Source organism: Clostridium sp. CTA-17 (assembly GCF_054767895.1).
The window spans coordinates 1-57,671 of sequence record NZ_BAAABF010000006.1 but is presented as its reverse complement, the minus strand read 5'-3'; the positions used below and the strand labels follow the sequence as shown (position 1 = coordinate 57,671).

Here is a 57,671-nt window from a genome sequence, read left to right as displayed (position 1 = left end):
CTAAACTTATTGTTTCAATACATGAACATAACGTTGAAAACCTTTCAATTTTTTACAATAAAAAGTTCAAATTTGTTCAAAAATGTGCTAATTTAAATGTATAAATATATTTAATGGTAGGGGGAATCCATTATGCTTAAACAAGATAGGTTAATGGAAATAACTAATATTATTCAAAATAAAAAAAGAATTCAAATTAAGGACTTAGCTAAATCTACTTTTTCTAGTATTTCTACTATACGCAGAGATGTTATTTTTCTTGAAAAGCAAGGTTTAATTAAAAGATTACATGGAGAAATCATTTTAAATAAGTTCAACACTGTAGAACCATCTCAATTTTTACGAGAAAGTGAAAACGTAATCAAAAAGAGAACTATAGCTTCACTTGCAAAAGATTTTATAGCACCTGGAATGTGTATTTATTTGGATTCTAGCACTACAGTATATGAATTATGTCCATTTTTATGTGATATTGAACACCTTATAATTTTTACAAACGGGCTAAATACAGCCTTAAGACTAGCAGAATACGGGAATCCAACAATGAAAATCTTTATAACCGGTGGAGAAGTAAAGCACTTCTCTTCTTCTGTAGTTAACTTAGATATTGAAAATTCATTACTTAATCACTTTAATGTTGATATAGCTTTCTGTTCAGCAAGGGGAATTGATGAATCTAATGTATATGAAGTAAGTCTTAGTCAAGCAGTTTCAAAAAAGAGAATAATAGATAAAGCAAAAGAAACTATATTGCTAATAGATAGTTCAAAATTTGAAGTAACTGGTTTTTTCAAAATTAATGACTTAAAAAAATATAAAGCAATTATATCTGATAAACTTCCAAGCCCAAAAATCTTAACTGCTGCAGAAGCTTTAGATATTGAATGGATTAGTGATACAGATATATCTTAAACAATGTATAAAACTATCATTATTTTTCTCTATAATTAGATATTAAAAAGTAAAAAACAGTAGGTAGTATTGCTTTTTACACTAAACTATCTACTGTCATATTTTAATTTAAATTCTATTTATATATTTCTTTTCCATTTAACTTCAAAGTGCTTCCTTTAGTTACATACTTATCTTCTCCAACATCAACTTCTACTTTCATATCTGAAATCATCTCATGAATTTCAATATATCCACCATCGCCAATTCCATAATTAGATGAAACAATAGAAATTATGTTTTTTCTAACAGAATCCATATATTCAAATTTCAAATCATTATCTAATTGTTTAAATTTATTATTACCTTTTGCTATAACAGTAGAGTTTCTAAATCCAGATAATTTATAACTTGATATATATTGATTTAATCTTGAGCCTTTAATAAAAGTTTTTATTTCATATGTATTTTTTACTAAAGGAAATGTAATAATAATTACTATTATAGTAGTAATTAAAATTCCAATTAACCATCTAAAACTCGCCTTTGCCCCTAATTTATTAATTAAAAATTCTCCTTTAAGTAGATCATAAATCCACCATATAATTAATATTAAAAGAAAGCAATCTATAAATAGCCATGTGCTCATAGTAACCCCCTTAATCTTATTATTTAGTTAGCAAAGTTAAACCTATTCAAAGGCCATACTGTTATTTGAGCTTTTCCTAATATATCATCACCATCTATATATTTATCACTCCAATACCTTGCATCTTTGCTGTTATCTCTATTATCTCCTAATAAAAGATATTTGTCTTCTGGAACTTCAAAATTCATATTCACTTTCCCACCTGGGTATTTTATATAAGGCTCATCTAACTTTTCATTATTTACATTCACTGTTCCATCCTCTTTTATTTCCACCTTATCTCCTGGTAATCCTATTAGTCTTTTTATCATTCTTTCATCAAATTCCTTTGAATAAAAAACTATCATATCTCCTCTTTCCATCTTAGATAAATTATGTATTCTTGTAGCAAAAAGTTGATCTCCTGGCTCAATAGTTGGTGCCATTGATGGAGTTGGAACTACTATTTTAAAGAGTAAAAATTTATTTATAAGAATTGTTAATACTATTGCTGCAAAAATAATAACTACGTATTCTTTTAAATTTTTAGACATTTCTATTCTCCTTTCTAAACCTAATTTTTTATTATAATTACATCTATTATATCATTAAATACATTTTTTTCTTTAATTTCTTTTAAAATACAAATTATTCTTATAAAAATTAATTTTAATTAGATAAATATATTGAATTAAAAATAAATTTTATTTTTTAAACAAATTGTAAACAAAACTTTCTCGTTAGGTCTATGAATTTTTTGTAAATATGTTATTATTAATATGAACCTAGTCCACAATGAAAATTAATTTTCACATATTAAAGTAAATCCAAACTTTAGATTTCTTTTAATATATGAAAACTTCAACTTAAGGACAGGCTATAAAATTTTATTCTAATTTAAGAAAGAAGGTTTTTTTATGCCTAAATTATTAATTCCAGCTATTATATTTATAACATTAGCACTAATATTTTATACAATTGGTGTTTGGAGCGAGCATAGAGCAGGTATATTAAAGAAAAAACATGTAATAATCTTTTGGTGTGGTTTAGTATGCGATACTCTTGGAACTTATACAATGAGTAGAATCGTTGCTGCAGGAACTGACAAAGGTATTACTCCAACTGATTTATTAATACATCAATCAACAGGTATGCTTGCTATTATTTTAATGCTTATACATGCTGTTTGGGCAACAATTGTTTTAAACAGAGGTAGTGAAAAAGCAAAAGCTATATTCCACAAATTCAGTTTAGTAGTTTGGTTCATATGGCTTATCCCATACTTTGTAGGTATGTATATCGGAATGACATCATAATAAAAAATACTCCTTTTAAACTTAGTTTAAAAGGAGTGTTTTTATTATTAACTTTTATATGCTAATTAAATTTTTAATTTATTTTATTCACAAACCTTACCTGGATTTAAAATATTATTTGGATCAAAGGCTAATTTTATTCCTCTCATAATATCCATTGTGGCCTTATTTAAGGATTCATTTAGATATAATCTCTTAGCTAAGCCTATTCCATGTTCTCCAGAGACTTGTCCATTAAGTTCTCTTTGTTTTCTATAAAGTATTTCCATAGCTTCATTAAGTTTTTTATGCCATTCATCCTCTGATAATTCATCCTTTAATATATAAATGTGTAAGTTTCCATCACCAGCATGTCCAAAACTTCTTATTCTAACATTAAGTTTTTTCTCTACTTCATTAGTGAATTTTACAAACTCTGCTACCTTATTTCTTGGTACAACAACGTCAACCTCATCTAAATCACTTGTTGATGCCTTTATGGCTTCTAAGAAAGCTCCTCTAGCTGACCATATTGATTCTTGTCTTTCTTCTGTATCTGATATAAATACATCTAAAGCTCCTTCTTTTAAACATATATCAGCTACTTTTTCATAATATCCTTCAACCTCTTCCTTTGAGTTTCCATCAAAGCTTAATATTAAATAAGCATTTGATGAGCTATCAGGAAATTTCTTTCCTAAAAATTCCTCTGCTGATATTATTAAATCTCTTTGCATAAATTCTATAGCTGTTGGAATGTTCTTTGATTTTATTATTTTAGGCACTGTTTCTATGGCACTTTCTAAATCATTAAATGGAACTAAAAGACTTATTACCTTCTTTGGAAGTGGTAATAGTTTTAATACTATTTTTGTTATTATTCCTAATGTTCCTTCTGATCCAATAATTAAATCTTTTAAGCTATATCCTGAACTATTTTTAACAACTTTTCCACCAAGCTCTAATACTTCTCCACTAGGAAGAACTACTTCCATTCCTCTTACATAATCTCTTGTTACTCCATATTTAACAGCTCTCATTCCTCCTGCATTTGTACTAACATTACCCCCTATGGTTGCTGTTTTTTCTCCTGGGTCTGGTGGATAAAATAAATCATGTTCCTCAACAAATTTAGCTATTTCCATAATAAGAACTCCAGGTTCAACTGTAAGAGTTAAGTTATCTTCATCTAACTCTAATATTTTATTCATTCCACTTAAATCTAATAAAATTCCTCCTAGTATTGGAACTGCTGCTCCAACAAGTCCAGTACCAGCTCCTCTTACTGTTACAGGAATATTATTATTATTTGCATATTTCATTATTTCTACAATTTCATCTCTATTCATAGCCTTAACAACAATATCAGGCATATGTTTTTCTGAACCTAACTCATCATGAGAATAATCTTCACTTATTTCTTCTCCAATAAATACCCTTTCATTATCATTTATTATTCCTTTTATAAATTCAATTCCACTTTCATTTATTTTGTTATAACTCATATTAAAGCACCCCTTCCCCTTTTATTTTTTCAATAAGTTTAGGAACAATTTCATAAATATCACCGACTACTCCATAGTGAGCAACCTTGAATATAGGTGCTTTTTCATCTTTATTTATGGCAAATATATAATCTGCATTGTTCATTCCTGCTACAAATTGAATAGCTCCAGAAACTCCACAAGTTATTATAAGTTTTGGTCTTACTGTTCTTCCACTTAATCCAACTTGTCTATTAGCATCAGCCCATCCATTTTCTATAAGAGGTCTTGTAACTGCAAGCTCTCCACCTAATAAATCAGCAAGCTCTTTTATTATTTCTAAATCTTTTTCTGATTTAACTCCTCTACCAGCTACTACTATTACCTCAGCATCTGATATACTATGTTCTTTAGGTTTTTGTTTAATTTCTTTAACTTCTATATCTGATTTTAATTTGTCCTTTTCTATTTCAAAGTACTTAATTTCTCCAGTACATTCCTCATTTCTTTCAGGAGCAGACATAACTTTATATCTAACAGTTGCCATTTGAGGTCTTGAATTTGGAGTTACTATTTGTGCCATAATATTACCACCAAAGGCTGGTCTTATTTGAACTAAATCTGTATTTTCTTTTATATCAAGTATAGTGCAATCTGCTGTAAGTCCTGTTCTACATCTAGCAGCTACTCTTGGGGCTAATGATCTACCTAATGTAGTGGCTCCTACTAATATTGAACAAGGTTTAATCTTGTTTATAAAGTCATAAAAGACAGCTGTATATGGCTCAATTCTAAAGTTTTCAAGCTCTTTATAATCATATACAATAACTTCGTCTACTCCATAGTGTAAAAGCTCTCCGGCCTTATCTTTTATTCCATTCCCCATAAATAAACAATAAACTTTTTGATTAACCTTATCAGCTAATTCTCTAGCTTTTCCTATTAGTTCTAAGGTAACTGGATGAATTTCTCCATTTACATGGTCAACATAAACGGCTATACCTTTCCATTCATCCTTATTTACTAAGACCTTATTCTCATCTTCAACAAACTCAAAGGCTCCCTTAGGTCCTTTTCTAACACATACCTTACACATTCTACAACTTGCATTTATTTCAACTTTCCCATTAACTATTTCCATAGCTCCAAAGGGACAAATTTTTATTACACTATTTGCATCCTCTATTTTATTTTGATGAACAACTAATCTTCCCATAACTCTTACCCCCTATATAAACTTAAGCTCTCTTAATTTATCTTCCATTCTTTCACTTAATTCAGATGAATCTCCTGTCCAAATTTCATGATCATCATTATTGCTTGGTGGAAATATTCTTTCAACTTGAGTTGGTGACCCATTTAAACCATATTTTTTCTCATCTTTATCTTCAAAATCATTTAAAGATATTACATTTATTTCTCTTTCATCTGTTTCAAGTTTCTTTTTATAGGAAGGTAATCTAGGTTGAAAAATATCTTTATCTACAGTTAAAAGACAAGGATATTTTACTTCTAGTACCTCTATTGTATTAGGCATATCCATTTCAACTTTAATAAAATCATCATTAACATCTAATATTCTTCTAACATTAGCAACATGAGGAATTCCTAAATATTCAGCCATTTCTGGTCCAACCTGTGCTGTATCTCCATCTGTAGTTTGTTTTCCACAAAGAATAATATCAAAATCTCCACATTTTTTAACTCCTTGTGATAATGTATATGAAGTTGCTAAAACATCAGCCCCAGCAAACTTTCTATCTGAAACTAAGGTTCCTTCATCAGCTCCCATAGAGTAAGCCTCTTTTATTACTGCCTTAGCTTGTGGTGGCCCCATACTTATAACTTTTATATGTCCATCTTTCTTTTCTTTTATCCTCAATGCAGTTTCTAAAGCATATAAATCATAAGGGTTCATTTTAGAATCTACTCCATCTCTCTTTAAAACCCCTGTTTTTTCATCAACCTCAACCTTTGAAGTTCCTGGAACCTGTTTAATACAAACCATAATCTTCATAAAAATCACTCCATTCCCTTTATAAATCCTTTAATTTTTAATACTTTAATAATTGAGACTTTAATTAATAAACATCAACAAACGTTTTCAAAAATTACACAAAAATTAGGCTTCCTAAATAGCTTATTGAACCTAATAAAATTACATATACTATACATACTTTTAATGTTGAATTTAATATCTTTCCTTCTTTACCAGCTAGTCCTGTTGCCGCAGTGGCCACAGCTATGCTTTGAGGAGATATCATTTTACCTGCAGTTGCCCCACAAGTATTCGCTGCCCCTAGCCATGCTGGGCTTATTCCTAAAGAATTTGCCACCTCAGCTTGAAGAGAACCAAATAATACATTAGCAGATGTATCACTTCCTGTTACAAAGGTCCCTAAAGCTCCAATAAAAGGTGCTATAAAAGCATAAAATGAACCTGTTATCATAACTAATACTGTTGCTATAGATGCAACCATTCCACTATAGCCCATAACCTTAGCTAGAGCTATTATTGCAAGTATGGTTATAGTAGATTTACTCATTTGTTTAATCGTCTTTAATAAAATTTCTACCATTTCTTTAAAAGAGGCTTTTTGTATAAACCCTCCAATAAAAGAAGCTATTAATATTAATATTCCAGGAGTTGTTAACCATACAAAAGTATATGGTTTAGCGCCAACACCAGTGTATATATTAACTGATGTCCTTACTTCGCTTAATTTATTATATAAGCCTGGAAATAAAGGACTAATTCCTATTATTATGACTAATATTAATATAAATGGTGAAAAGGCTACTAAGACACTTTTTAATTCAAACTTTTCTTCTCTTTTTGTTTCTTCATTATGTTTATAGAATTTTTTTGCTATAAAAATTGTGACTAATAAAGAAACTATTGATCCTAAAACTGCTGGTAATTCAGGTCCTAAAAATTTTGCTACAAGGACTTGAACTATGCCAAAGGAAAGACCAGAGGCTAAAGTTATACCAAAGACTCCTTTTATCCCCTTTAAACTTTTTTCAGTTAAAGCTACCAAGGCAAATGGGATTAATACCACAAAGAGAAATAATTGTAGTACTACATAATAACTTAAGGATTCTATAGGAATTCCTGATACATTAGCTAAGGTTATAACAGGAAGACCAATTGCTCCAAAGGCTGTGGGAGTTGTATTAGCCACTAAACATATAACAGAGGCAAAAAAAGGATTAAATCCTAAGGCTGCCATTATTCCAACTGGAATAGCAACAGCTGTTCCAAAGCCTGCTACAGCTTCTAAAAAGCCTCCAAATCCCCATGCTAGTATGAGAACTAAAATTCTTTTATCATCACTAACACTTATTAACATTGATTTGATTACTTCCATAGCCTTTGTGTGAACTACTAAGTTATAAGTAAATACTGCTGCTATAATAACTATCATTATTGGCCATATTCCTAAGGCAATACCTTCTAAGGCTGCTGTTAAGGCATCTATAGTAGGCATCTTCCAAATAAATATGGAAAGTAAAATGGTAATTATTAAAGCTATAGGACATATTTTATGAGCTGGAATTTTAAGAACTCCTAAACCTATAATTAGAATTATTATAGGTATAAGAGCAAGAAAAAACATAAGATACGTATTCAATTCTTTCACCCCTCATAATAAACTTTTATACCACAAATTTTGGTATGACCAATTTTCTTTTATAAAATATAGCATATTATTTTAATATGCTATATTGATATTTATTACTAAAAGTCTCTTTTATACCCTAATTTAACCTTATACCTTTTAGATATTTTAGTCAATTTTTACAGTTATTATATAGGCTTATAATAGGTTAAAATTTACTTTAATTTCAGATAAAGTTTCTATTACTAAATATTTTCCTTTATTAATTGGAAATGCTCTTGCATATGTTTATATGCAGAATAAGCATCTCTATTTTTTATAGCTAAATATATTTTTTCGTGAAAATCTAATAGCTTTCCTCTATTTCCCTCATCACTTAAAATAGCTCTTCTTCCTTCACTTATGAACTTATCAACTAATTCAGATACACCTTCTAACAAATTAGTTATAAGTACATTATTTGCTCCTTTAACAATTATGCTATGAAATTCGCTATCAATTTTAACATTCTCTTCTTCATCCCTAGATGTCTTAAACCTCTCCACAAGTTCACCAAGCTTTTTTAATTCTTCATCAGATATTCTCATTACAGATAAAAATATAGTAGACAATTCTAAAACTTCTCTTAATTCAAAAATATCTTTATTAGTTCCATTTTGAAGCATAAATACTATTGAAAGCGGTTCTAATAATACATCATCAAACTCTTCCCTTATATAATTACCTGCTCCCTGTCTACTCTCTATTAATCCTACAACCTCTAAAGCTCTCATAGCTTCTCTTATAGAAGTTCTGCTTACTTGAAGCTCTTCTGCCATAACTCTCTCTGTAGGAAGCTTATCTCCTTTTTTTATCTGTCCTACTCTAACCATTTCTTTTATTTGATCAACAACCTGCTCATAAACTTTCATGTTTTTAACTGGTTTAAACATCCTAACAATCCTTTCTAAATAAAGCCTTCTAGCTTTTCTGATCTTCTATATGACTTGTTTATTATATCTTTTGGATAACCTATATATTCTAGTAACTTTATAGCATTTCTAGTTTTAGATACTCCTCTTTTTAGCTTATAATCAAAGCTTAATCCATTCTTGCTATCAACATTTTCGCTAAAATAATAAAACTCATAACTTTCTCTTAATATGTCAACTAATTCTCTATCGTGAGTTGCAACTATAGAAATACTGTTTCTATTATTTATATAAGTAAGAATTTCTGCTGAAGCTGATATTCTCTCTATTGGATTTGTTCCTCTAAAAATCTCATCAATTGCACAAAATACTGGTAAATCCTTATCTAAGGCTCTTATTATTCTTAAAATTGATTCTGCTTCAGCCATGTAAAAACTTTTACCAATACTTAAATCATCATTTGGACTAATTGAAGTAACTATATTAAATATTGGAGCCTCATATTTTTCTGCTAAAACAAAATTAAAGGCTTGGGCAAAAAGCATATTTACTCCTAACATCCTTAAAAATGTTGATTTACCTGACATATTAGTTCCAGTAAGAACAATTCCTCTCTTACTCATATTTATGGAGTTAGCCACTGGATTTTCTATAATTGGGTGTATTCCATTTTTTATCTCTAATGTTGTTTCTTTTATGAATTTAGGTTTAGTTATCTTGTCCTTTTTTTCTTCCTCATAACTTCCAATAGATATAATTGCCTCAATTTCACCTAATGTTTTATAAAGGCCTAAAATTGAATCTTTATTTTTCTCTATAGAATCAGCAATTTTATAATATGCAGTTTCTTCTAGCAAAAATAATACTGACGTAAATTCAAATACTCCCCCCCACATATTAATAAAGCTAATCATTTTAGTGTTTCTATCTATTGATTTTAAATCTTTTAAGTCTCTTCTTATCTTTATATTAAAGTCCTCTAAATTTTTATCATTAATTCTAACTACCTGCTTAGATGCTTTTATTACTCTTCTTAAATACATAAGTCCATTTGCCTTAATTCTGTCTCTTTCCTTACTATTTACATAAATATTAAAGAAGGTTACCGCCATTAATCCAAGCATTGCACTTAGGCTTACAAAGATTGCAGTAAGTATTAATATTAAAGGTAAAATCTTTCCCGTAATTGTATAAAAATAATATTTAAACTTATTAGATTCTATTAGCTTTTCATTAATCATATCTAATAAGCTATTCTTTTTATCCCTCCCTAACTCAAAAAATATCCCCATAATATTAAATCTTACTTCTTCGTTTTCTTTAAAATACTCTATTTCTTCTCTTCTATTGTTTAACTTTTTTTCATCATTCAAAGGATTTCTAAGCATTGAATAAAGTGCAGCTTCTCCTAAGCTACTATAATTTCTATCTAATTTTGAATAAACCTTATCTAAATCTAAATCATGCCATGTTTGTTCATCTATATGGTATTCTTCTTTTTCGTTCATATCATATAGTGTTCTTATGGCTTTTAAGTTTCTCTTTTTATCCATTTCTACTGCATAGTCATACTTTAATACTTTTAACAACCTCTTATCCATAGAAAACTCCTTACCCTAAAAAAATTTGATGGTTTTATTATATCTTCTTTTACAATAAAAGTGAAATTTGAACCAATTATCATATAATTTATAAACTTTAATTTAAAAAAACTTATATAATAAGTAATTATTAAAATATATAAAAATTTATCTTTATATTAAAACTTAGTATTAAAAAGTATAAAGTTTAAAACTTTAAACCCAAGTTCAAATACTTCATTTACATCAACTTGAGAAAAATCATGGCCACTATTTTCTAACGTAAGTATTTGAATATCATTACCCATATCATTACTCTTATTATATAAATCCATTGAATTACTGTATGGAACCAATTTATCCTGACGTCCATGAACTATTAAAGTCTTTGGTAAGTTAGGCTTAACATAATTTATTGGACTATATTTATCCATATATTCTGTTATACTTTCTTCCCCTCTTAATTGCTTTTCAGTTTTCTCTATTGAATTATTTAAATCCCATGAAGCCATAGTCATGTCTAAGGTACTAAGTTCAGTTGGACCAAAAAAATCTACAACATATTTAACCTTTGATGGATAGTTAGAGAGTTCCTTATCATCAACAAATTCATCTTCCCCACTATATGTGGCTAACAAGGATAAGTGTGCCCCAGCAGAAGCCCCTATAACTCCTATTTCATCAGTGTTAAATCCATAAGTTTCTTTATTTTTATAAACCCATCTTATGGCATCCTTAACATCTGAAGCTTGTTTCTTAAAATCAACATTATCAGTAGCAAGTTCATACCCTACACTTATTATGGTGTATCCTTCTTTCCTAAAAGAATCTAAAAGAGGTGCTATAAGATCTGGTATTTCTTTGTTTCCATAAACCCAGCTTCCTCCATGAATATAAAGAATTACTGGTGACCCATGTCTTAACTTCTTTTCTGGTCCATAAATATCTAAAGTCTGAGCTTTGCCATTAGTATCTTTATAAACTACATCCTTAAAATCCATATCCTCACTCATTTTAATATTCTTTAAGTCCTCAATACTAGGTGGATTTTCCTTTAACTCTAAATACTCTTTTCCTATATTTATATAAAAACCTATTTGTCCTCTAAAATAATAAGCTAAAGCTCCCATTATAATTATTAAACTCAATAATATAATTCCTAATACTTTAAAAAACTTTTTCATTCTCTCCCTCCATCTAATTTAAATTTCGCCTATATTTCATTTAAATATTCACTTTAAATCCTTATGAATATCTAATAATATTTACACATATCTTAAGCTATTTATATATATTTAAAAAGAACAAATTAAAACTTTTAAATTTTAATTTGTTCTTTACTAAAATAATATCAAATATACTTATTTTATTATTTATAAAAAGGTTACGTTTTTATAAATTATTATATTATAACCTTTTATAAGCCTCTAATCCCTTTTTCATAAGAATTTTATATAAAATTAAGCTTACTATTAACAGAATACTTATGTCTATTAAAAATACTATTATTGGACTTTGGGTAACAATTAACCATATATTAAATCCTCCTATTACTAAGCAAATTAACATTACTAATAAAGGTTTAAAATTCTTACTATATAAATTCTTTGTATCTGTCCATTCTAACTTAGGTGATAAATAATCTAGAATCATTCCCCATAAAGATATTGCGACTATTGTTCCCATTTGTACTAATAAGCTCATTACGATAACCAATGGAGATGACTTTAAATAAATTAATATAGCTATTCCCAATATAAGTACTAATCCATTTACTATGAAAGAAACTATAAGCTTAGATTGAATCTGAACCTTATAATCTACTGGAATGTATTTTGATATAAATATTTCTTTTCCTTCTCTACTTAAGGCTGTTGATGCAACTGAGTTACCTGCTATGGTTAAGGCTGTAACTATAAAAGTAGATGCCATTATTATTGTATCCTTTGCTAACTGAGTATCCCCTGCTAAAATATTTCCTTTTATAAAGAAAATAAATATAAATATAGGCATATAAACAATCATAACAACACAGTTTATAAAGTTACTTGGATCTCTTAATATTGTTCTAAGCTCTCTTAATACCATTGCTTTTCTTACTGAACTCCTTACAACAACCTTATCCTTATTATCTTCTAGTATATTCCTTCTCTCGCTATATACATTTAAATTTCTACTTAGTATCTTGTTATACATTGATTTTCCTAAGAAATATGCAATTATTAAAGCTACTATTGATATACCAATTAAAAGGCCTAAATTTAATAATCCTTTTAGAGAATTGCTATAAATTAATGCTTTTACACTAAAGGTGGTAGTTATGAATATTTTATTAGTTAAGTCTACCAATGCTGTTTTATTTCTTAATGCCACTGAAACATTCTCTGAATTTAATCCTGTTGAATTTAAAGAATATACTCCTAAAATTAAGACTATTCCTAATGTACCAAATATTATTTTAAAAGTATTTTGATATTTAGATACATTTATGAAACTCATTAAAATCATAGTTATTAATATACAAAATATTACTATTATAATTGGAGCGAATAAATAAACTGGAATAATCATAAGAAAATAAGAAAATCCTATTTTAGCATTTAATCCAAAAGATATTAAAGGAATTATTGTAATGCTTAAATAAATGTACATATCCACTAAACATGTTATGAATTTCCCTATCATTATTTCACCACTTTTAAATGGTAATGGCATTAAGGGTTCTATATCCTGTGAAAAGAAAAATGAATCTAAAATATCATAAACTCCTAAAACTAATAAAGTTAGTGATCCAATTAAAAATATAATTGAAAGAAGATATCCTTCTTGTCCAATACTAGCAAAGTTAGGGTACATAGAATCTATCATATTAGCTATAGGTGTAGATATTCCTATTATTATTAAGATATACATAACTATAGCTAGATTTCTAGATTTTATGTTACTAGAAGCATTATAAAAAGAGTTTCCTATAAAATATTTTAATAATAATTTAATTCTATTCATTTTCAGTAATCTCCAAGAACATTTTTTCTAGTGATTCATCACCTTTAAATTCTTCTTTTAACTCTTCTAATGTACCTACAAAAATAAGTTTCCCTTTTTTTATTATGCCTACCCTATCACATAACTTTTCTGCAACTTCTAAGACATGTGTAGAAAATAATACAGTATTCCCTTCACTTGCATGTTCTCTCATCATCTCTTTTAATATATAAGAAGATTTTGGATCTAATCCAGTTAAAGGTTCATCTAATATCCAAATACTAGGCTTATGAATTAAAACACCCATTATTATTATTTTTTGTCTCATTCCATGAGAATAACTTTGAATTTTATCTCCCAAAGCATTAGTCATTTCAAACCTTTTAGCTAAGTCTTTAATCCTGTCTTCTCTATCTGACTCACTAACATTATAAACATCTCCCATAAAATTAAGATACTCTATTCCTTTATATCTTAAAAACATATCTGGACTATCAGGAACATATCCAAATTGCATTTTAGCTTCTACAGGATTCTTATTTATATCAATATTATTTATTTTTATTTCTCCACTAGTAGGATCTGCTATTCCCGTAATCATACTTATTGTAGTAGTCTTTCCAGCTCCGTTTGGTCCTAATATACCAAATATCTCACCATCTTTAATTTCTAGATTTAAATTATCTACAGCTTTTACTCCCTGTGTATACTCCTTGTCTACCCCTTTTAAATTAATCACTTTCTTAACCCTCCTTAATGTTTTAGTAACATTATTTTAACATATTACATATACATATTATAGTTTTAAATACAATTTTAACCACAAAATCTCTTAATACTTAGTAGTTTATTTTACGTAAATTTATAATTAGCTAAAAACTTCTTTTATAAATATATGTTCTATTTACCTAAAACAATAAAAGAAGCCTGATAAACTTTAATAAGTTTATCAGGCTTCTTTTTTAATTTATATTTAATTAAGATTCTCTAGCGTAAGCTATACCTACACTCTTGACCCCTACATGTACACCTATAACTGCACTTATTTCACCAATCATAGAGTCTAAATCTAATTCTTCTTTAAGTCTTTTAGCTAAATCTTTAGCTTCATCTTCAGCTAATATATGACATACAACTGCTTGCTTTATTCCTTTTTCCTTTAAATCCTGTTTAACAACTTCTACGATCTTATCTATTGCTCTCTTTTTAGTTCTAACTTTATCCATTACAACAACAGCGCCCTCTTTAACTGTTAGAATTGGATTTATTTTAAGCATTTTCCCAAATAAAGCTGCAGCTCCACCTATTCTACCACCTTTTTTAAGGTTCTCTAAAGTACCTGGAACAAATATTATCTCTGATTCTTCTATAGTATTTCTAACTATTTTTGAAACCTCATCAAAGTCTTTTCCTTCTTGAGCCGCCTTAGCTCCTTCTAACACACCAATTCCAAGTGCCATTACTGAAGTTTGAGAGTCTATAAGATCAATCTTAACATCAGGATATTTTTCTAAAATCATATCTTTTATTATATGTGATGTTGTGTATGTTCCACTTAATTTAGATGATATAAACGCTGCGACTATATCATGACCATCCTTAGCAAATTTTTCAAAAGCATTATAAAATTCATCCATTTGTGGTTGAGATGAAGTTGGAAGTTTATCACACTTAGCTAATTCATCATAAAAAGCTTCACTGTCTATATCCACTTCCTTATAACTTTCTCCATTCATTATAACGCTTAAAGATACTATCTCTACTCCGTACTTTTCTGCTAAATCTTTTGGTATGCAACTAGTGCTATCTGTAATTACTTTAACAGCCATATATTCCTCCTAAAACTTAAATACATTCTTTCAGCTCTTTTAGATTTCCCTATAAAATTAAACATTAACATCTATTTAATTGCCTCTAATAGTGCCTTTAATTATATACTTATGCTTTTTTTATTTGTATTATATTTTATCTCATTTTATGTTTATTTTTATAATCTATTATTCATTTTAACATCTAATTTAAATTTGTAAAACTCTTTTCAATACAATAATTACTTTATTAAACATAATTATGTAAATACATCTAAAAAAATCTTTATTTAGAGTTTTCTTTTAAATCTTTTATTATATCTCTAAGTTCAGCAGCTCTTTCAAACTGAAGATTCTTAGCTGCTTCCTTCATTTCTTCCTCATATTGCTCTATAAGTTTTTCTATAGGAATATCTTTCTTAGCTGCCTTTTTAACTTCGCTTTCATAGTTTTCTTTTTCTTCTGAAACCTTAGTAGCTTCAATTATATCCCTAACTCCTTTTATTACAGTAGTAGGAGTAATATTATGTTCTTCATTATACTCCATTTGAATAACTCTTCTTCTTTCAGTTTCCTTAATAGACTTATCCATAGATTTAGTAATATTATCTGCATACATTATTACTTTACTTTCTGAGTTTCTAGCGGCTCTACCTATGGTTTGTATTAAGGAAGTTTCAGATCTTAAGAATCCTTCTTTATCAGCATCTAATATTGCAACTAAAGCAACCTCAGGTATATCTAATCCTTCCCTTAAAAGGTTTATACCTATTAATACATCAACCTCTCCAAGTCTAAGTTCTCTTATTATTTTCATTCTTTCTAAGGTATCTATATCCGAATGCATGTATGTAGCTTTAACATTTAAGTCTTTTAAATACTTAGTTAAATCCTCAGCCATTCTCTTTGTAAGAGTAGTTATAAGAACTCTAAATCCTCTTTGTACAGTTCTTTGAATTTCACCATAAAGATCATCAATTTGCCCTTGTATAGGTCTTATTTCAATTACAGGATCTAAAAGTCCTGTAGGTCTTATTATTTGTTCTGCTACTACTTTAGAATGATCTAGTTCATACTCTCCTGGTGTAGCACTTACAAAGACTACTTGATTTATTTTGCTTTCAAATTCACTAAATTTAAGAGGTCTATTATCAAATGCACAAGGTAGTCTAAATCCAAACTCAACTAAAGATGTCTTTCTAGATCTGTCCCCAGCATACATTGCCCTAACTTGAGGTAGTGTAACATGGCTTTCATCTATAAACATTAAGAAATCTTCTGGGAAATAATCAAGTAAAGTTTGAGGTGGAGTTCCTGGCATTCTTCCATCTAATATTCTTGAATAGTTCTCTATTCCTTGACAATATCCCATTTCTCTAATCATTTCTATATCATAATTTGTTCTCTGCTTTAACCTTTGTGCCTCTAATATTTTATCCTCAGCTGTAAGAACTTTTAATCTATCTTCAAGTTCATCTTCTATTACCTTTATTGATTTTTCTAAGGTTTCCTCAGAGGCAGCAAAGTGAGACGCTGGAGTTATACTAACATGTTGTCTTTCTCCAATTATATTTCCTGTAAGAACATCAAATTCTCTTATTCTATCTATTTCATCTCCAAAGAATTCAATTCTAATACCCTTAGAAGATGAAGATGAAGGAATTATATCTAAATTATCTCCTCTTACTCTAAATGTTCCCCTTGCAAAGTCTATGTCATTTCTTTCATATTGTATTTCTATAAGTTTCTTAATAACTTCATCCCTATCTTTAATCATACCTGGTCTTAAAGATATTGTAAGCTTTTTATACTCTTCTGGATTACCAAGTCCATATATGCAAGAAACTGAAGCAACTATTATTACATCTCTTCTCTCTAAAAGTGCAGAAGTAGCTGAGTGACGAAGTTTATCAATCTCGTCATTAATAGATGCATCCTTCTCTATAAAAGTATCTGTTTGAGGCACATAAGCCTCTGGTTGATAATAATCATAATATGAAACAAAATATTCTACTATATTGTCGGGAAAGAATTCCTTAAATTCAGCACAAAGTTGAGCTGCCAATGTCTTATTATGAGCTAAAATAAGGGTTGGTTTTTGAGTTCTTTCTATGATATTTGCCATAGTGAATGTTTTTCCTGATCCTGTAACTCCTAAAAGAGTTTGCCCTCTATTACCATTTTCAATAGACTGAACTAAAGTATCTATTGCTTTAGGCTGATCCCCTGTAGGTTTAAATTTTGATTGTATTTTAAATTCTCCCATAATTTTTCCCTCCTAACTATAAAAGGCTGTATCTTAAAATAATTCTCACCTTAATAGGTGCACATTAGATACAGCCAAGTTAACCATTATTTATTATTTATTTTTTACTTCTTCATCTTTACTGGCTTTTTTCAATTTTTCTAAAAATTCATCTATCTCTTTATCAAAGGATATTCCCTTGGGAACTAACACTATGCCAAACTGCTTTCCCCTATCCTCGCCTGTAATTGTATGCTTCTCAATATTTCCATTATTTTTTCTTATTTCAAGATCTAAACCATAAAAATTTCTCTTTATTGCCATAAATACTTCTTTTTCATTCTTAGGGATTTCTTCATTAATTTTAACTATTTTATCTCCACTTCTTAATCCCTTCTTGTATGCAATAGAATTTGGTAAAACATCTAAAATGCATATTTCATCATCATTTGAAAAATATAAAGGCTCCCTAAGAGCTTCTAATTTCAGTTCCATTCTTATTCTAAGTTCATATAGTAATGGAATTAAAATAATTAGTGCAATAGTAAAAACAAGGCTTTCTTTTAATAAATAAGCTAGTATTATAACCACTATACCATATGCAATATTAATTAATCCAGATGTTATTGTCTTACACCTTTTGCTTTGAGTAAATGTAGATCCTTCATATGAGGTTGCTCCATAAGCTGACAAAGTTCCTAAGGCAGCAACACTCATTACGGCCTTAGCTTTATCTCCATAAAAAAATGGTAACCACTGTGGTAAATCTTTGACTTCATTGATAATTGAATTTCCACTATTAGCTCCTAAAACAACTAATAAGCATAAAGGCAATGCCCAAAATCTTTTAAAGCCAAATCCACCTACTAGCTTCCCATCTTTTTGAGTAAATATAGGTAAATAGCCTTTGTCTCCATCTATCATTGCTAAAATACCTTCAACAATTGAGAAAACACCTATTAATACAATGATTGAAGTTAAATTAATAGAAAAACTAAATCCTCTTCCAAAGTATTCAGTATTACTACTTACTAAAACTCCTATAACACCTAGAAATGCTGCTATATAAGGAAATTTAATAAATCTATTCTTATATACAATGGAAAATACTGATACTGTTAAAATAACATCTATTAAAGAACTATTTTCAAAGGTTACTCCTAAAATACTTAGTAATAAACTGGCTATTAGCCCCCCTAATATACCAATTAATATCTGCAATAAAGTCATCTCAAGAGGAGATTGAATACTCCTCCCAAGCATTAACTTTTGCATAAAAGCTATATTCCTATTTTTAAAATAGAATATTATAGCTATTACTATTAACATTAAAGACAAGGCAGGACTTACTAATGCATAAGATATAGCTCTTATATTTTCTATAAGTAAATTCATTTTAAGTCCTCCAAAAATTTATTTATTTTATCTTTTCTTGTATGATTTCTAAGGCTTTTTCAAATTGAGGATCGGTACTTCTTGAATATGTCTTTTCTTTAAGCTCTTTTGGATATTCAACTGTAACATCTGGTCCTATACCCTTTTTATGAATATTTTCTCCATTTGGAGTATAATATTTTGAAATAGTTACTTTTAAAGCTGTACCATCTTTTTCTTGACCTATCTTATCTAAAACAACTTGAACTATTCCTTTACCAAATGATGTTGTTCCAACTAGAGTTCCTAAATCATAGTCTCTAATAGCTCCTGCAACTATTTCTGAGGCAGAAGCAGTACCTCCATCAATTAAAACTACTAAAGGCATTCCCTGTGCAATTCCGCCTTTAGATACACTTTCCTCTTTATTACCATACTTATCTATTGTAGACACTATAACCTTATCCTTTGGAACAAAGTTTGATACTAGGTCTACACATTCTTTCATAAATCCTCCTGGATTTCCTCTTAAATCAAGGATTAACCCCTTCATACCTTTATCTTCTAAAGCTTTTAATTGAGTTTCAAAGTCTTTAGCTGTTCCCTCATCGAAAGCTAAAACTTCTATATATCCAATATCTCCATCAATCATTTCACTTTTAACGTTAACTGTTTTAATTACATCTCTCATAACATCAACGTCAAATTCGCCTTTACCTTCTCTATATAATGTTAATTTTATATTTTCTTTTGTAGTACCTTTCATCATTGAAACGGCCTTATCTAATTCGTTTACTGAAACTGGCTCTCCATTTACCTTTAATATAACATCTCCAGTTTTTATTCCAGCCTTTTCAGCTGGTCCTCCTTGAATAGGAGCAATTACTACTATCTTACCATCTTTAGCAGCCACTTGAATACCAATTCCCATGTAGTTTCCTTGACTTTTTTCTTTAAAATCTGAAAACTCTTTTCCATTCATATAGTAAGTATATTGATCCCCTAAAGACGAAACCATACCCTTTATAGCTCCTTCAGCCAACTTACTATCATCAATTTCTCCATCATACCATCTATAGAGCATTTCTCTTATTTCTAATACCTTTTTAAAATTTTCTGTATCATTTACTTTCTCTAATGATGACTGAACTGCACTTACACTAGTTATAGGTAAAATTCCAAATGCAGTTAGTCTATTTCCTGCATATACAGAAACACCAATTATTAAAGTTAAAGCAACACCCATGGCTAAAACTCTAAGTTTTTTTTTCTTCTTAAAATTTTTAATAATATTATTATATTTCTTTTTTTCATCGTCCTTGTGACTCATAAAAACCCACCCTTTCCAAAAAAAAAAGCTTAAAATACGCTATATTTAAATAGTTTACGTATTTTAAGCTTTTTATATTCTATATTAAATATTAAACGTCTAAGAATTTTCTTAAAGCTATTATACTACCTATTGCACCAATAACAATACCTGCTATTATAAATTGCCATGACATTGTTGTTAAAACATACATCGGTTGTACAAATTGTGGCATATATAATGATGATGAAGATACAATTTTTCCGTATAAGAAGTTATATCCTGCAAATAATAAAAGTGTTGAAAGAATACCACCTACAAGCCCAATTATAACCCCTTCTATTACGAAAGGCCATCTTATGAACCAATCAGTTGCACCAACGAATTTCATTATTCCTACTTCTCTTCTTCTTGAGTAAACTGTTATCTTTATTGTATTTACTATTAGGAATAGTGATACACCTACGAATACTATACCTAAAACTAATCCTACTGTATTAATAACTTTTACAAAGGAGTTTATAGTACCTATAAGCTCTTCGTCATTACCTACATCTTCTACACCAGCCATATATTTATCATTAGTTTTCATAGCACTTTCAACGCTTGAAGCTACTTCTGGATTTTCTAATCTTACTATGTATGAAGCTGGTAATGGGTTATTTTCTTTGCTATATCCAGCTAAAATCTCTTTATTATAATCACTTGAACCCTCCATCTTTGCAAAAGCTTGATCTTTAGATTCAAATTCTACTTCTTTTACCCCTTGAACAGTCTTAAGCTTTGCTTCAACTGCATCCCTTTGCTCTTGTGTTACGTCGTCTTTAAGGAAAACCTTAACCTCAACTTTGTCTTGAACATCTGTAACCCCATTTTTAACATTTAAAGCAGTTAATAAAAATGCTCCAAATATAAATAATGTAGTAAGAACAGTTGCTATAGAAGCTATACTTATTGTTCTATTTCTCTTTAAACTTTTGAAAGCATCTGATATGAAATATCCTATAGTACTAAACTTCATATTCATATCCTCCTTTCTGAACATCACTAACTACTTCACCTTTATCTATAGCTATAACCCTCTTTTTCATTGAGTTAACTATTTCTTTAGCATGAGTAGCCATAACTACTGTTGTTCCTGCCTTGTTTATATCATCTATTAGTTCCATAATTTCTTTAGCTGTTTCTGGATCTAAGTTACCTGTAGGTTCATCAGCTATTAAAACTTTAGGATTATTAACTATAGCTCTTGCTATTGAAACCCTTTGTTGTTCTCCTCCTGATAATTCATTTGGGAACATTTTATATTTATTAGATAATCCAACTAGTGATAATACCATTGGAACTCTCTTTCTTATTTCTTTTGGCGAAGCCCCTACTACCCTCATTGCAAAGGCAACATTTTCATAAACATTAAGAGTTGGTATTAATCTAAAATCTTGGAACACCATCCCTATTTTTCTTCTATGATAAGGTATTTGTCTTCTTTTTATCTTAGATAAATCTTCGTTTCCCATAACTATGTTTCCAGTTGACGGCTCAACTTCTTTTAATAACATTTTTATGAAAGTTGACTTACCAGCACCACTAGGTCCAACTAAGAATACAAACTCACCCTTGTCAATGTTTATATTGACATTTGTAAGTGCTTTGACATTCTTATTATAGACCTTGCTAACATTCCTAAATTCTATCATTGTTAACACTCCTTAATAACTTTTTTCTACTCAACAAATTAAAATCTAAACAAAGGTTTAGAAAAAATATATATATATTTACCCGATTGCTATCAACACTAATCTATTTTACTATTTTACCCTACTTTTCTACATTAATCTACTTAATTTTTGTTAATATTTTATACCTTAATGTAAAGCATCTTAATTATATCATAACAAAGTTCTACATTTCTACTAAATCAAGAAAACCTTCTCCAAAGACTTCTTTAGAATCATTTACTGTTATAAATGCTCTTGGATCTATTTCCTTAATTTTCTTTTTAAGACTTATAAACTGCCTTCTATTTACTACCACATAAAGTATTGTTACAGGTTCCTTTGAATAACCTCCTGTACCTTCTATTTTAGTACATCCTCTTTCAATTTCTTTCATTATTACCTGAGAAATTTCTTCGCTTTTTTCACTGATTATTAAAAGTTGTTTACATGAGTTAAAACCTTCTATTATTTTGTCGATTAATATTCCCATTATAAAAACACCAATTAATCCAAATAAGGCTTTATCAACCCCAAATACTAGAAGTGCACATACTACAACAACACAATCTGCACATAAAAGTGATTTTCCTATTTCAATATGTAAATACTTATTTAATATTTTAGCTACAATAGCTGTTCCTCCTGTTGAAGAATTCTGGCTAAACACTAATGCTATTCCAAAAGCTCCAACTACACTACCAAAAATAGTAGCTAAAAGCATATTTTCTGTTACTGCAAAAGTTGGTAAAAAACTTTCTATTAAACTTATTGTTATGGATAATCCAAAGGCTGCATATATACTACGTCCTCCAAAACTTCCACCTATAAGCCAAAATGCTAAAGCAAATAATATAACGTTAGCAACATTCATAAACATTCCTTGTGATATACCTGTTATCTTATTAATAACTAGAGCCAAACCTGATACTCCACCAGCAGCAATATCGTTAGGATAATAAAAGTATTCTAAAGATACAGCTAAAAGAATTACTCCTAAAGTAATTATTCCATACTCTTTTAATGTCTTCATACTAATCTTCATTTTAAAAACCCCCTCTTAATAGATTTATATTTAATTTTCTCTCCCCATTTTAAATTAATTATTAATTCATCATTTATATTATTGCCTTCAATTCTTAATATTAACATTTATATTCATATTTTGGCAATAAAATTCAAAATAATACTTTTTTGTCTTTTTATGTATAAAATAAAAAGCAGCATGAGAAAAATTACTCATGCTGCTTCTTTTCTATATCTTATAGATTATCTTTTTAAGCTTATTGCTTTCTTAGCAGCCTTAACTGCTTCTTCTGAAGTTAATCCATAAGCTTGTAATAATTGGTCTGGTTTACCACTTTCTCCGAATGTATCTTTAACACCAACTCTAACTACTGGTACTGGATATTCTCCTCCAACAACCTCAGCTACAGCTGATCCTAATCCTCCAATTATGTTATGCTCTTCTAATGTAACTATTGCTCCAGTTTCTTTAGCAGCTTTTAATATAAGCTCTGAATCTATTGGTTTAATAGTATGAATGTTTATTAATCTAGCATTAATTCCTTCTTTAGCTAAAGCTTCAACAGCTTCTATAGCTACATCAACCATTATACCTGTTGCAAATAATGTTACATCATTACCTTCTTTTAATTCTATACCTTTTCCAATTTCAAATTTGTACTCAGGTCTATCATTTATTACATTAACTCCTGCTCTTCCTAATCTTACGTAGCAAGGTCCATTATATTCAGCAATAGCTCTTATTGCGGCTTCTGTTTCAACTGCATCTGATGGGCATATTACTGTCATGTTTGGTATACTTCTCATTAAAGATAAATCTTCTATAGCTTGGTGTGATGCTCCATCTTCACCAACTGTTAAACCAGCATGAGTAGCACATATTTTTACATTTAATCTTGGGTAACATATTGAGTTTCTTATTTGCTCAAATGCTCTTCCAGCAGCAAACATAGCAAATGTACTAGCAAATGGAATTTTTCCACAAGTTGATAAACCTGCTGCTACTGACATCATATTTCCTTCTGCAATACCCATGTTTATAAATCTTTCTGGACATGCTTTTTTGAAATCTGCAGTTTTAGTTGATTTTGAAAGGTCTGCGTCTAAAACTACTATGTTCTTATTTTCGTTAGCTAAAGCAGCTAATGCTTTTCCGTATGCTTCTCTAGTTGCTATTTTTTTCGCCATTAGTTGTCCCCTCCGATCTCTTTTATAGCTTGCTCACATTGCTCTTTAGTTGGAGCTGTTCCATGCCAAGCTGCTTCATTTTCCATAAATGAAACACCTTTACCTTTTACTGTGTTACAAACTATGCAAGTTGGTGCTCCTTTTGTACTCTTAGCTTTTTGTATAGCATTCATTATTTCTTCATAATCATGTCCATTTATAACTATTACATTCCATCCAAAAGCTTCGAATTTCTTGTCTATTGGGCATGGACTCATTACTTCTTTAATGTCACCATCTATTTGTAATCCATTGAAGTCAACGAAAGCAGTTAAGTTGTCTAATCTGTAGTGAGCTGCTGACATAGCTGCTTCCCAAACTTGACCCTCTTCTAACTCTCCATCTCCTAAAATAGTAAATACTCTGTAATCTTTGTTGTCTAATTTACCAGCTAATGCCATACCTACAGCTGCTGATATACCTTGACCTAAAGAACCAGTTGACATATCGATTCCTGGTAAGTCGTTCATATTTGGATGTCCTTGAAGGTTTGAACCAAATTTTCTTAATGTTGTTAATTCTGCTGGATCAAAATATCCTCTTCTTGCTAAAGCACTATATAATACTGGTGCTGCATGTCCTTTTGATAAAACGAATCTATCTCTATTTGGATCCTTTGGATTTTTTGGATCAATATTCATTTCATCGAAGTATAAAATTGTTACTATATCTGCGATTGATAAAGATCCACCTGGATGTCCTGATGCTGACTCAGTAAGCATAGTTACTATGTCTTTTCTTATAACCTTAGACATGCTTTTTAACTCTTGTATCTTGTTGCTCATAATGACCTCCTGTACATTTATGTAAACTTTTTTAAAATATTGTTTTACCTTTTTGCCAAGTTCATTCTATCACAAAAAAATGATTTTTCATATAGTAATTTTTTATTTATGCTAATCTTTTTATGCTTTTTACTTTCATTAAGTATATTCTAATAAGCAATTAGACTACTCTATTTATCTTTAATTTTCACGACTTAAAATCGTCTTTTTAATATTAAAGTCTATAATAGTATATCCTGGATAAATTTTTCTATGAAAAAGTTTTAATTAGAGTATCACATTTATAGCTTTAATACTATACAAAAATTATATCGATTACAATTGATTATTTTTTTAAATTTTATATATTATTAGCTAAAAAACAATAAAAAATTCCTTTTTTAGACAAAAAATTAAGACTATGATTAAATATTTAATCATAGTCTAAGTTATCTAATTATTGTAAGTTTAAACTTATTAACAGAGATTTATTTACTTTTTTCATATCGTCCTCTGTCATATGTCCAATTTTCTCTTTTAATCTCTTCTTATCTAAAGTTCTTATTTGCTCTAAAAGAACAACAGAATCTCTATTTAACCCATATTCTTCAGAAGAAATTTCTACATGCGTAGGCAATTTTGCCTTATTTATTTGTGAAGTTATAGCCGCAACGATTACAGTTGGACTATACCTATTTCCTATATCATTTTGTATTATTATGACTGGTCTTATTCCCCCTTGCTCTGATCCAACAACTGGACTAAGGTCAGCATAAAATATATCCCCTCTTTTTACATTCAAACTAGCCATTTATATCACACTCCGCAAAGCCATGTCTCATATTCTATTTGATCAAAGTATTCTACAGAAGTTCCTTCTTCAGCATATTGTGAATTTATTAAAGCCATAGCCTTATATCCTTCCTTCATTGCTTCATAAAAGTCGTCTTCTTTTTTGTCCTCACTATATGTTATTATATTTCTTCCTTTTAATTGACTAAAATTTTCGATTTTTTTCTCTTTTTTTGAATTTTGTTTATTGATCTTTGATACTGACATGTACATCACTCCTAAATGTAAAAAGAGTTATAAAATTATGTATAAATTATATTACAAAATATGCCATCTTGTCAAAGATTTTATCTTAAGCAAATGATATTTTTTGACATAATATTTATTATTAAATTTGTTTTCTATGATTTTTTCTAATAAAATATATTAAATATGTAAAACTATACCTAAATTCAAATAACTTTCTGAGTTTAATATTGTGATTGCTTAAAAAAGCAATCACAGCATTAATCTTAATTTTTAACTTTACTAAAGTTATTAAACTTTATAGAAACACTTTCCGAATCATCCCTATCATAAATTGTAGCTTCTTTAGGAACCTTTTTCTTTGCATCTATAACCATTACTTCTCTTGAAAAATTTTCATTTCCATTTAAATTTTTAAACTCTAATATTATTTCAGACTTCTCATTTTCATCATTCCACTTATAAGTAAATTCATGTTCTTCATTGCACAAATCTTTTAATTCATTTATAAACATAAATCTATAGAACTGATCATAGTCTCTTCCAACTTCATAAGTTTTTTCATCTTTAACGTAGTTTATTATTATTTTGTCCTTTTCAAATAATTGTTCTCTATCATCTAAAACAATTTTTGTGCCAACTTCTTCGTCATAATAAATTCTACCCTTTTCTTGGAACTGACCTCTAGAATTTTTAACATCATATATTATTTCTGTTTCATAAGATTCTATAGAAAACATATCTTCCAATATACCTTCTGGTGTTAAATTATAAGTTCTTTGATAGATAGCTAATCCACCTATAACCCCTAAGATTATAATTAATAGTATTATGAGTATGGCATTTCTTTTACTCCTCATGAAAATCCTCCCAATGAAACCTTATACCTTACATACTATTAATTAGTAATCCTTTTTATTCTAAAAGCTAATCAATTCTTTAATTTTATTAGGAATATTTTTTATAATTTCCATAGCACTTACAGTGAAATTCTCCTTTGATAATTCATCACCTATGTATCCATGTATATATGATCCTAAAATAGCAGCATCAAAACTATTTACTCCTTGAGATATTAATGAAGTTATAATTCCTGTTAATGTATCTCCCATTCCCCCTGATGCCATAGAACTATTTCCAGTAGGATTCACAAATACTTTATCTCCATCAGTTATTATTGTATTATATCCTTTTAATAGAACTATAACTCCATTTTCTTTTGCAAAAACCTTAGCAATTCCAATTCTATCTCTTTCAACATCTTTAATCTCTATACCTAATAATCTTGCCATCTCTCCTGGATGTGGTGTTAATACTATGTCCCCTTTAAACTCTTTTAAAATTGATTTTTTTCCCTCTAATACATTTATTCCATCTGCGTCTATGACAAGATTTCCACTATAAATATTAAATATATTATTTAACACTTCAAATGTTAAATCATTATTGCCCATACCTGGTCCAAAAGCAATTACATTTGACCCACCAATAAATTCTTCGTATTCTTCTTTAGAATTATATGTTCCTGTCATTCCTTCGTTTAACTTAATAGATAATTCACTTTGGACATCTTTATGAGTAAATACTGTAACCAAACCAGCTCCAGTCTTTATGGCTGCTTGCCCTACCATGTAAGCAGCTCCAATAAATCCTTTATGTCCAGCAAATATCAAAGATCTTCCATATGTACCTTTATGACCATATTTATTTCTATAAGGAAATTTATTTCTTATGTATTCTCTATCTATAAATCTCATATTATCTGAGTTTTTATAAACTATACTCTTAGGTATTCCTATATCTACAACTTTTAAATCACCTAAATATTCAAAGCTGTTGTAATTTAAAAATCCTAATTTATAAACTTGAAAACTTATTGTTTCATTAGCCTTAACAGCTATTCCACAAATACTACCCTCATCTGAATTTATACCTGATGGAACATCTATAGAAACTGTAAATTTACTATTTTCATTTATACATTTTATAGTCTCAAAATATATTCCAGAAATCTCTTTATTAAGTCCAGTTCCAAAAATACCATCAATAAGTATTTCACTATTTATTATATTATTTTTTAGTGTCTCTAAATGCTTAGTATTAGATATATCTCGTATATAGCAACCTAGCTTTTCTAATATATCAAGGTTAGTTTTATAATCTACAGACCCATTTTTTTCTTTTTCTAATATATGTACATAAACTTTTTTACCTTTATTTAACAGATGTCTTGCAATGCCTAAGGCATCACCACCATTATTGCCTCTTCCAGAAATAATAGTAAAACTTTCTTTAGTTAAATCTATATTTTCTAAAAATTTAATTATGGCATTTTCCATCAAAACTATGCTTGGCATATTAAACTTTTCTATATAATCTTTATCCATATTTCTTATGCTATTAGAACTACATATTTCCATGATATTCACCCTCCAAAACAGAATATGCAATTGCATTACTATTATTATGAGAGATACTTAAATGTATCTTTAGTGAATTATTATTTCTTATTAGTTTATTTCCTATTAACTTTGCACCATTGTGCAAAATAACTTCAGGTTTTCCTAATTCATTTCTAAGAATTTCAATATCTTTAAAAGAGAATCCCCTTATACCAGTTCCTAAAGCCTTACTTACAGCTTCCTTAGCAGCAAAATTTCCAGCTATAACTTCACTATTCATTTTTCTACTAATAAAATAATCTATTTCTTTTTCAGTAAATAACTTGCTTAAAAAATTTTTATTATTTTGAATAGCTTGTCTAACTCTTTCTATTTCAATGATGTCGACACCAATACCTATTATCATAGAGATCCTCTCCCCTTAATCATTAATATATTTATCTACTATGATACTACTAGAATGCAAAATCAGCTACACAGTTATCAACATCTTCACCTATAACATCAATTAGATGTATAGGTGATACTTCATATTTATGCAATTTCTCAACTAAAATTTCTACCTTATCTTTATTAGGAGATATCTTCTCAACAGAATCTCTTTCTACATTAATTAAATCTGAATCCATAAAATCTTTTCTTTCAACTTCTATCCCATACACTGTTGTTCCCTTAAAACAAGTTTCTATCAATCTATAACAAAATTTGTAGCATTTATCTTCTATGTTTATTTCCTTACACAAGTTTTTTACGATTTTCATTTAATTTCCTCCTTATTTCCCTATGTTATATGCATGTACACCTCAATCATCTTTATCTTATCACCTTTATTTAAAAAAACATGTCAAATCGTGGACATGTAAATATATTTTTTATCGTTATTTAACGACATAAGTCTCTTAATCAAAAGCTAAATTTCATTTTTTTTGTATTTTTCTGTGAAAATTTCTTCTTTTTTATCTATTTTTTTTTATTTTTTCATAATTTACTAATAAATTTTATGAAAACGATATAAAAGCTATAATTTATCCACTTATTATATAATTAGTTATATTTATCAAAGTATATAACTATGTAATAATTCTCCTGTAATCGTTATATATAAATAAAATGCGAGGGGGATTTTTTATGACGAATAAACAAAAAATGCGTAAGCGTAGAAGGGCTCTACTTTGTGTTTTTGCAGCATTTGCATTTTCTTTTAACCCTTTAGGAAAAATAACTTATGCAACACCTAAACAAAACTCAAGTATTGTAAATTACGTACAAGCTCACGAGGAAACTTCAAACTCAATTCAGAATCAACCAATCTCATCTTATTGGTATCCAGAAGATTTATTAAAATGGAGTGCTAACAATGATAAAGATGTACAATTCAATAAAAGCACAGTTCCATTAGCAAAAAGAGTCGAAAAAGATAAACTTGACACTATTAATAATACCCAAAATAAGGATGTTAAAGTTGTAGCAATTTCAATAATGAATGCTAACACTAGTGGTAACCCATCACAAGGTTCTAATAAATTTAGTTCTAATACATTCTCTTATTGGCAATACATAGATAAATTAGTTTACTGGGGTGGATCAGCTGGAGAAGGATTAATAGTTCCTCCAAGCCCAGATGTTACTGACTCAGCACATAGAAATGGTGTTCCTGTTTTAGGTACTGTATTTTTCCCTATGACAGCTCATGGTGGAAAAATGGAATGGTTAAATAAATTTCTTGAAAAAGATGCTAATGGAAACTTCCCTATAGTAGATAAATTAATTGAAGTTGCAGAAAACTATGGCTTTGATGGTTGGTTCATAAATCAAGAAACTGAAGGAACTGAACAAGAGCCTTTAACTCCTGAACATGCTAAGCTTATGCAAGAATTAATAAAGCAATTTAAAGCTAAGTCTAATGGAAAATTTGAAATCATGTGGTATGATTCAATGACAAAAGATGGAGATATGGATTGGCAAAATGCTTTAACTGATAAAAATGAATATTTCTTATTAGATGGAGATAAAAACAAAGTTGCTGATAGTATGTTCTTAAATTTCTGGTGGACATATAATAGTTTAAAAGATAAAGATTTATTAAGAGTATCTAATGAAAAAGCTAAAAAAATAGGAATAAACCCTTATGACTTATATGCTGGAATTGATGTTCAGGCAAATGGATATAAAACTCCTCTTAGATGGACTCATTATCAAAGAGATGACCAAGCTCCATTTACTTCATTAGGTTTATATTGTCCAAGCTGGACTTACTTTGATGCTAAAACACCAGAACAATTCCAAGAAAATGAAAGCAAATTATGGGTTAATGAACATGGTGACCCATCAAAGGCAACTAATGCTCAAGGAGTTGATTGGAGAGGAATCTCAACATACTCTGTTGAAAAAAGTGCTGTAACTAGCCTTCCTTTTACAACCAACTTTAATATGGGTAATGGATATGATTTTTATGTTGATGGTAATAAAGTATCTACTCAAGATTGGAATAATAGAAGTTTAAATGATATAATGCCAACTTACAGATGGGTTATTTCAAATGAAGAAAATAATAATTTAAAAGCTGACATAGATTATACTACTGCTTACTATGGTGGTAACTCAATTAAACTTTCTGGTTACCTAGCTGAAGGAAAAGCTTCTACAATAAAACTTTATAGTTCTGATTTGACTTTACCTGAAGGGGTACAATTCACTACTACTGCTAAGGCTAATGGAAATACTGTAGATATGGATTTAGTTCTTACATTCCATGATGGTACAGAAGCTACTATTTCTGCCGATAAGAAACTTGGTACTGATTGGACTAAACTTACTTATGATGTTTCACCATACCTGGGAAAATCAATTAAAACTATTTCTTATAAACTTTCAAGCCCAGTATGTGTTGATAACTTCTCAGCAAACTTAGGTAATATAACAATAGAAATTCCTAACTCAAGTTCAAAAGTAAATATATCTAATGCTAAATTAAATGATGTTGACTTTAAAGATGGAATATATGCAGGTGCTAGACTTTCATGGAGTCCTGAAGGAAATTATTCTGATGTACATCATTATGAAATTTACAGAGTTATGAATGATGGAACTAAAGTTTTACTAGGTGCAACTCCTAATACAAATTATTATGTTAGTGATTTAAGAAGAAATGATAAAGAAACAAATACTAATTTTGAGGTAGTTGCTGTTAATAAAAACTTTAACAGAGGAAATAGTCAAAGTATAAATATGGAATGGCCTGATTATCCTGCCCCAACAGCATCATTTAAGGTTTCAAATACCCTAATAGCCCCAGGACAATCAGTAACCTTTACTAACACTAGTTCTGAAGTTACCGAAGAAATCCAATGGAAATTCCCAGGTGCTAAAGTTGAAAGTAGTACAGAACAAAATCCAACTGTTACTTATGAAAAAGAAGGTGTTTATCCAGTAATACTTACTGCTAAAAACTCTTCTGGAGAAAATGTAGAAACTAAAACTGAACTTATAACTGTTACAAATGCTGCAAAAGATGGTTTAGTAAACTTATCACTTAATAAATCAGCTAAAGCATCAAGCTTTGTAAACGAGAATGAAGCTCCTCAATATGCTTTAGATGGAAATGTTAAAACTAAATGGTGTGCCGTAGGCTCTTCTCCTCATATATTAACAATAGATTTAGGAGATATTAAAACTATAGGAGAACTAGAAATAAGCCATGCAGAAGCAGGTGGAGAAAGCAACGGCATGAACACTAAAGCTTACTCTCTTGAAGTTAGTAATGATGGCGAAAACTTTACTCCTGTATTAAACGTAAATGATAATACAAAGGCTATAAGTAATGATGCTTTCCCTGTTACTAAAGCTAGATATGTTAGATTAAACATTATTCAACCAACTCAAGGTGCAGACTCTGCCGCTAGAATATACGAAGTGGCAGTAAAGGGATTAGATGGAAATGTAGATTTACCTCCTGTAATAAATCCTGATGAGCCAAATAAACCAGTTGATCCTGATCAACCAGATAAACCAAATAAACCTGAAAACCCAGATAATCCTGGTAATACAGATAAACCTGTTAATCCTAATCAACCTGGCGATTCTGAAAAACCAGAAACTCCAAACAATCCTAGTGATACAGAAAATTCAGAGGGAAAACCTGCTGGGCCATCAGCTTTAGTTAGTAAGGAAATTACTGCAAATAGTGCTTTACTAAGTTGGAAAGCTCCTGAAAAAGTAGACTTAATTCAAGAGTATGTTATTTATCAAGATGGAAAAGAAATTGGTAGAGTTCCTACTGACAAAACTCCACTTGAGTTCTTAGCTAAAGACTTAAAACCTAATACTAAATATAACTTCCAAGTATCTTCAATTGATAAAAACGGAAAAGAATCAGATAAAATATCATTAGAAGTTACTACAAATAAAAAAGATAATGGAAATTTACCTAATACAGGATCACCTATAGGGGCTGGTGCTTTAGCTACTACTGGAATTGCTTTATCATCTGCTGGTGTTTATTTAACATTAAAGAAAAAAAGAAAATAAATAATTAATTATAAATAACAATCAATTTAAAATAGCCATACTAAAGTATGGCTATTTTTACTTCTATTCATATATATTTTTACAGTTTATACCAAGGGTTTGATGCAATTTTTAACTAAAACTTATTAAATATTCATGCTAATTTTCTGAAAATTCTCAATTGTTTTTTAGTTTAAAAATCAGTTAATAATGCCCAATTTCTATTTACTTTTAACCCTAAAAGTGTATAATTAATAATATCAAATAATAAATTTTATTAATTGATATTATTAATTAATTAAGAGGCTAATTACACTTTTTTATATCATTTTATCAAAAATTTATAAATTTGCTTAACATAGTAAAATAATTATTGGTAATTATATATAAAGATAATTTGTACTTTTAATTAATTTAATATCATTTTAGGTTTATGTATAAAATAATTCTTAATTTATAAAAAATATTACATTTTGAAGGGAGGTAGCTGCATATTATTCTACAAAAAATATGTAGCGTATGTAGTGAAGCACTTAAATATTAAAGACGATTTATTTTGGGTAGGAGCATTAGATCCAAACCTTAGAGTATTTGACATAATAATGTACACACCTTACGGAACAACTTATAATTCATATGTTGTAAAAGGTAGTGAAAAAACAGCAATATTTGAAACTGTAAAAGCTGAATTCTTTGATCAATATATAGCAAGATTAAAAGACTTAGGTGTAGAGCCTTCAGAAATTGACTATATCGTTGTAAGTCATACTGAGCCTGACCATGCTGGTTCTATAGGTAAAATATTAGAATTAGCTCCTAATGCTAAAATAGTAGCATCACCTATAGCTATTAACTATATAAAAGAAATAGTTAATGGAGATTTCGAATCAATTCCAGTTAAGGATGGTGATTCAATTTCTTTAGGAAATAAAACTTTAAAATTCATGTCAGTACCATTCTTACACTGGCCTGATACAATCTACACTTATGTAGAAGAAGATAAAACTCTTATCACTTGTGATTCATTCGGAAGCCACTATTCTTGTGAAGAGATGTTTGATGATTTAATTCCTAATGAAGAAGAATATATGGAAGCATTAAAATACTACTTTGATTGTATAATGGGACCATTTAAACCATATGTTTTAAAAGCTCTTGATAAAATAAAAGGATTAGACATAGAAATAATCTGTCCAGGTCATGGTCCAATCTTAAGATCTAACCCATATAAAGTAGTTAACCTTTATAAAGAATGGAGTACTCCAGCTCCAGCTAATGAAGTTAAAAAAGCTTCAATATTCTATGTTTCTGCATATGGATATACTAAACAACTAGCTGAAAAAATAGCTGAAGGTATTAAATCAACTGGAAACTTAGAAATAAATCTATTTAATATAATAGAACATGATATGACAGAATTAGTTGGCGAAGTTGGTTCATCAGATGCTATATTATTTGGTTCTCCAACAATCGTAAATGAACTTGTTGAGCCAGTAAGAGATTTAATGGCAAAACTTAATCCTGTAATTCATGGTGGAAAAATAGCTGGTGCCTTTGGTTCATATGGATGGAGTGGTGAAGCTGTTCCTAGAATAGAAAGTAGATTAAAAGAATTAAGAATGAAAATGCCTGTTGAAGGTTTAAGAGTTAAATTTAAGCCATCAGAAGAAGAAGCTCAAAAAGCTTTCGACTTTGGTGTTGAAATAGGAAATGCTTTAAAATAATTCTTAACTTAATTATACTAAATATACATTAACCAAAAAGTAGTAAGTAAATATTTACTTACTACTTTTTTTATATTAAAAGTTATTATCTACTCTATCATGATTAAAATTCACACATTTAAAATCTTCTACAGATACTTCTACAATATATCTTCTTTTACCTTCATTATCTTCAAAGCTTCTTGTTATAAGCCTCCCGCTAACACTTAATAAGTCACCCTTTTTTAAATATTTACAAGCTATTTCTGCTTTTTTCTCCCACATTATTATTGGAATAAAATCTTTTTTCCTTTCTCCTGTGGAAGATTTAAAATTTCTCGCCACAGCAATTGTGAATTTTGTATATACCTTCTCCCCACCCTCTACATATCTTAACTCTGGATTCTTTACTAAACGTCCTAATAAAACTATTTTATTCATTCAATATTACCTCCTAAAAAATTCTTACCTGTTATTTTAACCAAAAAAGTGAAATTTATTCAAAATTCATATGAAATTTTGTTTATTTTAGTAAAACTTTTACTTAAAATAGTATATAATGATATTAGAATAAATTTTACTGGAGGTATTAAAATGGCAATTTTAGTTTGTGGTGGTGCTGGCTATATAGGTAGCCATATGGTCGCAGAGTTAATTGAAAACAATAAAGAAGTTGTTATCTTAGATAACTTCGAAAAAGGACATGAAGACGCTATTCTTGGTGGGAAACTTTATAAAGGTGATTTAAGAGATAGAAAAATATTAGACAAGATTTTCACTGAAAATAACATAGAGGCTGTTATTGACTTTGCTGCCTACTCTCTTGTTGGAGAAAGTATGACAGAGCCTTTAAAATATTTCAACAATAACATTTCAGGAACTATAAGTTTATTAGAAGCTATGAGAGATCATAATGTAAAATACATAGTTTTCTCTTCAACAGCTGCTACTTATGGAGAACCTGAAAATATTCCTATATTAGAAACTGATAAAAATCTTCCTACAAATGCTTATGGAGAATCTAAACTTCTTGTTGAAAAGATTTTAAAATGGTGTGATACTGCTTACGGAATAAAATACACTGCTTTAAGATACTTCAATGCTGCTGGCGCTCATGTTAACGGAAAAATTGGAGAAGATCATGCTCCTGAAACTCATTTAATTCCTTTAATATTACAAGTTGCATTAGGAAAAAGAGATAAAATAATGATGTTTGGAGATGATTATGATACTAAAGACGGTACTTGTGTAAGAGATTATATCCATGTATCAGATTTAGCATCAGCTCACTCATTAGCATTAGAAAGATTAATGAATGGTGGAGAAAGTAGAATATACAATCTTGGTAATGGTACTGGATTTACTGTAAAAGAAGTTGTAGAAGTTGCAAGAAAAGTAACTGGACATCCAATCCCAGCCGAGGTAGCTCCTAGAAGAGCTGGAGATCCAGCTATATTAATAGCTTCATCAGATAAAGCTATAGAAGAATTAAATTGGAAACCTAAATTCAATTCATTAGAAACAATAATTGAAACTGCTTGGAATTGGCATAAAAACCATCCAAATGGATATAAAAAATAATAAATATATTATAAAAAGAGTCATTTAACCATTAAGGTAATGACTCTTTTTTATTTCTCTATAAATCTTTTAATCTATTTTTTTCAGCTAAAACAGCATTTATTTCTCCACCTAAAATTAATATCATAGAAGTTATAAACATCCATGTCATAAACATAAATACAGCTCCCAAACTTCCATATAATCTTGAGTAATTACTAAAATTATTTACATAATAGGCAAAAATATAAGAAATTGATATCCATCCTAATGTTGTTATTACAGCTCCTGGAATTACCTCAAGCCATCCTAACCTTACACAAGGAGTTGCATTGTATAAAAACATAAAAAATAATATCATTATTAAAATAACTACTACATATCTTAGCATATTCCATATATAATATATAAACTCTGGATGCTCTAATATTTTTATAAAGAAATCACCTATTACATCCCCAAATACAAATAAGAATAAAGTGGCTATAACAATTAATGCTAATAAAATTGTGTATATCATAGAAATTAATTTTAACTTAATGTAAGACCTGGTCTCTTTAACTCCATAAGCCTTATTTAACCCTTTAATTACAGCTTTAAACCCTGAAGATGATACCCATATGGCTAAAGCTATACTTATCCATAATAATCCTGTTTGTTCTCTATCCACTATTTCAATAACAGTACTTTGTATTAGATTGAAAGCTTCTGTCGGCATTACATTACTTAATAAATTAAGAACTGTATCACTGTTTAAATGACTAAATCCTACTAAAGTCATTAAGAACATTAAAAAAGGAATAAATGATAATACCATATAGTATGCCAATTGAGCTCCCAATGCAAAAACATCATCATCCCCTATCTTCTTTATAAACATAACAAGAAATATTACGGCTTTTCTCAAAAAACCTTTTGATTTCTTTTTCATAACTTGCTCCTTATAAACCATACTAATTCTATAATTAACTATAGATATATTAATTATACACATTTATAATTAATATGTATAATTAATAAAAATGTAACTTTTCTGTTAATCTATAGGAATAAAATTATAATAGTGAATTACGTAAAATTTTAAAAGGGTGAAGGTTGGTGAAATCAATGTCGCAAGGCAAACATGCAAAAAATAACAATTCTAATAGTAAAAGTAATACACCTAAGAAAAAAAATAAAGTTAAATTGATAGTATTAACACTATTCTTCTTATTACTTATAGGTATAGGTCTTGGAGCTACATATGTATATTCAACGTTGAATAAGATGGACATAAAGAAAATAGCTCAAGATGATAAATCTTTAGGTATTGATGAATCAAATAAAGATCTATTCCAAGATGGTATTTTAAATATAGCTCTTTTTGGAGTAGATAGTAGAGATCATAATGATGTTGGACGTTCTGATGCTATAATGATAGCTACAATAGATACTAAACATGATAAAATAAAACTTACATCCCTTATGAGAGATAGTTATGTTGAAGTTGATGGACATGGTAAAACTAAATTAACTCACGCTTATGCTTACGGAGGTCCTACTTTAGCATTAAAAACAATAAATGAGAACTTTGGATTAGATGTAAAAGACTATGTAACTGTTAATTTCGATAACTTAGCTAAGATAATAGATGATATTGGTGGAGTTTCTATAAACATGAAGTCTTATGAAGTTAATGAAGTTAATAAATATGTAGAAAATGTTGCTCAGATAACTGGCACAGAATATAAACCAGTTCATGAAGGTGAACAAGTACTAAATGGTACTCAAGCTGTTGGATACTCAAGAGTTCGTTATGTTGGAGATGGAGATTATGAAAGAACTGAAAGACAAAGAAATGTTCTTGATGGAATCATAAAAAAACTTTCAACATTAAAGCCTTCTGAATATCCTGAAACAGTAAAAAAACTTTTACCTTATGTTGAAACAAACTTAACTCCATCTAAAATACTTAGTATTGCTACTTCTGTAGCCTCAACTGGTATTCCACCAGTAGAAAATATGCGTTTCCCTCTTGATGGATATTGTAAAGGTGAAATGATTGATGGTGTTTGGTATTTAACATTTAATGAAGCTAAAACAAAGGAACAAATACAAGATTATATCTACAAAGATGTTAATCCAAAATAATATATTAACTAGCTGGAAAATAATCTTAAAAGATTATTTTTCAGCTTTTTTACTATACATAATTAATGATATAATTATTTTAAAATATACTACTCTGAAAGGATGAGATTATGATTTATACTCTTGAAAACGAACACTTAAAAATCTCTTTAAGTAATCACGGTGGCGAATTACATAGTATAAAGGGAAAAAAAGAGAATACTGAATTTTTATGGTCTGGAGACGAAGCTTATTGGAAATATCATGCTCCAATACTTTTCCCTATAGTTGGTAAAGTATTTAATGGTAAATACACAGTTGATGGTAAAACTTATGAACTTCCTCAACATGGATTAGCTAGAGTTCGTGACTTTGAAATGATAGAACAAACTAAAAACTCAATATCTTTTGAACTAAAATACTCTGAAGATACATTAAAAGTTTATCCTTTTAAATTTTCACTTATAATAAAATACACTTTAAATGATATAAACTTAAGCATAGACTATATTGTAAAGAATTTAGATAATAAAGAAATGCTTTTCTCAATCGGTGCACATCCAGCATTTATGTGTCCTATTGAAAATGATAAATTTGATGATTACTACTTCGAATTTAATGAAAAAGAAAATGCAAGCATAATGCAATTAGTTGGTCCTGGTTATTTCTCAAAAGAAGAAAAACCATATTTAAAGGATGAAAATATAATAAATCTATCTACTGATTTATTTAAAAATGATGCTTTAGTTTTTAAAAATCTAAAATCAAATAAAATTTCATTAAAATCAAAAAATCATAAAAAGTACTTAGAATTTGATTTTGGTGAATTCCCTTACTTAGGATTATGGACAAAAGATACTGGAGCTCCATTTGTTTGTATAGAACCTTGGTTTGGACATGCAGACTTTGATGGGTTTGATGGAGAATTTAAGGATAAATCTGCAATCCAATCACTTATGCCTACTAAAGAATTCAATTGCAATTATAATATATCTTTCTTTGAATAAAAAAATAAAAAAGTTGAAGCTTTATCTTCAACTTTTTTATTTTTCTTCTTTATGATATCCATTAACTATTTTTTGCACTACTTTCTTTACTACACTTGCCTGTGCTATTAATGTCATAACAGTTAGGAAAGTAACTATGCAATCTCTATCTTCTTCTTTTATATCAGAAACCTTTATTATTTCTTCTATTTTATCGTTATCAACTAATGGCACCTCTAAGAATCTTTTTATACTCTCTTCTTGTACTTCTCCGAACATCTTATAAGCCGTTTCCCAAGATATTATATCATCGCTTCTATCATTAATATCATTAAATGCTAAAGCAAATACTTTTTTGATCTCATCGGTTTTTAATAGGGGTCTCATATAACTTAATAAAACCAATTGAGCTAAGTGTACCTTAGTATATCCACGTTTTTTTCCGTCTTCCGGCTTTGATATTACCTCACTTTTAATATAGTTTTGAACTATATTGTTAGTAAATTTATCTTCCGTAAACTTATCATTTAGATAGTCTATAACTTGTGAAAGAAATAAATCATACTTTGGCAAATCATCATAAGAAACCATACTGTTTTTTGACATTTCTTCTGCCAAAACTTTTATTTGTTCAGAATTAAAATTATTAATATCCATAGCACACCTCAAATTTCGTTTTAAACCCTTATTATGTATTATATAGTATTTATAATCACATTACAAGTTAATACCCTCTATTTTGTTTTACAGAACTTAAATTTATAAACAATATATAGAATAAATCATATTTATTCTAAAAGTTTTTTATATTTAATACTATATAAGTAAAATATATTCAAATTTTTTTCAAAAACTTTAAATATATTTTATCTATTAATGTAATTTTTTTATTAAAAAGTAAATATTTCATCATAAATTTTTAAATTCATATATTTTACCCTATTTTCTTAAATAATAATAAACAATCCATTAATTTAATCATAGAATATTATATAAATTAAATAATTTTTTATGCGACATTTTTATTATTTTTTTCCAATTTTATTTTTTAATATATATTTTCTAAGTTAATTGTTATTTTCTAAGTATAAATTTATATTAATATATCAATTTTTATCCTTTTTTTTAACTTTTTGTCAAACAAAAATTAGTCTATTTATGTAAAATAAATTAATCTTTACCTTGACTTTTCAAAAAAATGGTAGTATATTTAATATATAATTGATTGAGAATAAAAAAATTGTAAACAAACATTTTTTTTGACAAAACATATTGACTTAATATGACAAGTTTGTTAATATTATAATGCGTTTTGTCGAAAGTTGTAAAATGCAAGGAGGAAGTATAATGAAATCAACAGGTGTAGTAAGAAGAGTAGACGAATTAGGAAGAATAGTTATTCCTATAGAGTTAAGAAGAACATTAGATATAGCAGAAAAGGATGCTTTAGAAATCTATGTAGATGGAGAGCAAATCATATTAAAGAAATATGAGCCAGCATGTATATTCTGCGGAGATGCTAGAGATGTTGTTAACTACAAAGGTAAAAACATCTGCCAAAAATGTTTAGATGAATTAAAAAAATAGTAATTAACTTATTTAATATAAATAATTAATTAACATTTTAACCCTAACCAATAATAATTTTTAACACTATATCCCCTTATAGTGTTAAAGCACTTCATAATCCCCTATGAAGTGCTTTATTTTTATTTATCTATATTTTAATAAATATTTTCTTTAAATTACAATTCTTTAATTTTAAACTAGTATTTTTTATTTGTTAATCCTAATCAAATAATTATATATGCTAAATTTCCCTTTAGATAAAATATAATTTTATTAAAAGTTACCACATATCTTAAATTAAATATTATAATACTTAAATCTTATATGTTAACCCTAAATATCTAATGAAAATTTATATATTTCTGATTTTGCAACTCCTCTATCCTTTGCTACTTGTTTTATAGCATCTTTTTTCTTCATTCCCTCATTATCTATATAATGTATTATATGTTCCTCTATAGACATACTAATCCATTTCGAAGTATTTTCTTCTTCTATTTCTTTATCTGTTTTTCCTGATATTACACAAACAAACTCACCTTTTGGAGCATTTTCTTCAAAATGAATTTTTGCTTCCTCTAAAGTTCCCCTAAATATTTCTTCATGAAGCTTAGTTAATTCTCTACATATAGCTACTTTTCTATTTCCTAATCCTTCTTTTAAAGTATCTATAGTATCTAATATTCTATATGGTGATTCATATATTATTATTGTTTCTGTTCTATCCTTTATATCCTCAATAAAAGATCTTTTATCCTTATTTTCTCTTGGGAAAAATCCTTTGAACATAAATTTAGTTGTATCTAATCCAGAATATATTAAAGCAGTTGTAAAAGCTGTTGCTCCTGGTAAAACTTCAAATTCTATACCTTCTTCTATACATTTCTCAACAACTACACTTCCTGGATCTGATATTCCTGGAGTTCCGGCATCACTAACTATAGCAACTGAAGTTCCTTCTTTAACTCTTCTAAGTATTTCTTCACCTTTACCTTGCTCATTATGCTTATGATAACTAATTAAAGGCTTTTTAATCTCAAAATGATTTAAAAGCTTAAGTGTTTGTCTTGTATCCTCAGCAGCTATTAAATCAACATTTTTTAAAACTTCTAAAGCTCTTAAAGTTATATCTCCTAAATTTCCTATTGGAGTTGGTACTAAATAAACTTTACTCATTTTTATTTACTCTCCCTTCCATATATCTTATCTATTTCTTCACTATATCCACCTTCATCTTTATACACATATAAAGGTGCTTCCCATTTTAAGAAAGCTCCGCCATCTCTTTGACCTTCTACTAAAACTATGTTTGCAGCTTTTTTTGTATTTGGATGAACCATTCTAACCCTTTTAGGCTCTATTTTATATTTTCTCATAAGACAAAATATATCAGCTAACCTTTCAGGTCTATGTACCATATAAAGTCTTCCATTATCCTTTAAAAATCTTCTACTTGCTGCTATAACATCTTCTAAATTACACATAATCTCATGTCTAGCTATAGCAAGCTTATCCTCTGGATTTATAATACCTGCATTATTTAACTTATATGGAGGATTAACTGTAACAACATCAAATTTAGGTATTGATTTGCTAAGCTCTTTATCCTTTAAATCTCCACATACAAAAGATACTCTATCTTGAATATTATTAATCTTTGCACTTCTATTTGCCATTTCAGCAAATTCTTCTTGTATCTCAATTCCAACTACTTCTTTAGGATTTTTTTTTCCGTAAATAATGAAAGGAATTATTCCTGTACCTGTGCACAAATCTAATACAGAATGTTTTCTGTTAACATTAGCAAAATTAGCTAATAAAACAGCATCTACTCCAAATCTAAATCCCTCTTTTTTCTGAATTAAATGTAATCCATTTAATTGTAGATCATCAAGGGTTTCATTCTCATTAACTAAAGTTAAATCCAACTCTTTTAAAGTTTTATTCATACTTCTTCACACTCACCTTTATTGTAATCAGTAGCCTCTAAAATCAGTAAATAAATTAAGGCCTCTTTAATTGTTATAGTCTATATTATAGCATATACTCAAAATTCTTAACCTTTTATAAAAAAATATGCCAAACAGCTATTTCTACTGTTTGGCATAAATATATTAAATTATAATATTCTTCTTGCTGATGAGAAATTATATATAGGTCCTACTATTACACCAACACCTGGTCTAGCAGCGTGAATCATTTGTCCACCACCTACATATATTCCAACGTGTCCTACTCCATTAGTAAATACTAAATCTCCTGGTTGTAATTGATCTCTTGATACAGCTCTACCTTGATTTATTTGTGAATAAGTAGTTCTAGTAATTTCTCTACCTACTGCATTTCTATACACATAACTAGTAAATCCTGAACAGTCGAATGAATCTGGACCAGTTGCACCAAATACATATGGTCTTCCTATAAATTGATATGCATATGATACTACTGCTGAAGCTGCACCTTCACTTGGAGGAGCTACTGTGCTTCCACTATTTGATGATGAACTTCCATTACTAGATGAAGATGAGCTTCCACCAGTATTAACATCTCCACCTCTATTAGGAGCGCTACTTACTGCTTCTTCTGCTTTTTTAGTTTCGATTAAATCTTTAGCTTTTTCTATAGCTTGAACCGCTTCTGCATCTACCTCTGGAGTTTTTATTTGATTTCTTAAACCTCTTAAGGCTGTAACAGCTTGATTTAAATCATTTACTGAACTATTTGAATTTATTTTAGAAGTCCATGGCTCAATTAACTGTCTTTCTAATGGAGCTAATTCGCCAACAACTTTTTCTTGCTCAGCTTTCATGTCTTTTATAACGCCTTCTTGCTCAGCTTTCATTTTGTTTAACTCATCTATTTTTGATTGAGTTTCTGAATTAAGCTTATTTAATTCGGCAGTCTTATCTTCTAATTCTTTAACTTGGCTATCAAGCTTTTCTTTTTCAGAAGTTAACTCATCAATAACTTGCTTATCCATACCCATTACTTTACTTATAGCTTGTACTCTTGATAAGAAGTCACCAATTCCATTAGAATCTAATAAAGCAGTTAAGTAGTTTGCTTGTCCACCACTTTTATATGTTGCTCTTATTCTTTGCCCTAAAACTTCTTGTTGTTTTTCTATTTTCTTCTTTGATTCCTCAATTTGAACTTTAACTGTTGAAATTGATTCCTCTGTTTTAGCTATTTCTTCTTTATTTTTTTCTACTTGGAAAAATAAAGGTTCTATTTTAGCTGATAAACCATCTATTTTATCTTCTAACTCTCTTATCTTACTATTTATATCTGCATATTTATCTTGACTTTGTTCCATTTGTTGCTTTTGATCATCTGTAAGTGGAGTTGCGAATACACTATGTCCTACTCCAAATGTCATTGTAGCAGCAAGAACTGTTGAAATTATTTTTTTCTTCATATCTACTTGCTCCCATTTAATGAAAAATAGGAACTCATCCCTCCCCTATGTTAAAAGTTTTACACTTATACATTATAGCATTTGAAACCTTTTTGTAACAATATAAATTTGTCATTTTTTTGTTAAATAAATATAATTTTTTCACTTTTTTTACACTTTTTTAACTTCTTCTTACATATATATACTATTTTGAGATTTGTTTTCCAATTAATTTCTGTATAATTGATCCACCAATTATAACAACTACGAAAGCTATTTTTATTGAATTTCCATTAACAAAGTTATCAACAACGCCTAAAATAGTTCCTAAAAATCCTATAAAAATATTTCCTATTGCATTGCTTTGTATGTACTTAGCACTATATTTTCCTGCTTGATTTTCTCCTTCAAATCTTTTTTTGTTTGCAAACAATACTATTCCAATAACTATTAAGAAAAAACTAGCTGCTAGCATAACAATTGAACTTATCTTCATTTGTTTCACCTCATCTTTTAATTTTTAAATTACTACTTAACATTATAACATCCTTACAGAAATATAATATAGAATAAGTAGAATATAATATTTTTTTAATTTTTTAAACTTTTTTTATTTTTTTGTTGACAACCTTATTATTTTCTCATATAATAATAAATGTCGCCGGGGTGTGGCGCAGATGGGAGCGCGCGTGGTTTGGGACCATGAGGTCGCAGGTTCGATCCCTGTCACCCCGACCAAAAGGAATTGCAATAGCAATTCCTTTTTTAAATTTATATAAAACTTTGCTATTAATACTCCAGTTAAAGCTATATAGACTTAATTGGAGTATTATTAAAATTACCTAATAATCTTAAAAATTATAAATATATACTAAAATAAATCAGCTAATCCTATGAAAGTATCCTTTAGTCACTTTATTTTTCGCTAATTGTTTTGTTTGATTTTTATTTTCTAAAGTGTAATTTAATATATTTGTTTTATTTTTAGTCATAATATATCCTCTATAATAATGCTATCAATAAATTATATTCTTAAACACATCTTTTATTCTAAATTATCATTACCCTCTTCTTTAATACTCTTTGCAAATTCCTCTTCAAAGTATCTATCTTCCTTTGCTGCTGCATTAAATAAAGCCATATAAAACATCCATATAAGTGCTAATATTCCAGTTAATATAATATATTTCATTGTATATCTCCCTCTTTTCTAATTACTATTTGTTTAAAATACTCTCCAAAATATAAAAATTTATACACCTTACTAATACGATTTAAATTTATGTACATAATAATCTTATTAAACTAATTTAGGAGGAACTATTATGAATAAAAAGTATGACTCTTTATTTAAAGAGCTTATCTCTTCATATTATTCTGAAGATAACTTTGATGAGAAATTAAATAATATAGTAAAAAATAATTTTAATAGTAGAGATGAGGCTATTGAAGTTCTTTCATCATTGTGTGGCATTGATATAGATAAAAATTCAGATAATATCGCTTATGCCATAAGAAAAGCTATCACAGCACATAAAATTAAAAAAAATATAGTTGATAAAGTTTCCGTATGTACAAAAAACTGTTCAAAAGAAAGTAAAGGTAAATGTCAAAGCCTTTGTCCATTTGATGCAATCCTAACTGATCCTATAGATAATAGTAAATATATAGATCCAAACCTATGCCAAAATTGTGGTATATGTGTTCATGTCTGCGAAAACGGTCATTTCTTAGATAGAATTGAACTTCTTCCTATTATTGACTTAATAAAAAATAATGAAACTGTAATTGCTGCAGTAGCCCCTGCTATAGCTGGACAATTTGGTGAAAATGTATCCTTAGATATGTTAAGAGAAGCTTTTATAAAAATAGGCTTCTCAGATATGATTGAAGTTGCCTTTGCCGCTGATATGCTTTCAATTAAAGAAGCTGTTGAATTTAATCATCATGTAGAAAAAACTGGTGATATATTAATAACATCTTGCTGTTGCCCTATGTGGGTAGCAATGTTAAGAAAGTGTTATAAGGATTTAGTAAAGGATGTCTCCCCTTCTGTTTCACCTATGGTAGCTGCTGGGAGAGTAATAAAAAAATTAAATAAAGATGCTAAGGTAGTTTTTATAGGTCCCTGTATAGCTAAGAAAGCTGAAGCAAGAGAAAAAGACTTAGTTGGTGCTATAGATTATGTCTTAACCTTTGAAGAATTAAAGGGCATATTTGAAGCATTAAAAATTGATCCATCATCTATGAAAGGTGTTCCCTCTATAGAATACACCTCTAGAGGTGGAAGGCTTTACGCTCGAACTGGCGGCGTATCAGAGGCCATAAATGATGTGGTTAAAGAACTCTATCCTGATAAAGCTAAGATATTTAAGGCAGTTCAAGCTAATGGAGTTAAAGAATGTAAAGAACTCTTAAATAAAGTTCAAGCTGGTGAATTAAAAGCAAACTTTATTGAGGGTATGGGATGTGTTGGTGGATGCGTTGGTGGCCCTAAAAGAATAGTTGATCCTAGCATAGGTAAAAAGCATGTTGATGAAGTTGCTTATAGTTCTCCAATAAAAGTTGCTACTCATAGCCATACTATGGATGAAGTCCTATTAAGATTAGGAATAAACTCATTAGAGTCTTTTCAGGATAAAGAAAAAATATCTATTTTTGAAAGAGAATTCTAAAACATATTTACTTATAAGCTTAATATTTAGCCTTACCTTCTATATAATTTATATGTTAAACTGTATTGGGGGTGAGGCAACAATGCTTAGCAATATAAAAGGTGTAATCTTTGATTTAGATGGAACTTTAGTTGATTCAATGGGAGTATGGGCTAAAATAGATTCTGATTACCTAACCGACCTTGGTCTTGAAGTTCCTAAAAACCTTAAAGAAGAAATCACTCATTTAGGCTTCAAAGAAGTTGCTAAATACTTTAAGAAAAGATTTAATATAGCAAGTTCAGAAGAAGAAATAATGAAAACTTGGCATGATATGGCCTATGTAGAGTATAAAAATAATATCAAACTTAAATCTGGTGCAAGAGAATTTCTTGAGCAATTAAAAGAATCTAATGTAAAAATAGGATTAGCTACTAGTAACTCTTATCCTTTACTAGAAGTTTGCTTAAAATCAAATGATATCTTTCATTTATTTGATTCAATAACAATAACAGGTGAAGTATCTAGAGGAAAGGATTTTCCCGATGTTTACTTGTTAGCTGCTGAAAGATTAGGATTAGAGCCTAAAGAGTGTGCAGTCTTTGAAGATATCTTACCAGCAGTTAAAGGAGCTCTTAGTGCTGGAATGAAAGTTTTTGCTGTGGAAGAACATACTGTTTCTGAAGAAGAAAAAGCACAAATCAAAGAAATTGTACATGAATACATAGATTCATTTAATGATTTACTTGTAAATTAATATTATACTTACATAATAAAAACTATAAAACTCAATATACACAACAAAAAGATAAACTACTTATGTAGTTATAATAATAAAAACTCAATTTAAAACATTACTAAGTTTTAAATTGAGTTTTTTTGTAAAATCTATTTTATTCTAGGTTTTTAATAGCCTCTTTTATTAATTCAGCTCTATTATCCCAGGTATTTTCTTCAGCTTCTCTTCTTAAGATATTAAAATATTCTTTGTTATCTATTTCTAGTTTTAATGCCTTATCAATATTTCTTATAAATTCATCATAATCCTTTGAAACCAAACAAGATTCATAATTTTTACACTCATTTATATCAGTAGTTACTATGGGCTTTTCTAAGGCCATATACTCAAATATTTTTAATGGTGATGTAGAATCAGTTATGTCATTCTTTATAAAAGGTACAATGCACACATCAAAATATCTTGAATAGTTTATTAAATCTTTATAATCAATCATACCAAGATAAGATATATTTGAATAATCTTTTAGATTACTTTGATCATAAGAACCATCATAATCCATTCCTATTAAAACTATTTCGTAAATTTCTCTTTCCTTTGCTAATTGTTCAATTAATTTATAATCAAACCACTTAGCTAAAGCTCCATAATAACCTATTATAGGCTTTCTCTTATTAACTATAGACTGAATTTTTTCACCTATTTCATGTCCATGATTTTTAAAGTCTTCTAAATTAACAGCATTGGGAGCTAAAATATTATTTTCATTTTCTCCCCTAAAGTTATTTGCAATATCTTTTAATTTTTTTGCAGTTGAAATAACTAATACATTTTCTTTATCTCTCAAGAGTTTTTCATGATCCTCTATCATTTTAGAAGTTATGTTATATCCACTTATTTCACTAGATAACTCGTCTACAAAATCATATATGACTTTAAAGCCTTTATCCATATATGTTTTTATCTTTTCGTAATCAACTGAGTTTAAACATGTAGCATAAACATGTACAAATTTAGGCTTATTAATTGATTTTATTGCATCAAAAAATGCCACATTTAAACTATACATATCTAAATTAAGAACATATAAATTATCCTTTATCTTTTTAATTGAATAAATGTTATCATTTTTCACATCGCTTCTATATATATATAATATTTTCTTTTGACTTAATGCCTCTGCTAAATGTTGAGGTCTTTGTTTCATTTCTATATTCCATCCAAATGAAGCATGAAAAACAATAACTTCATCAAAGTCTTCTGACTCCAATATACTTTTAATCTTTTTATAAAAACAATTAAACTGTCCCTCGAATAATATTGAGCTTATAGCATCATCTATATATTTTGATGTCTTAGAACATACTTCATTGAAATTTCCTGATAAAATATCATCCTCTGTTATTTTATTCTCATAGTATGCTGTTTCTTCGCCATTCTCATTAAGCACTTTATTAAGCTCTAATCCCGAATATATAAGTTCTTTAAGTTTTAAATTTTCTATAAGCCAGTTATTTAACTCCCTTTTCTCTTCATATGTAAAATCGCCAATATTCTTTTTTAACATAACCTCAAAAATATTATTCATAAAAATTCTCCTTATCAAAAGACTTTAATATTTTTCATTATTAACATCTTTTCATATAATTAGTACACAAAAGAGGATATAAGCCATATAAACTATGGTCATATCCTCTATTTTTTATGTCCATGTAGAATCTAAGAATACAAAGCCTTCAGACTCACCTTCATTCTTCACCTCAAATGAAACTACATCTTCTTGTGTTTCTAAAGCAACAAGATTTTGACTTTCTGAAAATATAGCATCTAAATAATAAATTCCTTCCTTAACATCTAGAGAATCAATTTTAAAAGTAATTTTATTTCTTCCCTTTTCCCAAGGTATAGTGAATTCATCAACATTACTATTTACTGAGAATATAAACTGATCTGCATTTCTATAATCACAAGGTTCTTTGTATGCCTTTCTCATTTCAATAGTAATACCAGCATTTTTAACTGATGGATTAAATACATCATATTCAACTAAAAATTCTATAGATTCGCCCTTTTTATAAACTTTTTTATTATCTAATATTTCTACGTTTATAAGCTCAACAAATTTTCCTGTTTCAAGTTCTTCTTTGTCATCACTTTTCATAAGTTTATCATAATATTTTTCAACTATATCAAAGGATGGTCCAATATCAACAACTCTTCCTTTTTCAAGCCATATAGCCCTCTCACAGAAGGTTTGAACAGTTTCAAGCCCATGTGATACATAAAGAACTGTTTTACCAGCCTCTTTAAATTCATTAAACTTATCCATACATTTTTTTTGGAATCCAACATCTCCAACGGATAATATTTCATCTACAATAAGTATATCTGGATTAATATTTATAGCAACGGCAAAGGCTAATCTAGCATACATACCACTTGAGTAACTTTTTACTGGTTGATTTATAAATTCTCCAATATCAGCAAACTCTATAATATTATCCTTTACCTTATCAATTTCATCTTGAGTTAATCCCATGAGACTTCCATTAAAATATATATTTTCCTCTCCAGTAAGCTCTGGATTAAAACCAGTTCCCAATTCTAAAAGAGAAGATACTCTTCCATTAACATTAACTTCTCCTGATGATGGAAATGAAACTCCTGTTAGTATTTTTAACAAAGTAGATTTACCAGCACCATTATTTCCAATGATACCTACTATTTCACCCTTATTTACATGAAAAGAAACATCAGTTAAGGCTTTAAACTCTTTAACTTCTTTTTTTGCAAAAGGATTTATTATGTTTCTTATTCTACTTGATTTTGAATCATAAACTCTGTAATTTTTACAAAGATTTTTTACTTCTATTGCCTTTTCCATGATTTCTCCCCCATTAAGAGTTTAGTACAAGCTCCTTAATGTCCTTTGCCTTTTGTCTCCAAGTATTTTGATTACCTTCTTTTCTAAGTAATTCTATATATTCCTTAGAATTCTCTAACTCAGCAGCTTTCTTAATGTTATTTATGAAATCTTCATGTGAATCACTTACTAAAGGTGATTCATATTTTCTACACTCTGGTAAAGCTGTTGTAACTATAGGCTTACCTAAAGCCATATATTCAAATAATTTTACTGGTGAAGTAGCTTCTGTTATCTCATTTACCACAAAAGGAATTATAGAAACATTAAAGAACTTAGAGTATGTTGGAAGTTCATTATAGTTAACAGTTCCTAAGTAATGAACATTATCCAATTTTAATATTCCACTCTTTCCTAAGGATTGATCATAATCTATTCCTATAAGAACTATTTCATAATCATCTTTAAATTCTTCTGCAAGCTCCTTAATTAAATCATAATCAAACCAACTAGCTAAGGCTCCAAAATATCCTATTATCTTTTTCTTACTCTTAACAATACTTTTCATTTTTTCAGGAACCTTTTTGCAATCAATATTAGCAAAATGCTCATATTGAACTCCATTAGTTACAAGAGCTAATTTATTTTCTCCTCTTAGCTCTTTAGCTTCTTGATAAAGCTTATCTGCAGTAGTTACTACATAAACTTTCTCTGTATCTTCAAGCATTCTCTTATGACTTGCTTTAATTTCATCTGATATTTTGAATCCAGCAATATCATCTGATAAATCGTCAACATATTCATATATTATTTTAAAGTTCCTATCTGTAAATTTCTTTAACCAGCTGTCATATTCAACAAATGAAGTTGAATATATTTGACCAAAAGCAGGAACTCCACTTTGAGATACTATATCTATTAAACATTCTTGTAACCAATAAAGATCTGTGTTAACTAAGTAAAGATTTTCTTCCATCTTTTTGTAAGTTTTAATATCCTTATCAACATAAGGTGATGCTTTATAAAAATATAAAACATTTTCCTTAGCTAGATTTAAAGCTATATGCTGAGGTCTTTGGAACATTTTAACCTCAAATCCAAAGTAAACATCAAATATAACTATAGCATCATAATTTCCATTCTTTATTGCACCAGTTATTTCATCAAAAAATACTTGTTTTTGATCTTCATGTCCTTTTTCTCTATATTTAAGCAACATTGGCTTCAATATAGGTCTTAATAAATTTTTTAAACTTCTTTTTAAACTCATACTATTACCCTCTCACTCTTAAATGTTTTTATCAATTAATCTATCTAGTATAGCAGCCTTTTCTCTCCAAGTATTTGCTAGAGCTTCTTCCCTTAGATATTTATAATACTCATCTTTTTTATCAAGAGTTAATGCAAAGTCTAATTTTTCTATAAAATCTTCATGGCTTTTTCCTATTAATACTGACTTATACTTTCTGCATTCTCTCATATCAGTAGTAACTATAGGATGCCCCATTGCCATATATTCAAAAAGTTTAACTGGACTTGTAGACTCAGTTATATCATTTAATAAAAATGGTATAGTTGATATTGTAAAGTATTGAGAATATTGATTTAATTCCTTATAATCAACAATACCTAAATAATGAACATTTTCAAGTTCATCTATTTTACTATCTTTAAAGCTGTTATCATATAAAAATCCTATCAACACAATTTCATAATTAGGTCTTTCTTTAGCTACTTTTTTAAGTAACTCATAATCAAACCATTTTGCTAAGGCTCCAAAATATCCTATTATAGGATTACCTTTGCTTACTATATCCTTTAACTTTTCAGGAACCTCATCACTTCTATATTGCCAATGATCATATTGAACTCCATTTGTTATCATTGCAACATTTGCTTTTCCTCTAATCTCTTCTATTTCTTCTATAAGCTTATCTGCTGATCCTACAGCTATATTACTTTTATCTTCTATGATATTCTTATGTCTATCATATACAAAATCAGGTAAGTGTCCTGATATTTCATCTGAAAGTTCATCTATATATTCGTATATTATTTTAAAACCATTATCGATGTATTTCTCTTTAATATATTGTTCATCTAAATAAACATCTGTTGAATAAAGAGATAAAAATTTATGACCTTTATACTCCTTAAGAAGATCAAACATAGCATTTTGTAAAGCAAAATTAGCCATGTTAACTAAGTAAAGTCTATCCTTCAGCTTTTCAACAGTCTTTATATGTGGATCAAACTGCTCTGAAGTTCTATAGAAATAAAGATATCCATCATCAGTAAGCTCATTAGCCATATGTTGAGAACGTTGGAATAATGGAATATTCCATCCAACTCTTGAATCAAAAATCACTATTGCTTTAAATTTCTCTTTTTTTAGTATCTTATGAAATATAGCATTAGCTTCTTCATAATTCTTTCTATAAGTTAATGCATTATTGTCTAATTTATCCTTAATACGTCTTTTTATATATCTTAAAACTCTCTTTATAACTTCTATTAAACCATCTTCTTTAAGAACTTCCGTTGTTCTCCTAGCAATTCTACCTACACTCATACTATTCCTCCGATTAATTACCCCAAGAATGCCCCAGTATTAAGAATCCTTCTCCTCTATACTTGTCATTCAAAGTAAAACTATATGCATTTATTTTTCTATAAACTTCCTCTTCACCATCTCTTAAAACAAAGTCAATATAATAAACTCCAGCCACTAAGTTAACCTTATTTAAAGATACTTTTAACTTATTAACGCCTAAATTAAAAGGAATACTTTTTATATTATCTTTACTATTTATACCACAAACAAACTGATCATTTCCTCTAGTTGTACCTGGCTCATAGTCAGTTTTTCTAAACTCTAAAACTATATTAGGATCTTTTAAATCATTTGAAATAAGATCATATTCAACCTCTAAATCTAGTTTTTCAAGATATTCTACATTTTTTGTATTAGATTTAACTACTATACTATTTATTATGTCACTTTTATGATCTTTTAATTGTTCTATATTAGCCGGATTGAAATTTAAATTATAATATCTTTCTACTACAATTACGGAATTCCCATCATCTACAACTTGACCTTTTTGAAGCCAAATTGCTCTATCACAGAACTTTTTCACGGTTCCAAGTCCATGTGAAACATAAAGTATTGTTTTTCCCTTTTTCTTAAAATCATTGAATTTTTCCATGCATTTAACTTGGAAACCAACATCACCAACGGACAAAATCTCATCAACTATTAATATGTCAGGGTCTACATTAATAGCAACGGCAAATGCTAGTCTAGCAAACATACCACTTGAATAGTTTTTTACTGGCTGTTCTATAAAATTACCTATATCAGCAAACTCAAGTATATCCTTTAATTTTCCATCTATCTCTTCCTTAGTTAAACCATTTAAACTACCATTGAAATAAATGTTTTCCATACCAGTAAGCTCTGGATTAAATCCTGATCCTAATTCTAACATAGATGCTAATCTTCCATTTATCTCAATTTCTCCAGAAGTAGGGAAAGCCACTCCTGTTAGTAATTTTAAAAGTGTTGATTTACCGGCCCCATTATGACCGATAATACCAACACATTCTCCCTTGTTTATCTCAAAAGAAACGCCCTTTAAAGCATAAAATTCTTTTATATTCTTTTCTTTACCAAAAGCATTAGCTAATCTTTCAGATCTCTTTTGATATAATTTATATTTTTTAGTTAAGTCTTTAACTCTTATAGCAACAGACATATTCTGTACCTCTCTTTTTATAAAACATCATCAAATTCTGGTCTAAATTTATTAAATACTTTAGATCCAAATATGAATAATATTATAGTTACTACCCAGAAATAAACTCCATATGCTAAACTAACTGTATGTGTTCCTAAATATGCATCTCTAAATAAAACAGCTAAGTAATATAAAGGGTTTAATTTTAGTATTTTCTCAATCCAAGGCATACTAGCACCTACAGGTAATTCTCCTGCTTGCCACATAACTGGACACATCCAGAATAAAAATTGCATAAATACAGATATTCCATGTAATATATCAATTGACATTACTACCCATGCAGATAGTAATCTTGATAAAGCTGCCAAAAATATTATAGTTATGATAATGGCATAAATCAATTTAGGTATACTTATTAGATTTAAGTTACCATTAACTGCAAATATTATAAAACTTATTACTAGCAAAATTAAAAATGTGTAAAAACTAATTACTATTCTTATAGTAGGTAAGATTTCTACAGGGAATTTAACCTTTTTAACCAAAAAGGAATTAACCCTTATGGAACCTGCGCCTGACATAATTACATCTGAAATAAATATCCATGGTATATATGCTGAGACTAGCCAAACTAAATAATTAATCTGTACATTTGAACTAGTTGTTCTCATTCCAGTTGAAAATATCATCCAGAAAACAGTTATCATAGCTAGTGGTCTTATTATAGCCCAAGCCATACCTAACTTAGAACCAGCAAACTCTTTTTTAAATTCTTTCTTGGATATGCTAAATATCATTCTCCAATGAGAAAAAATACTTTTCTCAATCTCAAGCCAATCCTTCAAGTTGTTCACCTCTGCTTATCATCTATTTTTTTGTAAAATAACTAAACCTAATTATACCACAAATACTTAATAAATATTTATACATTTATCTTACAAAGTAGCAAAATATAATTCTTATTTAAGCCTTTTCTTAAAAGCTACCAATACAGCTAATACTTCTTTCAATAAATTAACTTCATATAAAATCCAAATTCACTAAAAACTATTAAATATAAATACTAGATATATAAATTAATCTTAATTAATAATAAAGTTACTAGGACATTCTCATTATTCTAAATTCTAAAATATAAATTAAATTTATTAAGAATCTCTAACTTAAGTATTGTCATTTATACATATTACTACACTAAAAACAATAAAAAAAGTTAGATATAGAATAAAATTCTACACCTAACTTTTTAATAGAGTCTTAAATTAAGCTAATTTAACTCCATATTTTTCTCTTAATTCTTTTATTAATTCTAAGTATTTCTTTTGTTGTCTTTCTTGAATTAACACATTAACAACTTGCTCTTTAACATCTTCAAAAGCCTTAGTTTTAGCTTCTGTTTTATCTTCTACTTTTATTAAGTGATATCCAAATTGAGTTTTAACTGGAGCACTAACTACTCCTAACTCTAAGTTAAATGCAGCTTCTTCAAATTCTGGAACCATCATTCCTTTTGAGAATGAACCTAAGTTACCACCTTGTTCCTTTGAAGGACAGCTTGAGTATTTGTTAGCAGCATCTTCAAAAGTTATTGAACCTGAAGCTATTTCTTCTTCTACTTTTTTAGCTTCTTCTTCTGATGCAACTAAGATGTGCTTAGCTGTTACAGTTTCTAACTCAACGAAGTTTTCTTTATGCTCTTCGTAAAAAGCTTTTGCTTCATCATCTGTTACAGTAACTGATGATAAAGTCTTTTTCATTACCATTTGAGCTAATAATTCTTTAGCAAATTTATTTAATTGATCTTTAAACTCTTCAGTCTTATCTAATCCAGTTTCTTTTGCAAATTCAGACATTAATTCAAAAGCAATAGCTTGCTCTAAAACTTGTCTTTTACCTTCATCACTAGCAAGCATAGCTTGTTGTTGAGCTGGGTATCTTGCTATTATCTCATCTATATAGTCTGAAGTTATTTCTGTATTCCCAACTGTTGCTAGAACTTTCTTTTCCATATATATTATCTCCTTTTTAATTAAAGTTTTATTTTCCTATACTTCATATATTAACATACATTTAATGAATTAAAAAGAAATTCTGAGTATTTTCCTAATCTATAAAATAAGTTTATATTTTAATAAGATATAATTAAAAATTACTTTCTTATAAATTTTCTTTCTTATAATCCTATTCAAGTTTAACTAATTAATACTACATATTTTTTATATTCTTAAATTTTAAGATTTTAAACACAAATTTTAAAATTTCTAACACTTAAAATTCAAGTTAATTTCTAATTTCTAATTTCTAATTTCTAAAAAAATTATAATTCTCCCTTTAAAGTTAATTACCAAAACCTACAATTAACACTTTAAATTTAATTATTAAAAACTTTAGTTTATCCTCTAAAATTTATATAAACTAATAAAAACTTATAACTCTTCTCCATAAAGTTTACATTAATTACTAGAAGATAATAAATTCCTACCCTAAAATTTAAATTTTTATATTTAAATTTAATACATATGAATATCTCTCTTGTACTTTGTTGATAATGAATAGTAATTATTATATAATATATATAATTTAAAGGAGGGATTTTTATGTCAATTGAAATAAATAAATTAGCCCCAGATTTTAAACTTATGGGCTCTGATGGAAAAGAACATTCACTAAGTGATTACAAAGGAAAAAATATAGTTTTATATTTTTATCCTAAGGATAACACTGCTGGTTGTACTACAGAAGCTTGTGATTTTAGAGATAACATACAAAACTTTCATGATTTAAATGCAATTATTTTAGGTGTTTCTAGAGATTCTTTAGCATCTCATGATAAATTTATTACTAAATTATCACTTCCATTTGTATTACTTAGTGATCCAGATGAAACAGTTTGTAAATTATATAATGTAATAAAAGAAAAAAATATGTATGGCAAAAAATATATGGGTGTAGAAAGAAGCACTTTCTTAATAAATAAAGAAGGAATATTAATAGAAGAATTTAGAAAAGTAAGAGTTAAAGGACACATAGAAAAAGTTATAGATAAATTAAAAGAGATAAATTAAAAGAGATAAATTAAAAGAAATAAAATTAAAAATATAAATTATATACTTATTTTACATTTTAATAATCTCATATAAAAATATTTTTTATCTAGCATAAATAAAATCACCTTCTATGTATGTAGCAGATAAATAATTATAATACTAATAAAAAATTTCTATATTTAGGAATTAGTTTTTCATTAAAATATATATTTATTTTTAGACTATAGTCTTAGTGTAAGCTACCTGTTTCACAGGTATTTATGACTTCTTCAAACCTCAATATAATATTATAATTTATTATTTATAATCCCTTATTCTAAATAATAATTTGAAATTTATAAATAAAAAAAGCTTAGTGAATTATTCACTAAGCTTTTGGTGGCTCGAGCAGGAATCGAACCAGCGACACGAGGATTTTCAGTCCTCTGCTCTACCGACTGAGCTATCGAGCCATAAAAGAAAAACCTGGCGACCACCTACTCTCCCACAC

General features: G+C 28.4%; 52 protein-coding genes and 2 tRNA genes. 12 read left to right on the top strand and 42 right to left on the bottom strand.

Translation table 11 applies throughout. From position 1 onward, the window contains the following. The first annotated feature begins 132 nt into the window (after positions 1–132). On the top strand, positions 133–912 hold the full coding sequence (locus ACYUCG_RS10770) for a DeoR/GlpR family DNA-binding transcription regulator (protein ID WP_415319492.1): 780 nt from the start codon (positions 133–135) through the stop codon (positions 910–912). Positions 913–1,027: 115 nt separating this feature from the next. Here ACYUCG_RS10770 and ACYUCG_RS10765 read toward each other — a convergent pair whose 3' ends face one another. Together ACYUCG_RS10765 and lepB are read right to left on the bottom strand one after the other, a co-directional pair. Next, the gene (locus ACYUCG_RS10765) at positions 1,028–1,540 is read right to left on the bottom strand and encodes a hypothetical protein (protein ID WP_415319493.1); all 513 of its coding nucleotides are present in this window, start codon (positions 1,538–1,540) and stop codon (positions 1,028–1,030) included. A gap of 23 nt (positions 1,541–1,563) precedes the next feature. Then, positions 1,564–2,073: a signal peptidase I gene (gene lepB / locus ACYUCG_RS10760; protein ID WP_060794807.1), complete on the bottom strand. Its 510-nt coding sequence runs from the start codon at positions 2,071–2,073 to the stop codon at positions 1,564–1,566. A 363-nt stretch (positions 2,074–2,436) separates the two neighbouring features. On the opposite strand from lepB, the gene ACYUCG_RS10755 reads away from it, so the two are divergent. Further along, positions 2,437–2,835 (top strand): HsmA family protein, encoded by a 399-nt coding sequence (locus tag ACYUCG_RS10755; protein ID WP_003457995.1) that lies wholly within the window; start codon positions 2,437–2,439, stop codon positions 2,833–2,835. Positions 2,836–2,918: 83 nt separating this feature from the next. On the opposite strand, the gene ACYUCG_RS10750 is transcribed toward ACYUCG_RS10755, so the two are convergent. The 24 genes from ACYUCG_RS10750 to ACYUCG_RS10635 all read right to left on the bottom strand — a co-directional run bounded on the left by ACYUCG_RS10750 (position 2,919) and on the right by ACYUCG_RS10635 (position 29,066). Next, positions 2,919–4,319 carry an FAD-binding oxidoreductase gene (locus ACYUCG_RS10750; RefSeq protein WP_240297525.1) on the bottom strand — a complete coding sequence of 467 codons (1,401 nt, stop codon included), beginning with the start codon at positions 4,317–4,319 and terminating at the stop codon, positions 2,919–2,921. A 1-nt stretch (position 4,320) separates the two neighbouring features. Beyond that, positions 4,321–5,514 (bottom strand): FAD-binding protein, encoded by a 1,194-nt coding sequence (locus tag ACYUCG_RS10745; RefSeq protein WP_415319495.1) that lies wholly within the window; start codon positions 5,512–5,514, stop codon positions 4,321–4,323. Between the two features lie 12 nt (positions 5,515–5,526). Beyond that, on the bottom strand, positions 5,527–6,315 hold the full coding sequence (locus tag ACYUCG_RS10740) for an electron transfer flavoprotein subunit beta/FixA family protein (protein WP_460268601.1): 789 nt from the start codon (positions 6,313–6,315) through the stop codon (positions 5,527–5,529). 94 nt (positions 6,316–6,409) lie between these two features. Then, the gene (locus tag ACYUCG_RS10735) at positions 6,410–7,933 is read right to left on the bottom strand and encodes an L-lactate permease (RefSeq protein ID WP_460268600.1); all 1,524 of its coding nucleotides are present in this window, start codon (positions 7,931–7,933) and stop codon (positions 6,410–6,412) included. 233 nt (positions 7,934–8,166) lie between these two features. Continuing rightward, positions 8,167–8,853 (bottom strand): FadR/GntR family transcriptional regulator, encoded by a 687-nt coding sequence (locus tag ACYUCG_RS10730; RefSeq protein ID WP_057230463.1) that lies wholly within the window; start codon positions 8,851–8,853, stop codon positions 8,167–8,169. A 14-nt stretch (positions 8,854–8,867) separates the two neighbouring features. After that, the gene (locus ACYUCG_RS10725) at positions 8,868–10,433 is read right to left on the bottom strand and encodes a MutS family DNA mismatch repair protein (protein WP_460268599.1); all 1,566 of its coding nucleotides are present in this window, start codon (positions 10,431–10,433) and stop codon (positions 8,868–8,870) included. Positions 10,434–10,591: 158 nt separating this feature from the next. After that, complete coding sequence (locus ACYUCG_RS10720; RefSeq protein WP_460268598.1) at positions 10,592–11,596, bottom strand: alpha/beta hydrolase fold domain-containing protein; 1,005 nt, start codon at positions 11,594–11,596, stop codon at positions 10,592–10,594. Positions 11,597–11,819: 223 nt separating this feature from the next. Beyond that, a complete protein-coding gene (locus tag ACYUCG_RS10715; protein WP_460268597.1) occupies positions 11,820–13,418 on the bottom strand; it encodes a putative ABC transporter permease subunit in 1,599 nt (532 codons plus the stop codon). Further along, on the bottom strand, positions 13,411–14,136 hold the full coding sequence (locus tag ACYUCG_RS10710) for an ABC transporter ATP-binding protein (protein ID WP_283703871.1): 726 nt from the start codon (positions 14,134–14,136) through the stop codon (positions 13,411–13,413). The genes ACYUCG_RS10715 and ACYUCG_RS10710 overlap by 8 nt, the downstream gene beginning before the upstream one ends. 238 nt (positions 14,137–14,374) lie before the next feature. Next, entirely contained in the window at positions 14,375–15,226 is an 852-nt protein-coding gene (locus ACYUCG_RS10705) for a DegV family protein (RefSeq protein ID WP_060794798.1), read from the bottom strand. 265 nt (positions 15,227–15,491) lie between these two features. Next, on the bottom strand, positions 15,492–17,471 hold the full coding sequence (gene uvrB, locus ACYUCG_RS10700) for an excinuclease ABC subunit UvrB (protein ID WP_283680250.1): 1,980 nt from the start codon (positions 17,469–17,471) through the stop codon (positions 15,492–15,494). Between the two features lie 93 nt (positions 17,472–17,564). Further along, a complete protein-coding gene (locus ACYUCG_RS10695; RefSeq protein ID WP_415319501.1) occupies positions 17,565–18,845 on the bottom strand; it encodes a hypothetical protein in 1,281 nt (426 codons plus the stop codon). Positions 18,846–18,867: 22 nt separating this feature from the next. Next, positions 18,868–20,154 carry a S41 family peptidase gene (locus tag ACYUCG_RS10690; RefSeq protein ID WP_460268596.1) on the bottom strand — a complete coding sequence of 429 codons (1,287 nt, stop codon included), beginning with the start codon at positions 20,152–20,154 and terminating at the stop codon, positions 18,868–18,870. Positions 20,155–20,245: 91 nt separating this feature from the next. Further along, positions 20,246–21,154, bottom strand: a complete 909-nt coding sequence (gene ftsX / locus ACYUCG_RS10685) for a permease-like cell division protein FtsX (protein WP_415319502.1) — start codon at positions 21,152–21,154, stop codon at positions 20,246–20,248. Further along, positions 21,144–21,830: a cell division ATP-binding protein FtsE gene (gene ftsE / locus ACYUCG_RS10680; RefSeq protein ID WP_060794793.1), complete on the bottom strand. Its 687-nt coding sequence runs from the start codon at positions 21,828–21,830 to the stop codon at positions 21,144–21,146. Before ftsE ends, ftsX begins: the two co-directional genes overlap by 11 nt. 205 nt (positions 21,831–22,035) lie before the next feature. Beyond that, complete coding sequence (locus ACYUCG_RS10675) at positions 22,036–22,893, bottom strand: YitT family protein (protein WP_011009719.1); 858 nt, start codon at positions 22,891–22,893, stop codon at positions 22,036–22,038. A gap of 224 nt (positions 22,894–23,117) precedes the next feature. Then, positions 23,118–24,062, bottom strand: coding sequence for a transketolase family protein (locus ACYUCG_RS10670; RefSeq protein WP_060794792.1), 945 nt, complete (start codon positions 24,060–24,062; stop codon positions 23,118–23,120). Beyond that, positions 24,062–24,886 carry a transketolase gene (locus ACYUCG_RS10665; RefSeq protein ID WP_060794791.1) on the bottom strand — a complete coding sequence of 275 codons (825 nt, stop codon included), beginning with the start codon at positions 24,884–24,886 and terminating at the stop codon, positions 24,062–24,064. The genes ACYUCG_RS10670 and ACYUCG_RS10665 overlap by 1 nt, the downstream gene beginning before the upstream one ends. Positions 24,887–25,322: 436 nt before the next feature. Continuing rightward, positions 25,323–25,676: a type II toxin-antitoxin system PemK/MazF family toxin gene (locus tag ACYUCG_RS10660; protein ID WP_003458025.1), complete on the bottom strand. Its 354-nt coding sequence runs from the start codon at positions 25,674–25,676 to the stop codon at positions 25,323–25,325. Between the two features lie 5 nt (positions 25,677–25,681). After that, complete coding sequence (locus ACYUCG_RS10655) at positions 25,682–25,924, bottom strand: hypothetical protein (RefSeq protein ID WP_060794790.1); 243 nt, start codon at positions 25,922–25,924, stop codon at positions 25,682–25,684. Between the two features lie 245 nt (positions 25,925–26,169). Beyond that, positions 26,170–26,763, bottom strand: coding sequence for a germination lipoprotein GerS-related protein (locus tag ACYUCG_RS10650; protein WP_060794789.1), 594 nt, complete (start codon positions 26,761–26,763; stop codon positions 26,170–26,172). A gap of 60 nt (positions 26,764–26,823) precedes the next feature. Further along, positions 26,824–28,323: an NAD(P)H-hydrate dehydratase gene (locus ACYUCG_RS10645; protein WP_139932653.1), complete on the bottom strand. Its 1,500-nt coding sequence runs from the start codon at positions 28,321–28,323 to the stop codon at positions 26,824–26,826. Continuing rightward, entirely contained in the window at positions 28,310–28,711 is a 402-nt protein-coding gene (acpS, locus tag ACYUCG_RS10640) for a holo-ACP synthase (protein ID WP_060794787.1), read from the bottom strand. Before acpS ends, ACYUCG_RS10645 begins: the two co-directional genes overlap by 14 nt. A 49-nt stretch (positions 28,712–28,760) precedes the next feature. Then, the gene (locus ACYUCG_RS10635; RefSeq protein ID WP_060794786.1) at positions 28,761–29,066 is read right to left on the bottom strand and encodes a DUF6514 family protein; all 306 of its coding nucleotides are present in this window, start codon (positions 29,064–29,066) and stop codon (positions 28,761–28,763) included. A gap of 367 nt (positions 29,067–29,433) precedes the next feature. On the opposite strand from ACYUCG_RS10635, the gene ACYUCG_RS10630 reads away from it, so the two are divergent. Together ACYUCG_RS10630 and ACYUCG_RS10625 are read left to right on the top strand one after the other, a co-directional pair. Further along, entirely contained in the window at positions 29,434–32,832 is a 3,399-nt protein-coding gene (locus ACYUCG_RS10630; RefSeq protein ID WP_460268595.1) for an endo-beta-N-acetylglucosaminidase, read from the top strand. Between the two features lie 503 nt (positions 32,833–33,335). Beyond that, on the top strand, positions 33,336–34,535 hold the full coding sequence (locus ACYUCG_RS10625; RefSeq protein ID WP_460268594.1) for an FprA family A-type flavoprotein: 1,200 nt from the start codon (positions 33,336–33,338) through the stop codon (positions 34,533–34,535). Positions 34,536–34,610: 75 nt separating this feature from the next. Here ACYUCG_RS10625 and ACYUCG_RS10620 read toward each other — a convergent pair whose 3' ends face one another. After that, a complete protein-coding gene (locus tag ACYUCG_RS10620; RefSeq protein WP_315633056.1) occupies positions 34,611–34,955 on the bottom strand; it encodes a single-stranded DNA-binding protein in 345 nt (114 codons plus the stop codon). 153 nt (positions 34,956–35,108) lie between these two features. Between ACYUCG_RS10620 and galE the strand changes: the two genes are divergently transcribed. Continuing rightward, a complete protein-coding gene (gene galE / locus ACYUCG_RS10615) occupies positions 35,109–36,095 on the top strand; it encodes a UDP-glucose 4-epimerase GalE (protein WP_460268593.1) in 987 nt (328 codons plus the stop codon). A 58-nt stretch (positions 36,096–36,153) separates the two neighbouring features. Here galE and ACYUCG_RS10610 read toward each other — a convergent pair whose 3' ends face one another. Then, complete coding sequence (locus ACYUCG_RS10610; protein ID WP_139932647.1) at positions 36,154–37,005, bottom strand: YihY/virulence factor BrkB family protein; 852 nt, start codon at positions 37,003–37,005, stop codon at positions 36,154–36,156. 176 nt (positions 37,006–37,181) lie between these two features. On the opposite strand from ACYUCG_RS10610, the gene ACYUCG_RS10605 reads away from it, so the two are divergent. Together ACYUCG_RS10605 and ACYUCG_RS10600 are read left to right on the top strand one after the other, a co-directional pair. After that, positions 37,182–38,204 carry an LCP family protein gene (locus ACYUCG_RS10605; RefSeq protein WP_240297510.1) on the top strand — a complete coding sequence of 341 codons (1,023 nt, stop codon included), beginning with the start codon at positions 37,182–37,184 and terminating at the stop codon, positions 38,202–38,204. A 110-nt stretch (positions 38,205–38,314) separates the two neighbouring features. Further along, positions 38,315–39,190, top strand: coding sequence for an aldose 1-epimerase family protein (locus ACYUCG_RS10600; protein ID WP_460268592.1), 876 nt, complete (start codon positions 38,315–38,317; stop codon positions 39,188–39,190). Positions 39,191–39,226: 36 nt separating this feature from the next. On the opposite strand, the gene ACYUCG_RS10595 is transcribed toward ACYUCG_RS10600, so the two are convergent. Further along, a complete protein-coding gene (locus ACYUCG_RS10595) occupies positions 39,227–39,826 on the bottom strand; it encodes a DUF1836 domain-containing protein (protein ID WP_003480020.1) in 600 nt (199 codons plus the stop codon). 690 nt (positions 39,827–40,516) lie between these two features. On the opposite strand from ACYUCG_RS10595, the gene ACYUCG_RS10590 reads away from it, so the two are divergent. After that, positions 40,517–40,756, top strand: a complete 240-nt coding sequence (locus ACYUCG_RS10590; protein ID WP_003476163.1) for an AbrB/MazE/SpoVT family DNA-binding domain-containing protein — start codon at positions 40,517–40,519, stop codon at positions 40,754–40,756. A gap of 315 nt (positions 40,757–41,071) precedes the next feature. Here ACYUCG_RS10590 and rsmI read toward each other — a convergent pair whose 3' ends face one another. The 4 genes from rsmI to ACYUCG_RS10570 form a co-directional block, all read right to left on the bottom strand. Beyond that, positions 41,072–41,914, bottom strand: a complete 843-nt coding sequence (gene rsmI, locus ACYUCG_RS10585; RefSeq protein WP_003453470.1) for a 16S rRNA (cytidine(1402)-2'-O)-methyltransferase — start codon at positions 41,912–41,914, stop codon at positions 41,072–41,074. A gap of 2 nt (positions 41,915–41,916) precedes the next feature. Further along, entirely contained in the window at positions 41,917–42,687 is a 771-nt protein-coding gene (locus ACYUCG_RS10580) for a tRNA1(Val) (adenine(37)-N6)-methyltransferase (protein ID WP_460268591.1), read from the bottom strand. 170 nt (positions 42,688–42,857) lie between these two features. Next, positions 42,858–44,156: a C40 family peptidase gene (locus ACYUCG_RS10575; RefSeq protein WP_060794778.1), complete on the bottom strand. Its 1,299-nt coding sequence runs from the start codon at positions 44,154–44,156 to the stop codon at positions 42,858–42,860. A gap of 184 nt (positions 44,157–44,340) precedes the next feature. After that, positions 44,341–44,631 carry a hypothetical protein gene (locus ACYUCG_RS10570; RefSeq protein WP_060794777.1) on the bottom strand — a complete coding sequence of 97 codons (291 nt, stop codon included), beginning with the start codon at positions 44,629–44,631 and terminating at the stop codon, positions 44,341–44,343. A gap of 166 nt (positions 44,632–44,797) precedes the next feature. Between ACYUCG_RS10570 and ACYUCG_RS10565 the strand changes: the two genes are divergently transcribed. Further along, a tRNA-Pro gene (locus ACYUCG_RS10565) sits at positions 44,798–44,873 on the top strand. 307 nt (positions 44,874–45,180) lie between these two features. Here the strand turns inward: ACYUCG_RS10565 and ACYUCG_RS10560 are convergent. Then, complete coding sequence (locus tag ACYUCG_RS10560) at positions 45,181–45,327, bottom strand: hypothetical protein (protein ID WP_181159588.1); 147 nt, start codon at positions 45,325–45,327, stop codon at positions 45,181–45,183. 133 nt (positions 45,328–45,460) lie between these two features. Between ACYUCG_RS10560 and ACYUCG_RS10555 the strand changes: the two genes are divergently transcribed. Further along, positions 45,461–46,810 carry a [Fe-Fe] hydrogenase large subunit C-terminal domain-containing protein gene (locus ACYUCG_RS10555; RefSeq protein WP_460268590.1) on the top strand — a complete coding sequence of 450 codons (1,350 nt, stop codon included), beginning with the start codon at positions 45,461–45,463 and terminating at the stop codon, positions 46,808–46,810. A gap of 82 nt (positions 46,811–46,892) precedes the next feature. Then, positions 46,893–47,546 carry an HAD family hydrolase gene (locus tag ACYUCG_RS10550; protein WP_060794814.1) on the top strand — a complete coding sequence of 218 codons (654 nt, stop codon included), beginning with the start codon at positions 46,893–46,895 and terminating at the stop codon, positions 47,544–47,546. 136 nt (positions 47,547–47,682) lie between these two features. Here ACYUCG_RS10550 and ACYUCG_RS10545 read toward each other — a convergent pair whose 3' ends face one another. The 7 genes from ACYUCG_RS10545 to ACYUCG_RS10515 form a co-directional block, all read right to left on the bottom strand. Continuing rightward, complete coding sequence (locus ACYUCG_RS10545) at positions 47,683–49,116, bottom strand: glycosyltransferase (protein ID WP_283703859.1); 1,434 nt, start codon at positions 49,114–49,116, stop codon at positions 47,683–47,685. A gap of 114 nt (positions 49,117–49,230) precedes the next feature. After that, positions 49,231–50,412 carry an ABC transporter ATP-binding protein gene (locus tag ACYUCG_RS10540; RefSeq protein ID WP_460268589.1) on the bottom strand — a complete coding sequence of 394 codons (1,182 nt, stop codon included), beginning with the start codon at positions 50,410–50,412 and terminating at the stop codon, positions 49,231–49,233. Between the two features lie 13 nt (positions 50,413–50,425). Next, entirely contained in the window at positions 50,426–51,661 is a 1,236-nt protein-coding gene (locus tag ACYUCG_RS10535; RefSeq protein ID WP_060794773.1) for a glycosyltransferase, read from the bottom strand. 18 nt (positions 51,662–51,679) lie between these two features. Then, positions 51,680–52,963 (bottom strand): glycosyltransferase, encoded by a 1,284-nt coding sequence (locus tag ACYUCG_RS10530; RefSeq protein WP_283684044.1) that lies wholly within the window; start codon positions 52,961–52,963, stop codon positions 51,680–51,682. Between the two features lie 13 nt (positions 52,964–52,976). Beyond that, positions 52,977–54,149: an ABC transporter ATP-binding protein gene (locus ACYUCG_RS10525; RefSeq protein ID WP_060794771.1), complete on the bottom strand. Its 1,173-nt coding sequence runs from the start codon at positions 54,147–54,149 to the stop codon at positions 52,977–52,979. A 17-nt stretch (positions 54,150–54,166) separates the two neighbouring features. Further along, positions 54,167–54,988, bottom strand: coding sequence for an ABC transporter permease (locus tag ACYUCG_RS10520; RefSeq protein WP_240297504.1), 822 nt, complete (start codon positions 54,986–54,988; stop codon positions 54,167–54,169). A 408-nt stretch (positions 54,989–55,396) separates the two neighbouring features. Continuing rightward, positions 55,397–56,143: a peptidylprolyl isomerase gene (locus ACYUCG_RS10515; RefSeq protein ID WP_460268588.1), complete on the bottom strand. Its 747-nt coding sequence runs from the start codon at positions 56,141–56,143 to the stop codon at positions 55,397–55,399. Between the two features lie 588 nt (positions 56,144–56,731). Between ACYUCG_RS10515 and ACYUCG_RS10510 the strand changes: the two genes are divergently transcribed. After that, positions 56,732–57,199, top strand: a complete 468-nt coding sequence (locus tag ACYUCG_RS10510) for a peroxiredoxin (RefSeq protein WP_240297503.1) — start codon at positions 56,732–56,734, stop codon at positions 57,197–57,199. A 358-nt stretch (positions 57,200–57,557) separates the two neighbouring features. Here the strand turns inward: ACYUCG_RS10510 and ACYUCG_RS10505 are convergent. After that, a tRNA-Phe gene (locus tag ACYUCG_RS10505) sits at positions 57,558–57,633 on the bottom strand. Positions 57,634–57,671: the final 38 nt, after the last annotated feature.

What these genes read in the sequence shown, in the direction of transcription:
- ACYUCG_RS10770 (WP_415319492.1), top strand. Translation starts at nt 133, where the DNA reads ATGCTTAAACAAGATAGGTTAATGGAAATAACTAATATTATTCAAAAT.
- ACYUCG_RS10765 (WP_415319493.1), bottom strand. Translation starts at nt 1,540, where the DNA reads ATGAGCACATGGCTATTTATAGATTGCTTTCTTTTAATATTAATTATA.
- lepB (WP_060794807.1), bottom strand. Translation starts at nt 2,073, where the DNA reads ATGTCTAAAAATTTAAAAGAATACGTAGTTATTATTTTTGCAGCAATA.
- ACYUCG_RS10755 (WP_003457995.1), top strand. Translation starts at nt 2,437, where the DNA reads ATGCCTAAATTATTAATTCCAGCTATTATATTTATAACATTAGCACTA.
- ACYUCG_RS10750 (WP_240297525.1), bottom strand. Translation starts at nt 4,319, where the DNA reads ATGAGTTATAACAAAATAAATGAAAGTGGAATTGAATTTATAAAAGGA.
- ACYUCG_RS10745 (WP_415319495.1), bottom strand. Translation starts at nt 5,514, where the DNA reads ATGGGAAGATTAGTTGTTCATCAAAATAAAATAGAGGATGCAAATAGT.
- ACYUCG_RS10740 (WP_460268601.1), bottom strand. Translation starts at nt 6,315, where the DNA reads ATGAAGATTATGGTTTGTATTAAACAGGTTCCAGGAACTTCAAAGGTT.
- ACYUCG_RS10730 (WP_057230463.1), bottom strand. Translation starts at nt 8,853, where the DNA reads ATGTTTAAACCAGTTAAAAACATGAAAGTTTATGAGCAGGTTGTTGAT.
- ACYUCG_RS10725 (WP_460268599.1), bottom strand. Translation starts at nt 10,433, where the DNA reads ATGGATAAGAGGTTGTTAAAAGTATTAAAGTATGACTATGCAGTAGAA.
- ACYUCG_RS10720 (WP_460268598.1), bottom strand. Translation starts at nt 11,596, where the DNA reads ATGAAAAAGTTTTTTAAAGTATTAGGAATTATATTATTGAGTTTAATA.
- ACYUCG_RS10715 (WP_460268597.1), bottom strand. Translation starts at nt 13,418, where the DNA reads ATGAATAGAATTAAATTATTATTAAAATATTTTATAGGAAACTCTTTT.
- ACYUCG_RS10705 (WP_060794798.1), bottom strand. Translation starts at nt 15,226, where the DNA reads ATGGCTGTTAAAGTAATTACAGATAGCACTAGTTGCATACCAAAAGAT.
- uvrB (WP_283680250.1), bottom strand. Translation starts at nt 17,471, where the DNA reads ATGGGAGAATTTAAAATACAATCAAAATTTAAACCTACAGGGGATCAG.
- ACYUCG_RS10695 (WP_415319501.1), bottom strand. Translation starts at nt 18,845, where the DNA reads ATGAATTTACTTATAGAAAATATAAGAGCTATATCTTATGCATTAGTA.
- ACYUCG_RS10690 (WP_460268596.1), bottom strand. Translation starts at nt 20,154, where the DNA reads ATGAGTCACAAGGACGATGAAAAAAAGAAATATAATAATATTATTAAA.
- ftsX (WP_415319502.1), bottom strand. Translation starts at nt 21,154, where the DNA reads ATGAAGTTTAGTACTATAGGATATTTCATATCAGATGCTTTCAAAAGT.
- ftsE (WP_060794793.1), bottom strand. Translation starts at nt 21,830, where the DNA reads ATGATAGAATTTAGGAATGTTAGCAAGGTCTATAATAAGAATGTCAAA.
- ACYUCG_RS10675 (WP_011009719.1), bottom strand. Translation starts at nt 22,893, where the DNA reads ATGAAGATTAGTATGAAGACATTAAAAGAGTATGGAATAATTACTTTA.
- ACYUCG_RS10670 (WP_060794792.1), bottom strand. Translation starts at nt 24,062, where the DNA reads ATGGCGAAAAAAATAGCAACTAGAGAAGCATACGGAAAAGCATTAGCT.
- ACYUCG_RS10665 (WP_060794791.1), bottom strand. Translation starts at nt 24,886, where the DNA reads ATGAGCAACAAGATACAAGAGTTAAAAAGCATGTCTAAGGTTATAAGA.
- ACYUCG_RS10660 (WP_003458025.1), bottom strand. Translation starts at nt 25,676, where the DNA reads ATGGCTAGTTTGAATGTAAAAAGAGGGGATATATTTTATGCTGACCTT.
- ACYUCG_RS10655 (WP_060794790.1), bottom strand. Translation starts at nt 25,924, where the DNA reads ATGTCAGTATCAAAGATCAATAAACAAAATTCAAAAAAAGAGAAAAAA.
- ACYUCG_RS10650 (WP_060794789.1), bottom strand. Translation starts at nt 26,763, where the DNA reads ATGAGGAGTAAAAGAAATGCCATACTCATAATACTATTAATTATAATC.
- ACYUCG_RS10645 (WP_139932653.1), bottom strand. Translation starts at nt 28,323, where the DNA reads ATGGAAATATGTAGTTCTAATAGCATAAGAAATATGGATAAAGATTAT.
- acpS (WP_060794787.1), bottom strand. Translation starts at nt 28,711, where the DNA reads ATGATAATAGGTATTGGTGTCGACATCATTGAAATAGAAAGAGTTAGA.
- ACYUCG_RS10635 (WP_060794786.1), bottom strand. Translation starts at nt 29,066, where the DNA reads ATGAAAATCGTAAAAAACTTGTGTAAGGAAATAAACATAGAAGATAAA.
- ACYUCG_RS10630 (WP_460268595.1), top strand. Translation starts at nt 29,434, where the DNA reads ATGACGAATAAACAAAAAATGCGTAAGCGTAGAAGGGCTCTACTTTGT.
- ACYUCG_RS10620 (WP_315633056.1), bottom strand. Translation starts at nt 34,955, where the DNA reads ATGAATAAAATAGTTTTATTAGGACGTTTAGTAAAGAATCCAGAGTTA.
- galE (WP_460268593.1), top strand. Translation starts at nt 35,109, where the DNA reads ATGGCAATTTTAGTTTGTGGTGGTGCTGGCTATATAGGTAGCCATATG.
- ACYUCG_RS10610 (WP_139932647.1), bottom strand. Translation starts at nt 37,005, where the DNA reads ATGAAAAAGAAATCAAAAGGTTTTTTGAGAAAAGCCGTAATATTTCTT.
- ACYUCG_RS10605 (WP_240297510.1), top strand. Translation starts at nt 37,182, where the DNA reads ATGTCGCAAGGCAAACATGCAAAAAATAACAATTCTAATAGTAAAAGT.
- ACYUCG_RS10600 (WP_460268592.1), top strand. Translation starts at nt 38,315, where the DNA reads ATGATTTATACTCTTGAAAACGAACACTTAAAAATCTCTTTAAGTAAT.
- ACYUCG_RS10595 (WP_003480020.1), bottom strand. Translation starts at nt 39,826, where the DNA reads ATGGATATTAATAATTTTAATTCTGAACAAATAAAAGTTTTGGCAGAA.
- ACYUCG_RS10590 (WP_003476163.1), top strand. Translation starts at nt 40,517, where the DNA reads ATGAAATCAACAGGTGTAGTAAGAAGAGTAGACGAATTAGGAAGAATA.
- rsmI (WP_003453470.1), bottom strand. Translation starts at nt 41,914, where the DNA reads ATGAGTAAAGTTTATTTAGTACCAACTCCAATAGGAAATTTAGGAGAT.
- ACYUCG_RS10580 (WP_460268591.1), bottom strand. Translation starts at nt 42,687, where the DNA reads ATGAATAAAACTTTAAAAGAGTTGGATTTAACTTTAGTTAATGAGAAT.
- ACYUCG_RS10575 (WP_060794778.1), bottom strand. Translation starts at nt 44,156, where the DNA reads ATGAAGAAAAAAATAATTTCAACAGTTCTTGCTGCTACAATGACATTT.
- ACYUCG_RS10570 (WP_060794777.1), bottom strand. Translation starts at nt 44,631, where the DNA reads ATGAAGATAAGTTCAATTGTTATGCTAGCAGCTAGTTTTTTCTTAATA.
- ACYUCG_RS10560 (WP_181159588.1), bottom strand. Translation starts at nt 45,327, where the DNA reads ATGAAATATATTATATTAACTGGAATATTAGCACTTATATGGATGTTT.
- ACYUCG_RS10555 (WP_460268590.1), top strand. Translation starts at nt 45,461, where the DNA reads ATGAATAAAAAGTATGACTCTTTATTTAAAGAGCTTATCTCTTCATAT.
- ACYUCG_RS10550 (WP_060794814.1), top strand. Translation starts at nt 46,893, where the DNA reads ATGCTTAGCAATATAAAAGGTGTAATCTTTGATTTAGATGGAACTTTA.
- ACYUCG_RS10545 (WP_283703859.1), bottom strand. Translation starts at nt 49,116, where the DNA reads ATGAATAATATTTTTGAGGTTATGTTAAAAAAGAATATTGGCGATTTT.
- ACYUCG_RS10540 (WP_460268589.1), bottom strand. Translation starts at nt 50,412, where the DNA reads ATGGAAAAGGCAATAGAAGTAAAAAATCTTTGTAAAAATTACAGAGTT.
- ACYUCG_RS10535 (WP_060794773.1), bottom strand. Translation starts at nt 51,661, where the DNA reads ATGAGTTTAAAAAGAAGTTTAAAAAATTTATTAAGACCTATATTGAAG.
- ACYUCG_RS10530 (WP_283684044.1), bottom strand. Translation starts at nt 52,963, where the DNA reads ATGAGTGTAGGTAGAATTGCTAGGAGAACAACGGAAGTTCTTAAAGAA.
- ACYUCG_RS10525 (WP_060794771.1), bottom strand. Translation starts at nt 54,149, where the DNA reads ATGTCTGTTGCTATAAGAGTTAAAGACTTAACTAAAAAATATAAATTA.
- ACYUCG_RS10515 (WP_460268588.1), bottom strand. Translation starts at nt 56,143, where the DNA reads ATGGAAAAGAAAGTTCTAGCAACAGTTGGGAATACAGAAATAACTTCA.
- ACYUCG_RS10510 (WP_240297503.1), top strand. Translation starts at nt 56,732, where the DNA reads ATGTCAATTGAAATAAATAAATTAGCCCCAGATTTTAAACTTATGGGC.